The sequence below is a fragment of the Psychrobacter muriicola 2pS genome, from assembly GCF_904846535.1.
Taxonomy (GTDB): domain Bacteria; phylum Pseudomonadota; class Gammaproteobacteria; order Pseudomonadales; family Moraxellaceae; genus Psychrobacter; species Psychrobacter aquimaris.
On record NZ_CAJHBC010000002.1, the window covers coordinates 115344 to 173014 of the forward strand.

The following is a 57671-nucleotide window of genomic DNA, read 5'->3' on the forward strand; positions in this document are numbered from 1 at the left end:
GCTTGAGTGGTTATTACCACTGTTTAATCAGCAATTATCACAGATATCTGATGGCTGGCAGTTAGACGCTGATAGCACTGATTACGATCAGATGGTGCAACATTATCATCAGGTCGGTGGCGCGCTAACGATGATTCGTCTTAATTTATTAGCAGATCTTGCTAATAAACTGAGCTTGCTAGCAGAAGTTGGCAGTCGCGATCGTATTTCTGCTAATGACCGCCGTATTGGTCAGTTTTCTCATCGGTTGTTACAGCGTGGGTTGAATCAATACGCACGTACGGGCAATCACCACACTACTTTAATTGACAATGCCGCTGACAAGCTTACTCAAGCATTGTCGAAATTAGGGATAGCGACAGACACCTTTACCCGACTATCGAACACTCAGCATAAGAATTTAAGTAATCATGCTATCGATGATCATATTATCGATAGTATCGAAGTGATGATACCTGCGAACAGAACCGCGACGCATTTAGCTGATTATCACTATCAACAATTATTGCTGGTTTGGCGACAGCAAGTACAAGCGTTATTGAGTGCCAATACCAATCAACCTTCCTTATTAACGGTATTAAAAAAAGTCAGCCAGTATTTATGGCAGACGACTCAGGATGATGACTTACAACGCCTTTGGTACTTAACGGAACTGTGGCTAAATGACCTTGCTCATAATGATACCCCTTTACCTGAGCATTATGTGCCACTGTTAAGTCAGCTGGATCAAGTAATAGAATCCCGTACTCAGCAAAATGAATTGTCATCAGGCGTTATTCGAAGCTTGATCATAAGTGTGTATATCGAACTAAATAGCCTTGCACAAAGTAGCAAGCGCACTCAGTCAGTCCTAAATGATTTATCACAAACCTCATCAACGGTATCACGCTTTTTACCACGTATACTCAGCGAGCTTGAGACACTTATCTTTACTCTAGATAAGCCAGACATGCTTCTCATTCCTTTACAGAAAATACAAAGTCAGCTCGAAGGTCGAGGTTGGACTTATTATGTGTCGCAAATATATTTAATTATTACAGACATAGAGCAGGCTTTATCATCAGAAACAGGATTTGCACAAGAACAATGGCAGATTGAGCGCCAGCTTCAAGAGCTATATAACGCTATCTATCACACCGAACAGACGATATCTCTCAAGATAGGGGAAGCCGCCTCTTTTACGACACTATCTGCAACGTTTGAAGGTATTGAGACGCAGTCGGAAGAAAGTCCTGCAAAGGCTCCTGTTGTTGGAAGTTTACGTGAGCTGCGCATTGCGGTAGAAGATGTCAAACAAAGCTTCCACGAATATGTACAGCGTCAAGATATTGATTTATTGCCCATGGCTGCTGACTTTACCCATATTGGTGATGCCTTTGTCGATATGGGGTTACCCGCGATTCGCCAAACCATGAACGACATGGCCAGCATATTTACACAATTGACCATTCATGAGATTGACGTGCTCAGTTGGGATGTGACTCAGGCATTGGCTGAAGGACTAACGTCTATTGAGTTGTTGCTTGATTACCTTGCGCAGCAGGTTTTTGATCAGAAATTATTAACGCGGGCAAATGAGTATACCGCTAAGGCCGCCGAGCTTCTTACTCATTATATTGCAGCGCCAGAGACGATCAACGATACTTTCCTTACCCAAAAATCCGTAGCGACCAACGTATTGCGTTACGATGACAGTGGCGAGATTGCTCCTGTTAGTAGTCAAAATGACGTTGCTAACCACGCTTTGACTGATGCAGAGGTGAATAATGAAAGTGTGGTAGGGCAAAATACCGCTGATGGTGATAGTACGGAGAGTGACGCACTAACGCGTGCTCGTGAGCAAGTTAAGCCTGATAATTTTGAGATGGATGCAGATATCCGTGACATCTTTATTGAAGAGGTGACGGAAGTCATTGCTGATTTAGAAGACTTTCTACCTATCTGGCAGCAAGACTCAAAGGATTTAACCCCACTAACTGAAGTGCGTAGAGGGTTCCATACCTTAAAAGGCTCAGGACGTATGGTTGGGGCTTTTAGCATCAGCGAGATGGCATGGTCAATCGAAAATCTGCTCAATCGCCTTTTAGATAAGACGCTGCCTGTCACAGACGAAGTGGTAAAGCTGGTGATGGATACGGCCAAACGACTACCCGCATTGGTGATAGATTTTGAAGCGCAACAATCTCCAAGCTTTGATTCTGCTGTCACTATTTTACAAAGCCATAACCTCATAGCACAGCAACCTATCAATTTGGGGCTGACCATATTAGATCCTGCAATTGCTGATTCTGCAGCAACATTCGGTAATCAATCTTCTGCCTCATCACCTGACTCAGAATCAGCCTTAGCATCAGAGCTATCTCATCCAATGATTGATGGTGCTGAGTTGCTAAGTGCTCTCGACATGGCTAATGAGTCAAACGAGACAACTGCTGATAGCGCAAAGAGCCCTACGGTTGCCTCATTATCTGCTATCGATATTCCACCGATACTCGAACCTTTTATGCAAGAAACTGAGCAGCTATCGGCGGATGCTAATGATGCAGACCCTGATATCAAAGAGATATTTTTAGAAGAAGCTGATGAAGTATTGGCTGAGATCGTACCTTTATATGAAGATTGGCGATTATTGCCAGCCGACTTAAGCGGATTGGTGGATATCCGTCGTGGGTTCCATACTTTAAAAGGTTCCGGTCGCATGGTCGGTGCGAATTATACTGCTGAGTTGGCTTGGGCCATAGAAAATATGCTTAATCGCATATTGGATCATAGCGTGACTGTCTCAGAAGATATGCGTCAGCTTATTGCCGATGTGTTAGCTGCTTATCCTGCGATGCTAACGGTATTTGAAAATGACAGTCAAAGTTATCCAGCGATGGTGCCTTTATGGATCGCATGCGCTAATGCTTACAGTAAACAGCAAGGTGATGAATTTAGCTATTCTACTTTATATGAGCAAGCGTTAAACCGTTCTAAGCCTGATACAATCCAAGCCTCAGTAGTATCTTCTGCTATTGATGAGCATAGTCCCACTCAAGATAATCCTAATAAAGCCATAGATACGACGCTGCAGACGATTAATTCTGTCAATGAAATGATAGCAGAAGCGCCTATTCATTTAGCACCGCAAAGCGAAGAAGAAAAAATGTTTTGTGAGATTTTTATCGACGAAGCAGAAGGGCTATTGCAAGATATTGACCAATTCGTTGATGAGCATCAAGATCAGCCTTACATTGAAGTAACGGATGAGATTGTACGTGCATTTCATACTTTGAGAGGGGCTTCAGGTTCTAGCGCTTTAGCAGCTATCAGTGAGGTTAGCGCAACTATAGAGCATAGCTTAGAGTTACTACAGCAGCAAGATACGGCCATGAACGCTCAACACTTAGAGGCATTGGCTAAGTCTGCTACGCTGATGGACGGTTATTTAAACAACTACAAGCAGAACCTTCAGCCACAAAATATATCAATCGAAGACGCGCAAAGTCAGCAAGACATAGCTTCATTGCAAGCCATGCTTGGTGAGCAATACGTCATTAGCGATGATAAGGTCGCGGCTGATAACAAACCAACGATAGAGCAGTTGTTAGATAATAATATTGATGAATTACTGGATGCTGAGTGGGAATTAGATGACGCACTTAACCACTCTGAGACAGCGCATGTTCAGAGCTATATAGCGCAGCAAATATCACAAATAGCTTACTTAGCCAATAAAGCAGAAGCGTTTCCAAAATTCACCTCTATTCTTAATGAGTTAGGTCACGCTTATGCCTATTTGAACGATAATATTGATACAGCAAGGAATATCGATACCCAAGCTGTTTTACATGCCGGTCATGCTCAACTGGTTAGTTTGTTCGATGCATTGGCTGGTAGCACGTCATTGAAAATTGACCAACAAGTTATTGCAGATCTACAGCGTATTTACCAAGACGATGATAGCAGTGGTGATGAGGGTGTCTTTGTCGTGCGAGCCATTGCAGCAGCTGAGCTACAGCTTGAATCTATTGATACGGATGCTGAGCTATTAGAAATATTTTTAGAAGAAGCTCAAGAGCTTGATGCCGCGCTAGACGAGAGTTTTAATAAGTGGCGTGCTGATATCAGCAATATTAATGCATTAAAGGTTTTACAGCGCCATCTGCACACTATCAAAGGTGGTGCGCGAATGGCAGGTATTCGTAGTATTGGTGATCTGACCCACGAAGCTGAAAGTGTCTATGAAGCATTTGTAGAGAATAGAAGAACACCGACAGCACAATGGCTTGAAATAATGCAAATGGTGCAAGACACAATGTCATTGCAAGTACTGCATATCGTAAATTACAAAAAATCATTTTTTGCCTCAGCACTGATTGAGCAGCTACAACAGTTTGTAAAAGCCCAATCCTTGCCAGAAACGGTAGAGCTCATCATACCTATACCGAAAAACCACTTCGAACCTGAAGCACAAAGTAGGGTGACTAACAACGCTCACCTCAGCGATGAAGTATCGGATACCCTGAGCCTAGACATGATGATTAAACAGTCATGGGCGAATGGCTTGCCAGATCCTGATATATTGTCGGTGTTTTTAGAAGAGGCTGAGGAGCTCACCAATCGTAATAAGTATCTGCAACTGTTCTTAAAAGATACCAATAATACAACAGCGTTACAGGCATTACAGCGTGATTTGCATACCATCAAAGGTGGTGCACGAATGGTCACTGCAGCGGGTATCGCTGATCTGGCTCATGAAATGGAATCAGTTTATACAGATTTTGTAGATAATCGTCGTCCTGCAACCAAAAAAGTATTGGAGTTGCTGGTTGCCAGTCATGACTGGCTTGCTGATGCGATATCCATCCTTAGACAACATGTCAACCCACCGACGCCTGCATTATTAATTGAGGCATTGCAGCAATTTGGTAAAAACCCTGACAGCTTAAAGCAGATACCTAAAGAGTCCCTGCAATCGCAGCATGAAGCGCTCTTTATTGCTAGAGAGCAACAAGACTCACAGTATCTGGCAAAAGATATTAGTGAAATGCCCTCTATGCTCAGCAGTACGGGTGAGGAAGATCAGAGTGCCAATAATAATGAGATGATTCGTATCTCAGGTGGTTTGATCGAGCATATGATTAACCTGTCTGGTGAGTCAGCCATCAACCGTGCTCGTATCGACATGGGCATGAGTAGCTTGACCAACAGTATCGAAGATATGGGTATTACAGTACAGCGCTTGGCGGATCAGTTACGCCGAATGGAAATTGAGCTTGAGGAACAGATCTTGTCGCAGATAGACGATGAGCTGATTAATCACGAAGGGTTTGACCCTCTAGAGATGGATCAATATTCTTCTTTAAATCAGTTATCCAAATCTTTGACAGAGTCAGCTTCGGATTTGATTGATATTAATCATACATTATTAGAAAAGACGCGCGATAGTGAAAGTCTTTTGTTACAGCTGTCTCGTACGCAGACCGAGTTACAAGATGGGCTTATGAATTCGCGTATGGTGCCGTTTACGCGCTTAACGCCACGTCTTGAGCGTATCGTACGACAAACTGCCAATGAGCTGAACAAATCTGTTGAACTAACGATCATCAATGCCGATGATGAGATGGATAGAACCATTCTAGAGCGTATCACTTCACCGCTTGAACATATGCTCCGTAATGCCGTCGATCATGGTATCGAAAATACCTCAACACGTTTAAAAGCAGGTAAAGAGCGTAGTGGGCGTATTACTCTTGAGGTGAATCGAGAGGGTAGTGAGATTGTTATCCAGTTAATAGATGACGGTCGCGGCATCGATGTAGATGCAGTACGTAATAAAGCCATTTCTCAAGGTTTGATTGATGCAAATGATAATAGCCTAACTGATCTTGATATTATGCAGTATATTTTCCATGCTGGATTGAGTACCAGTAAACAAGTGACGCAGATTTCTGGACGTGGCGTGGGCATGGATGTCGTTATCAGTGAAATTCGTCAATTAGGCGGCGCCGTATCGGTTGTCTCAGAGCTGGGTAAAGGCTCATGCTTTACGCTGCGCTTGCCACTGACGGTTGCGGTATCTGATGCTTTGGTTGTTCGTGCAGCGGATCGCTATTATGCAATACCATTGGTACAGATTGAGCGTGTGGTACGGATTAACCCAGAAAAGCTTTATGACTATTACCAGTCAGGTGATGCAACATTAAACTTTGAAGATGTGGATTATCGGGTACGTTACTTAAATGAGATTTTGTCAGGCAATGAACTGAATGAGCTGGTCGTTAATACCAATACCAGTTTGCCGCTTATTATCATTAAGAACCGTACGGGACACAATATTGCATTGCAGGTCGATCAGATTGCAGGGTCACGTATTGAAGTGGTGGTCAAACCTTTAGGGCAACAGTTATCGAATCTACCAGGTATTTCAGCAGCTACTATCATGGGCGATGGCTCGGTCATGCTTATCTTAGACTTGATTGCTTTGATGCGTAATGCGCAGCTGGTTAAAAATATCTCGCAATCTGCTGATTCTAAACGAAATCGTCTAGCATTTAAGTCCACTATTTTAGTCGTGGATGACTCCGTTACCGTACGTAAAGTGACGTCACGTTTCTTGGAACGCCAAGGGTTCAATGTGGCGGTTGCAAAAGATGGTGTCGATGCGATTGAGATCTTACAAGACATGATACCAGACATGATATTGCTAGATATTGAAATGCCACGCATGGATGGCTTCGAGGTGGCAACTCAAGTCAGACATAGCAAGCGCTTGCAGCATATTCCAATCATCATGATCACATCACGTACAGGTGAAAAGCATCGTGAGCGTGCATTAGAGATTGGCGTGAATGATTACATGGGTAAGCCATTCCAAGAACAAGAGCTACTTAATAAAATCCAGCACATACTGGGTCAAAAGGTCAGCTTGACTTATGAAGGATAATGCACGTGTTTTGGCGCTGAGAGAAAAAAATAAGGATGACATTAAGGTGATGGTGGTGTCAGAAGACCATCATCAGCGTATGGCCTTTTCAGATACTGTACGCAGTTGTGGCTTTAGCCTTGTTGGCTGTATGTCACGGGCGCGACTGCAAGAAAAACAGGGGCGCTCTGAAACCGCGATTGATATCTGGCTGATAGATAGTGATTATGATGACAGTGTGGTAACCGCGACCACGGCGTCTAAACCTGCTGCGGTGTTGGTGGGTTTTAGTCAAGCGCCTTACCTAAATGAAGCACCGCAATATGCCAAATGGCAGCGCAAATTAAAGCGTAAACTGGCACATATGCTTGCTTTGCCCGTTTTAATGGATGCACCCGTGCACAAACTTGATAATGCTGATGTGAGCTGGCGCTATGTAGTATTTTTAGGGGCTTCTATGGGTGGGCCGAGTGCCATAAAAGAATTTTTGGATAACTTGTCGGCGACGCTACCGGTTTGTATTTTGCTGGCGCACCATTTTAATAAAACGATGATTGGCACACTACCACGCATTTTGAATCGCCATAATGACTGGCATTGTCAGGTTATTACCTCTTCACAGCGTTTAAGAGCAGGCCATTGTCTTATAGCCCCTATTGATAAGCAAATTGTCTGTGATTCGACAGGTCGAGTCATATTGCTCGAGCAAGCTTGGGAGGGTGAGTATAAGCCAGCTATTGGTCAGATTCTCAAAAATACCAGCGACGTTTATGGTAGCGAGCTTATCAATATTATATTTTCCGGTATGGGGAATGATGGTTCGCAGTATTTGGATCTCATTCAAGAAAATAACAGTCAATTGTGGGTACAAGATCCCAGCTTAAGCGCTTGCCCGAGTCAACCTCAGGCGATTATTGATTCAGGGTATTGTGGTTTTATTGGCAGTCCAGCAGATTTAGCACAAAAACTAACAGACTATATTGATGACAGATTAGTAGTAGCCTCTTTGCATTAACTGATTGTGAGCGATGTATGAAACAAATTTTGAAACATTCGTTTGAGGCAGTGAGTTTACTGACCACAAATAACGGTATGCTGGATGTCACTATTGTGCCAGCATTTAACCAACCTGATTGGCTTATTCCAAGTAGCCTGATTTTGAGTGTGGATGATTATAATGAGCGCACGGCAACCTATGAGTGGCAGCAGCAAAAGGTAGAGGTGTGTCATTTGCTACCACAGGAGCAAATGCCAGATACCATGATTGTATTAGAGGGTAATACTGCAGATCATCGCTTAGCTTTACAAACGGCAGGCGCACTGCACCACCGACAAGTGCGTATTTCTGAAGTCAAAGATATTGAGGTTCCTGAAGAATTCAACACCCCTGAGCAGCTTGATAATATAGACAGCGACAAAACAGCCCTACCTTTTGATGAAAACGTTATGCTATCCTATCTTTTCCAAACGGTTATCATCGATGATAAAGCTTATTTGGTGCCTGACTTAGATAAAATTGCGCATCAGTTGGTCGATTTAAACAGTTAGCTTCTCGCTTATATTTGGGTTGGTTTTCATTATCAAGCGAAAGGGGGTTACCCAATCACTTCGATAATTGCTAAGCGCTGAATGAGTGGCTGTTTTGTCTATAACATTGATGATAGATAATTAGTGATGAGGGTAATAGGACAGCTCATGAATAGTACCAATTCAAATGTGTCAAAGTGGCCAGTCAGCAGCCGGATATTTCACTGGATCAGTGCAGTTTTACTGTTGGTTACGTGGATAATGATTCTGTTGTACGATAATCTGGATAACAATCTTTATATTGGGTTGCATAAAGCTTTTGGCATCAGTTTGTTATGTTGGATGATAGCACGGGTGCTTAATCGCGTACTTACTAAGGCACCGCCACCTGTACCGATGCCGAAGTGGCAGTTATTAGCCTCTAAGCTGTCGCATTTTGGCTTATATGCCTTATTAATTGCAATGCCAATGGCTGGTTTGCTGATGTCTGTTTATGGTGGGCGCCCCGTCGATATTTTTGGCTTGTTTCAAATCCCTGTATTTGTCACACCAGATAGAGGGTTGGCACGCTTTTATAATGATCTGCATACCGATATTATTTGGCCGACCATTATTGTATTTACACTCATTCATATCGGTGCTGCTCTATATCATCAGTTTGTCAAAAAAGACAATTTGATAGCACGTATAAAATAGTGGGTATCAAAACAGTCGTGGGCTGCTACAGACAATCCTACTATTTTATACAATACAAAAAAGCCCTAAGTCATGACACTTAGGGCTTTTTGTCTTTCTAAGACGGACTAAATTTAACTAGCAAAAAAGTCGTGAAAGTACGCTATTTATTAGCTTGATCAAATTTGACGTAGCCAAGCATACTTCTTAGACAGATATTACTTTTTGTGCTCAGGTAAACTGATATTCATTTCTAATACGTCTAAACTGTCCTCAGAACGATGATTGATATTCACATCATCAATCTGTACGCCGTTGACGTATTTGTTAACCACTTCTAAGATCTCACGTTTCATTTTTTCGATACGATCAGCTGTTAAGCGGTTGTTTAAGCGATTTTCGCTCGCAACGATAACCTTAAGACGCTCAGTAGCCAAATTAGCGCTACCTGCGCTACTACTGTCGTCAGTACCGAATAGGCTACTCCAAAATCCTTTTTTCTTCGTCATCATTGACCTCCAAACCAGCGCTGTAATAGACTCTTTTTCTTCACATCAATATGACGTAGTGGGCGTTCTTCACCTAAGAAACGGGCGACGATGTCATCATAACATTGACCAGCGACCGAATCAGTATAATGAATAACTGGCTCACCATGGTTAGATGCTTCAAGTACTGAATGACTTTCAGGAACGACCCCAAGTAACGGAACTTTTAGGATGTCATTAGAAATCGTATCAATGTCCATCATCTCATTGGCCGCTGCGCGCTCGGCATTATAACGAGTGATAATCAAATGCTCACGTACAGAGCCTTGGTTTTCTTCAACCTTTTTGGTCTGGCTTTGCAAGATACCAATAATACGGTCTGAGTCACGCACTGAAGAAATTTCAGGGTTAGTGACGATGATCGCTTCATCAGCATGGTACATGGCAAGCTGTGCACCGCGCTCAATACCAGCAGGTGAATCACAGATAATATAATCGAACTGTTTAGACAGCTCAGACATGACCTCTGCCACTCCTTCGTCTGTCAGAGCGTCTTTATCACGCGTTTGACTGGCGGGTAGGATATACAAATTTTCAAGCTGTTTGTCTTTAACCAGTGCTTGCGACAAGCGTGCGTTACCGGTGATGACATCAACAAAATCATAAACAATACGGTTCTCACAACCCATGATCAAGTCTAGATTACGTAGACCTACATCAAAATCGATAACGACTGTCTTATAGCCACGCAATGCTAAACCTGCAGCAAAAGAAGCGCTTGTCGTGGTTTTGCCCACACCGCCTTTACCTGAAGTGATTACAACTATCTTCGCCACAATGGCACACTCCTATGAATCAATGGGATATCTTTTATATAAATAAATAGCGCAATTGCAGATTATTCACATGCTATGTATACACTACCTGCGAAGGTAGCCTAGCATAAATAAACAAAAATTTATAGCACGTCCATAGCAAAGCAGAAAAACAACTTATATATGGATCACAAAGCATTGCTACCTAAAATTTGCTGGCCGATATTACCTATTGTGAATAATAAAATAGACGCCTACGAGTAGTGTAGATAGTGGCAGAGCTAGCGATTCATCATAGAACAGTTTTGTTAAATAAACTTACTATAATATTAAGTGCGCTGTCTAAGTCTCTATCATGGAGATTTTGGCACTAAGCTTTTTCAATAAGCGTCATGTCTTATGAGATTCAGCTTAGTCTGTCTACATTTTTAAAAATTATGGACACATTTATTGTTCTTAATGGCCAAAGCATTTAAGCGTCATCCATTACGGTAAATACCAAGCCTTCGCCTTCTACAAATCTTACTTGTACAGATTTATCAATCACGTGCTCAGGTAAGTTGTCTCGTAAGCAATAAGTCCCTGCAACGGATACTAATGAGGGATTAAAGACCTGACAAAAAATACGGGCATCTTTGTCACCAGTTGCGCCAGCAACCAAGCGACCTTGGGCACGGCCGTAAACGTGCAAGCTATTATCTGTAATCGCTTCCGCGCCGCTATTGACACTATTGGTCAAAATTAAATCACCGCCAACGTGATTCAGGCTCTGTCCTGAGCGTAGCATTTGATCATAAATTAGGCTGGTAATGTGCTGAGCGCTCATCAGCGTTTCTGCTGTGGCGTTTGCTATCGTTGTTTCTGTATTCGACTCGCTGATGGCTGCGGCATCATTGTTACTGGCTGAATTGCTACCGGCTGAGTCTGTACGCTTATCATCGGGAGCTTTGTCCACTTGAGTCGCAGCTTTCTTGCTGGGTAAGATACGCTCAATACGTTTGCCATCAGCAGGGAAGATGGCCAATCGCTGCTCTCGGGCTTGCGCATCTAGTGTACCGGTCACGACGCCGATAGGCTGCAAGCCCCACGACCATAAAAGCTCTACTAATGCTGATAGATCTTGTTCGACCTCGCTATCAATGAGGATGGGGATGTTGCTAGATTTATTACTAAGCGTTGCGGCAAGCTGGGCGTCTATCGCGCTTAAATCATCTGTGCTAAATTGTAAACGTGAAAAAGTCAGCATCTTGCCATAAAATGCCAATGCTGGTAATGCTGGTGCGGCGCTTGAGCCTTGGGTGTCATTATCTGAAACTGTCATATATAAATCCTCAAGAGATAATTCTGTCGCTGTATTCACGGTGTTATTTTTATTATTGAGTCATACCATTCATTTGATTGCCAAGCCTAATATCTTGTAGGTAAGGCGTGCTATTAGCAGTATGGATTATAGATTAAGCATTTCTTGATGCTTCCATTGCTGCACTTTTACCTGCGCTTCAAATTCAGTCAAACTGTCATCAATGATACTCGAAATTAAGGTATCTAACGCAGTATTATCAGTATCGATACTAGCAATACCATTGGCAATTGCTACCATTAATGAGTCGAGACGCTCAGGATCTAGAAGGCGTTTATTCAATGCGTAAACGACGTTTTCACCTATATTGTGACCGACGTGTTGCAACTGTGATTCAATCAAGCTACCGGCAATCGGTATCATACGTAGGTAGCGACGTAGCTCAGGCGTATTGGCCAAACCTTCTTCAATAGCATTACCCATCTCGCTTGCCAGTATACTGCCGCCGCCTGACGATGCCGTCAACTCCTGCAGTTTTGGTGCTAGCTCTGAGCGCAGTATCGACAGTACTGCTGCCTCAATCTCGTTACGATTACGAGCTATCGTTGATTCAATAAAGGATTTATGCGTTTTAGGATCGGTCAGTTGCTGCCGAAAGTTTTGGATAGTCGTCAATATGACGCGGTCGGACAGCTCTTCTAACAGTAAGTCGATATAAAACCTAATCCGATTAATCCATGGCTGCGGCAGCACTTGGTAACCAAGTTGGTATAAACGTCGCCCAATGATGACCGCTCGGAATAAACGTAAGGCACGTAGCTGCGGAAAGCACCCTAATACCTCATACCAATGGACAAAAGGAAAAAAGAACCAGCGATAATAGACGTTTTGTTTAATCGCAATCGCCCAACGTAGCAGTAGTTCAAAGATCAAAAATAGGGTGAAAAATCCACCAGCGGTACGTAAAGGCTCATGTAAGGTATTTTGATACCAGTTGAGAGCATCGCTAATACTGAGCCATCCCGCTGCATTGCTACTAAAGCTACTCATCAAGATAGCGTCGATACTAATCAATAATAGATCGATACTGATAGCAATAATCATCACGATATCGTAAGTAAGTTTCAAACGATTTGGCGTTGGTCGGTTTGGCGGTGGCAGCGTATTATCGGGCCGGCTAGGCGGCTGATTGGGCACAGGCGCTGAGTCTAGAGGCAGGCTAGTAGAAGAGGAAGCGGGCACAGTCAAACCTTATAAATGATAAATAGCACGAAAAATAAGCGGCTCAAATAGTACAGGGCTATCAAGTCACTAATGGTCAAAAAGTCATGAGCTCATGACTATTCACATTATCAATGAATAGAGCCAAAAAACAACCCATCTTTCATTATAATTACGCATTATCATTTACAGCTGGTATTTACGAGTTGGTATTTAACCTTAGCGTTTGAAACAACAGTGGTCAATCGTGGTTCTAAAATGACCTAAAGTAACTCACTGCTGTGTACCGTTGCTCTTTTAACGATGTCTCTAAGTATTCGGAGCTTTAGGGTTTGTTTCAAACTCAGCCAGCATATCGGTAATACGCTGGTCTTTTTCGCGCCAGATTTTCTCAACCCAATCAAACATTTGTGATTTTACCTCATCATCGTTTTCGTAGCCCCCATTTTGAATTCCAGCAAACAATGAGTCAGGCATCTCGATATATCTAACATCAACGCCCAAGCGCTTGATGTTTCCTTTCCACAAATCCCCATAAGTCGGTACACCATCAGGATAAACAATGGTCATATCTAATATGCCATCGATGTCTTCGCCTAGCGCGTTAATTGCTAAAGATAGGCCGCCTGCCCGTGGCTTCAATAAGTGAGTATAAGGAGACTGTTGCTTTGCATGCTTGGCTTTGGTGAAACGTGTGCCTTCTAAGTAATTTAACAAAGTAAACGGCTTGTCTTTTAACAGGGCACAGGCGCGTTTGGCTTCTTCGATGTCTTTGCCTTGTAGAGCAGGGTTCTTAGCGATGGCTTCTTTAGAATGCCGACGCATCATTGGGAAGTCTAAAAAGTAAAAAGCTTGACCCACAATCGGAATGTAAATTAGTTCAAATTTGGTAAAAAAACGTGTGAGTGGCAGGCGTTTTTCGCCAATATATTGCACGATACTGGTATCGACCCAAGACTGATGATTACTGACCAGCAAATATTTGCCATTGATGTGAACGTCATCGGGTAAGCTGATACGCCAATCTTTACGCGGCAACATGTCATCGATCAAGGCACTGTTGCTACTGATCCAATAAGTAGCAATTTTGATGACTGCTTTGTCCGCGATAGGAGCACCAGTGATGACTTTGCCGACACCCATTAACCATAAGGGGATACTACCACCGAAGCTGTTGGCTGCAATAACACCAGTCGCTGTCGCAAGTGAAACGGCTTTGCCTAATTTAGGGTTGCGCTTGTGTATTTTTCGAATAGTAGATGTCAATCGCATGCTAAATCCTTCTCGGTCAGTCTTATTAGTATATGAATTATTCATTGCCAGTTCTATTGCATAATTTTAGCAGAAACGGCTCAGAGTGTACGAGTGTAAACGTGACTTGTGATAACATCTTATGATAATGAATAGCCAAAGGTGACCAGACAAACTTATCCAATCACTGTGAAAGCCTCATTAAAGCATTCTGCACTTCTCATACAGAGGTGTGACAAAATATTACACATGGTTAGATTGTAATTGCCATAATAATGACGAGTGTATACAAGCACCTAGACGGAATTAACAGAAAATATTTATAAAAAGCACACTTTGTCTATAATTTTTAAACTTAAGAGGAAATATTATGCGTAATACATTAATGATTGCAGCAGTAGCGTCAGGTTTGGTTCTTAGTGGTTGTGCTACTGATCCAAACACTGGACAACAACGCTTGAACAAAACTGCTATTGGTACATTGGCAGGTGCTTTAGGTGGCGGTGTTATTTCAAAAGCAACAGGTGGCGATAACACAGGTCGTGATGCCGCTATCGGTGCAGCACTAGGTGCGGGCGTTGGTTATTATATGGAGCGTCAAGCCAAGCAGCTTGAGCAGCAAATGGCTGGTACGGGTGTAACGGTTAAGCCCAATGCGAACGGTAATATTGATCTAGTAATGCCAGGCAACATCACATTCTCATTTGATGATGCGACTTTAAACCCATCATTTAGACCAACACTTGATAAGCTTGCAGCAACGCTAAATGAGTATAACCAAAACACGATAACCGTTGCTGGTTATACTGATAGCACAGGTTCTGATGCTTATAACCTGAAGTTATCACGTGATCGTGCTTATGCAGTAGCGAACTATTTAAGCGCACGCGGTGTGGCTTCTAGTCGTATCAATGTCGTCGCTTATGGTGAGTCTCGTCCAATTGCTGATAACAGCACCGAGTATGGTCGTCAGCAAAACCGCCGTGTTGAATTAACGATCAATGCGCCAAGCAGCGTACGTTAATTCAGCTGATAGTTTGGCTGTCATTATAGTCTTGAAAAGGTCAGTGATAAACTGGCCTTTTTTTATGTCTGATATTTAGGTTTTAAATTCAAAATGATTTTAGGTGTTACGATTCCGTTAGCTTCAAATCAATTTAGAGCTGTTTTTCGTATTTTTATTTATAAGACAATCGTTAGCTAAATGGTTATATTAATATTAATTAAATATTGATAATGATTATCAATAACACTATAATTTATAAAGCTTTGTTATCGTGGCGATACTAGGGCAGATTCTCAATTCAATTGATTGTGATCCAAATAGGACTAGAAACAGCTAAATTTTGTCTAATAGCATCAAATTTCTGGTCAATATCTTGATATTATCTGCGCTGTTTTTCTTGTTTGACTGTCATTTACCTCGTTTTTATCAGCATTATTTAAAATGAGGGTATGCCCTAATGCTCTTTATTATTCAAAGCCCATTTTTCTTTTGCGATACTTTTTGAGGATATGTATGACGATTACCACAGTAACGAGCCGTAAGATTTTACCAACTACTTTAGCTGCTGCACTTGCAGGGTTGTTAATGCTGTCGGGTTGTACCAAGCAAGCCAAGGAAGACACGGACACTACTGCCGATGCGCAAACAGCAGTGCAAGACACAACAGCCGCCGATACGACGAAACTATCAGCGGCTGATCAAGCTTATACCGATAGACTTGTGATCAGCTATGCCAATATGGCGCATGCTGCTTACAAAGATTCGCTAGATACTGCTAAAGTCCTGCAAGCGGCAGTAGAAACATATGTGACAACACCAACCCAAGCAAACCTTGATGCGGCAAAAGCAGCGTATAAAGCAGCGCGCCAGCCGTATTCGCAAACTGAGATTTTTCGTTTTGATGAAGGCTTTGTGACAGCCAATGATAAACGAGCACTCGGTAGTATCGATGGTTGGGAAGGACAAGTAAATGCTTGGCCACTTGATGAAGCGCTGATTGACTACGTTAGTGATAGCTATGAAGGTGAATATAATAGCCAAGATAATATCATCAATAGCGATAGCATTACGGTCGGTAGTATCAAACAAGATACCAGCACGATCACGCCTGAGCTGTTAGCAGAAATGAATGAGATTGGTGGTAGTGAAGCCAATGTGACGACCGGCTACCATGCGATTGAGTTTATGCTATGGGGACAAGATACCAACGGCGTTGGTGAAGGTGCAGGCAATCGTCCAGTGACTGATTATGTGACTGAGGCGGGTCAATGTACCAGTGGTGAGACGGTTAATGAAGATGCTGGTATATGTGAGCGTCGTGGCGCGTTCTTAAAAGCAGCGACTCAATTATTGGTTGATGATTTGACTGCAATGGAAGCTGAGTGGCAGCCTGAAAGTGAGAATACCTTACGTAGCGATCTGATGGCTCGCAAATACGATAATGGTCTACGTCAAATCATGTATCAGATGGGCAGTCTAGCACTGGGTGAGCTTGCTTCTGAGCGTATGCAGGTTGCATTTGTGACCGGCTCTACCGAAGATGAGCACGAATGCTTTAGTGATCTGACGCATTTGAGCTATGCCAACAATGCCCGTGGTATTCAAAATGTCTTTAACGGCAGCTATAAGACGGTCGCAGGTAAGACCGTTGGCGGTTATGGTGTTAAAAACTATCTCGTCGATACGAACAACAAAGAAGCGGCTGATAAATTGGCTGCCGACTTTGCTAAGGTAGAAGCCGCCTTTAATGTGATCGTTGAAAAAGGCGAAAAAGAAGGCATCAAAGTTGATCAAATGATTGCCACCGCTGGTCAAGTGAGCAAACAAGGTATTTCAGCTGAAGAGCAAAATGTCCGTCGTAGCTGGATTGAAAATAGTATCACTAGCTTACAAGAGCTGACAGCTGGTATCGAAAATGCGGCAAAAGCAGTCGGTATTGACAATTTAGATGCTGACGCAGGCTCGCAGTTTTAAGTTGAGACGTCTTCGTTTTCACAGCTTAATTAGGGTCTGCTCAACAGATCCTATATTTATAATGCCTGACAAGTCGCTATAAGCTAATGAGACTTATTTTTATGGAAAAATAATTTAGGTATAATACACACGTTGTCGACCACCGTTGGCAGCGTGTTTTTTACCGTATTAAAATAGCCTGATAGGTCAGTGCATTGCTGTACCTTATCGACTAGAAGTGAAGCACTTTATAGCATGCGATTTTAATGGTTCTAGATTAGAACTAAGGTACTCTTTATGAACACCACGATGAACACCACAAATGTCTTCAAAGCTAAAACTCCTGCCTCTTTTTACACGTCTTTTGTCATCAAAACCATACTATTAAAGCCAGCGTTTAGTATTCTATGCGTGCTATCCCTTAGTGCCTGTCAGCCGACGGACAGTGTTTCTGATGACGTTTCTGAAAATGAAAAATCTGCCATAAATAATGCTGACAACCAAACGCTAACACCTGAACGCCTCCAAACCATCGAAACGCTCGCTGGTGTACCAATGCAGCAATTGGCAAGCTTTGATCCGCAAGAGGTCAAGCAAGGTGGTGATACTGGTATTAGTATTAGCAGCGCTGAGAGTTACTCTAAACCTTCATCAAACTTGACCGCGTCACGGAAAGGGCATTTCTTTATTGGTAATGCGTTCTTTCGGCAGCCGTGGGTGATTGCCCCTGCCAGCACCGACAGCCGCGATGGTTTGGGCGCATTGTTCAATGTTGCTGCCTGCCAATCGTGCCATGTCAAGGACGGTCGCGGTCATGCGCCGATGACCAGTGATGACGATGCCGATAGCTTGCTTATTCGCCTTGCAATGCCAGCGACCACTGATGAGCAGCGTCAGCAATTGCAAAACTCACTTATCGAAAAAGTCGTTCATCCTATGTATGGTGGTCAGCTACAAGATCGAGGTATTCAAGGTGTGCCTGCTGAAGCCCGAATCGCGGTGCAGTGGACAGACAAGCCTGTTACTTTTGCAGATGGTCACATCGAAACATTACGTGCGCCCACCTTTAATTTAACCAAACCAGGTTATGGGGCATTTGATGATGATTTGATGGTGTCGCCGCGAGTGGCTTTACCGATGATTGGGCTTGGATTACTCGAGCAAATACCTGATGAAGCGATTAAAAAACAAGCGGTTGATAATAAAAATAGTACGAATGGCGATATCAGTGGTAAGTTCAACTGGGTGATGGATCCACAGACTGGCAAGCATGCCCTTGGACGCTTTGGCTGGAAAGCAGGGCAAACCAAGCTTATCACCCAAAACCAAAGTGCTTTTAATGAAGACATGGGCTTGACCTCAAATATACGTCCTCATGAATCCTGCATGCCGACACAGACTGCTTGTATGAATGCAACGACTGGTGCTGATGAACAAGGTAATGGTAAGCCGCCCGTCGAAGTCAATGATGAAGTAGCGAAGTTTGTGGAGTTTTATACGCGAAATTTAGCCGTACCACATCGCCGCGATGCTGACGATAAGCTAGTGCTAGCGGGCAAAAAACGCTTTTATGATATGGGCTGCCAAAGCTGCCATACACCAAGATATCAGTTGCCAAAAACCGACGATGACCATCTTGAGCAGCATGGACAAGTGATTTATCCTTATACGGATTTACTGTTACATGACATGGGTGATGATCTTGCCGACCGCACGATTGCTGGAAAATTACCCGCAAAAGATATCCAAGTCGAGTTTTTAGCCAATTCTTATGAATGGCGTACGCCTGCTTTATGGGGTATTGGTCTGGCACAAACCGTCGATCCACAAGCAACGTTTTTGCATGATGGTCGCGCCCGTACGTTGATGGAAGCGGTGCTATGGCACGGCGGAGAAGCACAAAAGCAACAGCAAAAAGTACTCAAACTCGATAAACAAGGTCGTACTGAATTGAATGCGTTCTTACAGTCATTATAGAGATAATGCCATTCAACTATTTTAAATGACTGAATAATGGCTAAGAAGATAAGTGAGTGTTGTTGAGGTTATCCACCCAATCAAATACTAGAGTTCGTAAGAACTAGAGTTTAAACAATTATTGATAATATCATTGAGAAATTTATGAAAATAAATCATGCTTTAGCGATGGCCTTGTCGGCCTTAAGCGCAGGCTTACTTATCAGCTGCGTTAAACCTGCTGATGACAATAAAGCATCAGAGGCAGACAGCCAAAAAGTTGTGCAAGACAAAGCAGCATCTACCAGCGCAGCAGAAGATAGTAGTGCGTCTGCGAATCCAGTGACGGCAGTGGAAATCAGTGCTGATACTGAAAAAACCTATTTGGCCCATGTGGCAAATGACATTGTCATTCCAGCTTATGCCGATGCCGCGAGACAGAGTGATTTACTGCATGATTTGGCACAAAAGCATTGTCAGCAAGTACCAGTCAGCGGTGACGATCTGCAAGCACTGCGCGATCAATGGCTAGTGCTCGCACAAGCATGGGCAGGCGCTGAGATGATTAATTTCGGTCCAGCGACCGCCAGCATGAGTAATTTATATATCAATTACTATCCTGATGAGCGCGGTCTGGTACACAGTGGCGTTGCCGAGCTGATTGCTGCCAATCCTAAGCTCACCGCCGAGCAATTGGCTAACGAGAGCGCCATCGTGCAAGGGGTGCCCGGATTAGAAGAAGTGCTATATGCCAATGACAGTCTGGATGCTGGTCAATGTGCTTATGTTATTAGTGCAAGTAGTGCTTTGAGCACGCGCTTAAAAGATATTGAGAACAACTGGCAGCAAAATGCCACTGAGCTATTAGCCATTGATAAAACGGCTGAAAGCGATCAAGGGTTGAATCAATGGTTTAATTCTTTACTCTCGTTGGTTGAGACTATGAAGTCTAATGCCATCGATCAACCGCTAGGATTAACAGGAAAGGCAAAAGGTCATTTGCCAGCCGCTACCGCAGAGCAAAGCCGTGCCATTATCAATGCTAAATTGGCCACGTTGAATGAAGCACTGACTGATCCTGTTTTGACGGCTATTTTGGGTAGCAATAATGAAAATGAAGTAGCGGATAACTTATCGACCGCACTTGCTGATGCCACGACATTGTTAGCGCAAATGCCAGAAGATTTAGGGGCTGCTGATAAAGCCACTCAACAAGAGCTTTATGATCACCTCACGACTATCACACGTATTATTAAGCGCCAATTGATTCCGACACTGGGTATTCGTGTGGGCTTTAACAGTACTGATGGCGATTAAAAAATGCACTCTATCGATGCTAAGACAGCAAAAAAATCACAACAGCAGCCAGAAGATAAGCAGTCTAATAATGAGCTGCTAGCGACATCAGCATTGACGATGGTTTCTACTATAATGGGTACCGTAGCGCTTGTCGGTATTCATCATCGTTATCGCAAGCAGCGTCAACCTGATGCCAGCTTGCAAGATTATGTGGTAGGCATACGCTCGCAGTTGCAGTCGTTAACCTCCACACCAAAACCCCAGCTAGCAAGGTTTAGTCACGTCTATCACCAAGCCGCTGCTGCATGGCAGCACGCTTATCATTTACCGATAGATGATCGGCAAAATACCAATCATCATCGCGTCGCTGACTTTAGTGCGCTACATACCACCACCGTACTGACGCGACCCATTTGTTGGGTTAGCGGTGTCGCCTCTATGCCAAAAAATAGCGTATTAGCAAATGATGATAGGCGTGATGACAATGATTTCGGTGTGGTCGGTATCGATGCCGATAGACAAATTATTTGGCAAACCACCATGCCTGAACGTGTCCATGATATTGTCGTCCAGCCCGTTGCTGATATTCAAAATACATTTATCGGGAGTAGAAATAGAGACGTCGTGGTGATGGGTCGCCGTCCGAGCGAAAAGTTTTGGGTATTAAACACGACAAATGGACAAGTAAAGTTTGCTATTAAAGCATCTACTTATCGTCATTTTTATGGGCATGCTTGTTATAGTTTAGATGGCAAGTTGCTGTATGTGACCGAGAATGACACCATAAGTTTAGATGGTAAAATCGGTATCTATGATGCTTATGATAATTATAAAAAAATAGCAGAGTATGACTCGCATGGTATTGGACCGCATGAGCTGATTATGCATCCTGATGGTGAGACATTGGTGATCGCTAATGGCGGTATCAAAACCGAGCAAGCGTCGCGTGAAGAGCTAAATTTAGACAGCATGCGTCCATCATTGGTTTACCTCAACCGTCATAATGGTGCTTTACTTGAGCAGATTATGCCTGAGCACAATCAAATGAGCGTGCGACATTTAGCCATGCATGACGATGGAACGGTGATGATAGGCATTCAATTCCAAGGCGAAAAGCATATCAATGTGCCGTTAGTATTGATGCATAAACGCGGTGATACTGATTTTAAAGCGCTCATTATGCCCAATAATCAATGGCAGCGTTTTCATCAATATATTGCCAGTGTGGCGGTCGATAGTGCGCGTAACCTACTATGTGTGACCACACCGATTGGCGGTTGTGCGGCGATTTATGATTTAAATACTTGCACATTGATTGATGATGTTAGCCTGCCAGATTGTGCGGGGGCAGCAGTGTTGTGTCATCAGAGCGCTAATAAGACAGACAATCATGATGTGCAATCAGGTTTCATCGTTAGTGATGGGCAAGGTCAGTTAACCGCACTAGATGTACATCGTTGGGCAACGGCAGAACTGGATGCTGTAGATAAAAGTGAGCGTATTTTTACAGACAGCAAGTTACATATGATGTCGTTTGATAATCATCTGCAAGCGCTGTGAGCATGAATGTGCCGCCAGCATATCAGTCTCCCTTATTAGAAAAGTCGATACAGCGTTTGGCGCACGCAGATATTGAGCTATATATCACCAAAAAGCGGGTTAAAAATATCAACTTTCGCTTAAAGCCACATCAATTACTGGTATCTGTACCATTGTTTATTAGCTCCGCACAAGCCGTACAGGCAGTGGTGAAACGGGTGCCATGGGCGATAGCAAACCACCCGCAAGTATTAGAGCAATATAAGCGGCAACGACTCCCTTTAGCGCAAGCTTCAACTGCTGACTGTACTCTGCTGTTGTGGGGCGCAGAGCAACCGTTCACCTTAAACCATGATGAAAAAATTGTCTATTATCGGCAACACCTCTCCGAAGCAATGCCTGCATTATTTGATAAATGGCAACCGATTGTCGGCGCTTATGCTAACCAGGTACGCCTAAAAAAGATGCATACGCGCTGGGGCAGTTGTAATACGCGCGCACGGCGGATTTGGCTATCCGTTTATCTGCCTGCTTATCCTATTGCGTGCACCGAATATGTGATTGTCCATGAGCTGTGTCATTTACACCATGCCAATCATAGCCGCGCCTTTTGGCAAACGGTGGCGACTGCGATGCCCGATTATCAGCATTGGCACGATATGCTGGCAGGTAAAGGTGGTCAGCTCGATTAGAAATAATACTTAGGTGGTTTCAGTAATGTCGATAAGACTGATATGATTAATCATAACGATACCAATTATGTCGTTTAAATAATATTCTTATTTATCATACATACAGGGATGTCATATGGAAAACGTCAATCAAGCGCAGTTTTGGCAGCAGCGTTATGAGCAAGACAGTATCGGTTGGGATATGGGGCAGGTGTCACCACCGCTCAAAGCCTATATTGATCAACTGCCAGAATCTGCCAAAGAGCAAGCGATTCTGGTGCCGGGTGCGGGTAATGCTTACGAGGTGGGTTATCTACATGAGCAAGGGTTTACCAATGTCACCTTAGTTGATTTTGCCGCTGCGCCGATTGCAGCGTTTGCTGAGCGTTATCCTGATTTTCCAGCTAAGCATTTAATCTGCGCCGACTTTTTTGAGTTATCACCTGAGCAATATCAGTTTGATTGGGTGCTTGAGCAGACGTTTTTTTGTGCGATAAATCCATCACGCCGTGACGAGTATGTGCAGCAGATGGCAGCATTACTGAAACCGAATGGTAAGCTGATTGGGTTGCTATTTGATAAAGACTTTGGACGAGAAGAGCCACCGTTTGGCGGCACAAAAGCTGAATATCAGCAGCGTTTTGAGCAACACTTTGATATTAAAATCATGGCACCAAGCTATAATTCACATCCTGCACGGCAGGGCAGTGAGCTGTTTATTAAGATGCGTGTAAAAGCGTAATTTCATGCTCAATATTTTTTCGAGCCTGCTTTTCTAAGCGTGCATAGTAATAATCTGTTAGATAAAGCGTTGGATGCGCCAGTAATTCTTTTAATACTGCTATGCGTCCGACGCGATAATCGCCATCTGCGACATGTGCATACTCTTGGCGTACAGCGTGAGCATACTGTTCATACTCCGACCAAGGTGCCCCTAAAATATTTAAGTCCATATCTAGTAAATAAGCGGCATCGCAATATCTATCCTTCTCTTTAGCTTTGTCTGACCATTCATCATTCCCGTCAATTTGATGGCTAGCCGTCATCATAATCAGCGTGTAGGTATGCTGGCATTGCTCCGCACTTAAATAACCAGTTAATGACTTTACTGCATATTCTGCACTTTTTAATTCATTATCCGATTGCGTCGGTTCATATATCACATCATGATAGAAAAGTGCTAACGCAATGATATGCGGCTCATGCAAATTATTCTTAACCTGCTCGAACTGCCCAAATAACTGCTGAATATGTTGCAAGCTATGATAAACACGCTGCGTTTCGTTATAACGCATGGCGATATCCTGCCAAAGTATTCTCACTTGCTCTAGCGTGATATGGCTACTCATAGCGGATAGATGCCGCGTGAAAATCGTACCAAGCTCAGTATCTAGCTGCGACAAATCGTCCATTGTTAACCTTCATTTGATAACTGCTGGAAATTTATAACCAACTGATTATTTTTTATTGGCAGCATCTTCAAAGGCTTGCTTGAATACTTTACCCAATAAATTAACATCATCGACACGGGCATAATTTAGACGGGTGACAAAGGCAATATGACGATGCGGGCCTTTTTCTGCCAGTGGCACAGCGACCGCATTTTGGTTTTGTAAATGCAGCTGGTCGAGCGCCATCTCTGGCACCAACGTCGTCCCCATATTGGCAAGTGCCATCTGAATAAGAGTATTTAGACTGGCGTCTGAAAAGCTTGATTTCATCTGTGCACGGTCAAAATGACAGACAGACAGCGTCTGATCGGTCAAGCAATGTCCTTCGCCGAGCAACATAAGATTGGCAGTAGCTAGCTCATCAGCGTTGATGGTTTCAAGCGTGGCGTGTACGTCATCTTTTGGGAATACAGCAAAGAAATCCTCTGCCCAAAACTCAAAGCTGTGTAAGCCGTCTACCGCATAAGGCAGCGCAATAATAGCCGTATCAATATGACCGTAGCGTACTTGCTCAAGTAAGCGCTCTGTTTGTTGCTCAACGATGGTCATACGAAACTCAGGATATTGAGCACGCAGCGCAGGCAATACTTTTGGTAGCAGATAAGGAGCAATCGTTGGAATGATACCGACAGTCATCGGATATGCCAGCGGTGATTGATGGCTATGGGCGCGTGTGGTCAAATCATTGACTTCAGAAAATACCCGCTGCGCCCGCGTGAGAATGTCTTCACCAATAGGGGTAATCAATACTTGCTTATTGTTACGCTCAAAAATCTGCGTATCCAGTTGCTTTTCTAACTCGGCAATACCCAAGCTCAGTGCCGATTGCGAGATATTACAGTCTTCTGCTGCACGTTTGAAGTGACGGTGTTTGGCCACTGCTAAAGCAAACTCAAGTTGACGTAAAGTAATCATAAAACCTCTCTATTAATGGGCTTTTAACGCGATATATTATGCTGATTTATTTGGTGTACCGGTTCGATAGCCAAACTCGATGTCATCTTAACGTAACCTAACGGTTGTATAGTGACTGACGTACAGTGCACTGATGATAAAAATTAGAGAGAATAGTTTAACAAGTTTAATAAAACAAAACATCACATTAAAAACTTTTAACTGGATTAACGATAGAATTCGCGTATAGTTTGTCAGGTAGCCCAAAGTATTAAAGGCTTGATAGAAACAATCATACCAAAAATTTCAATCAACTTAACTATAAAGGAGCCAATCATGGCGTCTATTATCAATCAAGAAATCCCAGAATTTTCAGCTGATGCGTATGTCAATGGTGAATTCAAAACCATCACTTCAGAAGACGTAAAAGGCAACTGGGCAATCTTTTTATTCTACCCAGCTGATTTTACTTTTGTTTGCCCAACTGAGCTTGAAGATATGGCCGCTCATTACGACGAGCTTAAAGGTCTTGGTGTTGAAGTATACTCAGTATCGACTGATACTCATTTCACGCACAAAGCATGGCATGATTCTTCAGAAGCGATCGGCAAAGTACAGTATCCAATGATCGGCGATCCTACTGGTAAAATCACTCGTGGTTTCAACGTTATGATTGAAGAAGCTGGTTTAGCTGAGCGCGGTACATTCTTAGTAGATCCTGATGGCTTGATTCAAGTAGCTGAAATCCATGCTGGCGGTATCGGCCGTAGTGCAAAAGATATGCTACGTAAAGTGAAAGCAGCACAGTATGTTCGTGAAAACGATGGCGAAGTTTGCCCTGCAGCTTGGGAAGCTGGTCAAGAAACGCTAAAACCAAGTCTTGATCTGGTTGGTAAAATCTAACTCCTGATTTCATGAATCAGTTTAACGATTTAGATATTTGTAGTATTGCATATAATGCTATTAGTTAAATCAGTACTATAAATGAAGCCCTCATCAGCCTAAGTTGATGGGGGCTTTTTTATGGTATGTATCAATGAAGAATTTTACTTCTGTCTTGTGATAATAAATGAAGCGCTAAGCATGAGATTGAATTTTATTTTTGTCAATTATCTTATAGATCTCATCTTTTAAATGCAGTTTTCGTCGTTTCATTTGTTCAATTTCTTCATCGCGACTGGTGTGTGTTACCAAGTCTTTATCCAGTTGATTAATTTGCTGATCAAGCTGAGTATGCTCATCAAAAATGCTCGCGAAGTGGCTGTCTTTCAGCTTGAGCTCAGCAATAATATCTCTGTTGTCTTGCCATGTATCAGTCTTTCTCATGTTGTCATCCTTGTTATGAAGCGCAAGCTTACGATAAGCATCCGCGCATTGTCGTTAAAAGTGCTGTGATGAATTGCTATGATTTTGAGACTTGATTTTTATTAAGCCAGAACGATATTTAACACAATATAGATAAAGCCTAATAGCAGCAGAAAGCCCTTTTAATGAACCTGTAAAAAAGCCAATCTGCAACTAGACAAATAGGAACTATTCCTATCAGCCTCACTTGATTGTAGCGGAAAAACAACCTCGTTACTATGATAATAATCTGATAAGAACGAGCAGTTTAATTAGAATTTAATGGTAAATAACTAATATTGATTTGTTTTATAAAACATAGTATTTGAGTTTCTCAGCTTGCCCAAACTTCTAGAACCTATGATAATAGAGACATCAAAGGGCATAAAGTTAGGTCCTATAATACTTTAGATAAAATTATTAATACCAAATAATCCATATTTGAGCGTGCAACATGATAGTTGCCGTTACATATCCAGTAATGATGAGGAACAAACATGATAGATCAAAGTTTATTAGACGCCGTGAAAAGCTATAGTGAAAATATGACTCGCCCAATTACTTTTGTATTGGGTAGTGGCGACCATAATAAGCGCGCCGAGTTGATTGATTTTTTGTCTAAAATTGCTGGCACCACAGATAAAATTAATTTTGATGCAACAGCAACTGATGACAGCTTACCAAGTCCAATTAGCTTTAAAGTAGTTAGTCATGTCGATGGCGCATTGACTGATACGGGTATTGTTTTTAGTGGTATCCCAGGTGGTCATGAGTTTACCTCCTTGATTTTGGCTATTTTGCAAGCGGGTGGTCATACGCTAAAACTGGATGAAAGTATTCAAAAGCTGATTAAGCGTTTTAACAAGCCGTTGCAGTTTCAAACTTATGTATCGTTGTCTTGCCACAGTTGCCCAGAAGTCGTACAAGCGCTGAACCAGTTTGCGCTACTGAACGATGACATCAGTAACGAGATGATTGATGGTGCTTTATTCCAAGAGCAAGTTGATGCCAATAACATCCAAGGTGTACCAGCGGTATTCTTAAATGGTAAACCGTTTGCCAATGGTCTCATCGACACGGCAAAATTGATTGAAAAGTTGCAAGAGCAGTTCCCTGACTTATTAGCAGAAGCTGATGACGATGCTGAGCAGTTAGAGCAGCAAGATGTGACGATTATTGGTGCTGGTCCTGCAGGGGTTGCTGCTGCGATTTATACCGCTCGTAAAGGCTTAAAAGTCACCATGGTCGCTGACCGTATCGGCGGACAGGTGAAAGACACGCAGGATATCGAAAACTTGATTTCTGTGCCTTTGACGACTGGTAGTGAGCTATCAGCGAACTTTGAAAAACATTTGCGCGAATACGATATTACTTTAAAAGAGCACGTCAGCGTCAAAGAAATCAGTGAGACGGAAGATGAAAACTACCGCATTCATCTAAACACGGGCGAGACGTTTGAGACACGTAGTATTATCTTAGCGACGGGTGCTCAGTGGCGTAAGCTTGGTGTTCCGGGTGAAGAAGAGAACATCGGTAAAGGCGTGGCTTTCTGCGCTCACTGTGACGGCCCATTCTTTAAGGGCAAAGATATTGCTGTCGTCGGTGGTGGTAACTCTGGTATCGAAGCGGCATTAGATCTTGCCGGTATCGTGAAGCATGTAACGGTACTTGAGTTCGCTGATGATTTGAAAGCGGATCAGGTATTGATTAACAAAGCCAAAGAAAAAGATAATATTGAGTTTGTCACTGGCGCGGCGACGCAAGAAATCAAAGCGACTGATGGTAAAGTGACTTCTGTTGTCTATCAAGATCGCAGTACAGGTGATATCCATGAGCGTGACTTGGCAGGGGTGTTCGTACAGATTGGTCTAGTACCGAATACTGAGTTTGTTAAAGGCTTTGTTGATTTAAACCGCTTTGGCGAGATTGAAATTGATGAGCGCTGCCGTACTGATCGCAAAGGTATCTTTGCTTGTGGTGACGTCACGACTGTGCCGTTTAAGCAGATTAATATTGCGATGGGTGAGGGTAGTAAAGCGGCATTATCAGCATTTGAATACTTAGTGATGCAGTAAGTTGTTCCGCACCAAAGTTAGTCTAAGAAGCCACCTCTTTTGAGGTGGTTTTTTTATGGATGATGTTTTAGTGCTTGTTAAATAATATAAGTTGACTTACATTTGGCAATGTAAATTGTGTAGAGTATAACTAAATTGATTATCGATAAAACGATGGTGAAAGGAACTTATTTTGCAGCATTTAAATACATCAATTTTTAAGCGCATAGCCTTTGTAGCCACTATATCTTATGTATTTTATGGCAGTCATGCGCTAGCGAACACCACTCAAATTAATAACCCTATATTAAACAAGACTCTTATGGGTCTATTAGAGTCTTATTATCCATTCTATAACAAGAAACTTAAGTGCCACAGTGTGGTCATTGACTCAAGTTTTTATGGTGTCTTTTCTGCTGAAGATAAAAAAACGGGTCATTGTGTCGAAATTGACCGTCAAATTATGGTTGAGACTAATAAAGGCAAACGTCTCTATGTGCTAGTCACTGGCGATATAAAATTTGGTGAGCACGATGAGGGATTGATAGATAGTAACAATGCTCTTTCTCACCAAGGCTTGGTGGGTATGTTTGTCTTAAAGCCAAATGGCAACAACTGGAAAATAGAATCGGCAAGTCCTATTATGAGTGCTGGTGCACAGGGTATGGGACTGCATGATTGGAAGTTGATGCGCTTTGCTCCCAATACTTGGGGCTTTGTAAATGAGGATGGTTACGAGTATTTGGGTTATGTAGAAACCCGTTTGGTTATATTAACGCCTAGTGGGCAAAATATTATAAAAAGCTTGATTAATAATAGTAATTTTAGTGCTTATACTGATCTTTGTAGCGATGAGGTAAAACGGGTCTGCGATGATATCAATGCTAAATTACAGCGCATTGATACGAGTAAAGTAGTTGATGGTTTCTACCCCCTAAGCTTTACCATCAACGGTCGCAAAAATAATAAGACTTATAAAAATGCAAACTATACCTTTCATTATAAAAAAGGTCAGGGCTATCAAATACCTGATAACTATCCTATAGGCTTAGAGAACTAGATGAGCTAGGGCATTTATAAGCGTTAAATTTGACCTCATAAAAGAAGAGAAAGCATGATAAACGTTAAACGATCAAAAATAACTTTGAGCGCTGTTAGTGCGATTATGCTTATGAGCTCATCAATGCCAGCTTCAGCAAAAAGCGTTAATGAAATTATTAAAGAATATTATCCTATCTATAACAAGGCTAAGCAGTGCCAAGGTATTATTGCTAATAATGGCTCATCATCTGGCGAAGAAACACCTCATCAAAGCGGATATTGCATTGAGATTGATAGACAACTAGAGGTACAAACCAAACACGGTAAGCGGTTATATATATCAGTCATTGGTGACGTCGCTTTTCATGAAAGTGGTGCCGCGTCATATAGTTCTCACGCTGATACTGGTCTAGTGGGTATGTTTGTCTTAAAGCCACAAAGTTCAGGCTGGGAGGTAGAATACGCTAATCCAGCGATGAATGCAGGGGCTTCTGGTGAAGGACTAAAAGACTGGAAGCTGATACAAGTTGCCCCTGATAAGTGGGGATTTATTAATATTCATAGTGACTCGCACTACGTTCAATCTTTTTCTGAATACGTATTAATGACACCAGATCCTAAGTCAAAAAAAGTGATAGATAGTCATATAGCTGCGAAAGCAACTACAGAAAACAATCCTATAGCACCATCTGGCTGTAGTAAAGATAGAAAGGTAGAATATTGCACATTGCTTAAAGCTAAACTCAATATCGATAAAACGACGCTGATAAATGGTTTTTACCCGTTAGAAATTACAGTCAATGGTCATGAGTATAACTATAACGGTTCAGAAAAAAAGACCTATAACAATCAGGTCTATAAAATAAAATATGAGCCGAAAAAAGGGTACCAAAAGCCTAAAGATTATCCACTATAGTGATATAGAGCTAGTTAGTTGTTTCGTTGAGTATCATTTTCTCACTATGATTGTTATCGATGACATAGCTAATTACTGGATATGGAGCTGTCCTAATGACCTAAAACGCCATTCAAAGATAAAATCTCACCTGCTTCATCTTCTTTGATTACGCGTGTCTCTTTTAAAGCTGAATCGATCCAAGCTTGTATATGAGGATTGTTTAACATCGTTTCACAATATTGTTTGGTCGTTGATTTCAATACTATGTCAGAGGTATCGGCATACGTTTGCAAGCGTAGCACTACTGGTGCGAAAAAAGCATCAGCGGCAGTGAAATGACCAAATAGATAACTGTCTGTTGAGCGATTTTTTAAACAATCTGCAAAAATCTCTTCTATACGCGCGATATCATTTAAGCAGGCATTGCTGGGTTGTATTCTCGCGATGGCTCGAATGTTCATCGGCATCTCACTACGGATACCCATTAGCCCTGAGTGCATCTCAGCAATGATGCTTTGGCAATAAGCGCTATTTATTCTAGTGCTAGTATTGGTCTCAGCAACAGACTTACTCAATCCTGTCCAAAGATCTAAGTCTGTCAAATAATCATTGGCGTGAATGGCAATCGCTAAAGTATCCCATACCGTAACTTTTTCATCACCTTGACCATAGACTAAAACTGGCACTTTTCCTGTTGGTGCATGTTCATTGAGAATAGGTGTCGCGGATGGATGAAAAAGCTCAATCAGCTGTTCATCGAAGTCAATATTGAATGCCTTGAGTAGTAGCCAAGCTCGCAATGACCATGACGAATAGTTTTTATTGCCGATGATGAGTAGCGGTTTTTGCATCATAAAATCCTATTGAGCTGTATAAGTAAGATTTTATTATGTTCTCAATATTAGAAATTAACCAGTCTATAGTTCAGTAGTTTCAAAAAAATACCCATCCAAATTTGGATGGGCGTTCTTTTAGCAGTAGTAATTGTATTTAAATCACTATCAATCGTCTAATAAATCCATACGCTTAGCCGCTTCGTAGATACCTGTTGAGCGGTTACCGGTACGGCAAAAGATCAGCATTGGCTGCTCAGCTTGATTAAAAAAGTCAGCAAATTCTTCGACATGGTTTTGATTGAGCTCACTACCAGCAAAAGACACTTCTTTATAAGCAAGACCTGCTTTTTTAGCAGCGGCTTCAATCTCAGCGCTGGTCGGTTGATTTGGTTCTTCACCATCTGGACGGTTGTTAATAATGGTTTTAAAACCATTTTCAGCAATCATCGGTATTTGATCAGGGGTGATTTGTCCGGTAATACTAACTTGATGGCTCATAAGAGCTCCTTCTTATTTTTTAGAGTAAAAATGAAAATTTTGCTATTAGCGTATAGTGTTTGCTGAAAAAGCAGTGTCTTAGCCTAAGCTTAATGTACAGATATCTAAATATACGCTATGTAAACGCCATCGCTTTTTTATAGTAATGGTTATAACAGACCTTGCATCAATGCGCTTTGATACAACAATTTAGCACGTGCACCCGTCCCGCAAAACATCAATATCGGTTTAGGCATCGAGCGATAAAACGCTGCAAACTGCTCGACAGTCGCCATACTTAAGCGCTCATCATCAAAGGGTAAATGATGATAAGTAAGGTTGGCTTTTGCCGTGGCACTAGTAAAATCACAGCTATTGGGCTGCGTTTCTGTCTCGGCATCAGGACGAATATTGAGCACGGAGCGGTAGCCAAGCTCAGCAATCTTGACACATTGGCTTGGATAAATTTGCTTATAAATAGTTAAATTATCGGTCATAAGTAGCTTCGGTCGCGTATATTAAAAGACGTTTGGAGGTATCGTGTTGTAGCTAAGCGCCATTTTATAAAGGCTGTGCTTTAGGTATCTCTTCTAAAGGCTGTATTTTTTAAGGGCTTATACCAATTTAGCATAACACAGCTTTTATCATATCTATATTTTGTCACAGACAATAATAATTATGCTTGATTAAGCAACATATCGCTCACAGACCGATCAGACATCCTTTAGCGCATTTACCGCATCCATCGTGCTTAAATAAACTTGACCTGAGAGGGTAGTAATGACCGGAGTATGCTCGATAATGTCCATTACTGGCCCTTTAATAAAGCTAAAGTTTAAATGTTTATTTTGGTTCAAAAGCTCTTGATTGAGACTGATAAGCATCTCCTGTCCCGTCAAGTCAATGTGATTGACCGCTGACATGATAAGTATGACCTCATGCGCTTCGGGATATTGCTGAGTGGCTTGTATCACCCTGCGATGGACGGATTCACTATTGCCAAAAAATAAGCTCTCATCGATACGCAGCATCAATAAGTTGCTAAATGTCACTACATCGTGACGGTTTATATTGCGAAAATGCCCTGTGCCAGCTAGCTGACCAACAACGGCGACGTGCGGTTTACTCGATTGCCAAATGAGGCTAGCAAATGACACCATCAAACCAATCACCAAGCCAGTATTTAATCCAAATATCAGCACACCAACGAATGCTGCCAAAAAGCTGGCTGCATCTAGGCGGTCGCGTTGCCATGCCGACTTTAAGGTTGCCATATCAATGAGACCGATGATTGATGCCATGATGGTCGCGCCCAATAAAGCATAGGGCAGTGGTGCGAGTGCATTGCCAAAAGCGATTAAAGCAGCAATCATGACCAGCACGGTTACTAAACTTGCAACTGGTGTTTTGGCGCCTGAGTCGGCATTGATAGCGGTGCGCGAAAATCCGCCAGCGACGGTAAAGCCTTGAAAAAAGCCGCCCGCCATATTGGCGAGCCCCAGTCCAGTCAGCTCACTATTGGCGTTAAAAGCCTCACCGCGCAGGCGTGCATAGTTGCTAGCGACGGAGCTGCTAGAGACAAATATTATCAATGCCATCAAACCTGCGCTAGGTAATAGGTTCAGTGCTTCATCGAAGTTTGGTACATAGGGCAGGGTAAAGGTTGGTAGGCCTTGTGGAATACTACCAATCGTGGCTACGCCGTTCGTTGTCCAGTGTAAGCTGATGCTCAAAACAATCGCAATACCAAGCAAAATGAGCGGAAATAGCCGCTCAGCCCATTTGGCATAAGACACTGATAACCAAGATTTCCATAGCCATTTGCTACCGTAGCGATTGGCCACCAACAGTGCAAAAGCAATGACACCAATAACTAAGGTTAGCGGGTGTAGCTGGCGCGCATACATTTGCATGCTTGATAGATAACCGATTAAGCTATTTCCAGCAATAGGAATCGCGGTCAGGTATTTAAGCTGACTGATAAAAATTAATACGGCTGCACCACTGATAAAGCCTGCTGAAACGCCGCGACTGATAAACTGCATAATCCAGCCAAGCTTGAGCCGACCTGCCAACCATAACATCGTACCAACCATCAATGACAGCAAACTTGCCATCAATATATACTGCTGAGTGCCCTCTGTAGCATAAGGATGTAGGCTACTGGCTGTCATAATCGCAGTAATAGCGACAGGCCCTACTGCTTGCACATTACTCGAGCCTATCCATGCATAGACCAGCACGGGAACGATGGCCGCGTAGAGTCCATAGACGGGTGGCAATCCTGCCAATACCGCATAACCTAAGCTTTGTGGAATGACGAGCACCCCAACCACCAACCCAGCAATAATATCAGTTGGCAGGGCAGACAGCTGGTATTGACGCAACCAAGCAGGAATCAGACGAGCGGCGATAGAAGGCATAGCAATACGTCATCACAATATAAAAGAAAAAGTTAAATAAAAAAAGTTTAATTACAGCTAAGCACTAAATTCATAAGGTCATGCTGAAGAATGAAGCTAAAAATTGACGCTAAAAACTCAAGCCAACAAACTAGCTGTCATTTTTGGCACAAAAGCGTTCATACAACAAATGTAACACCGCCAAGGCATCGTCACTGGCAATACTATAATAAATTTGCTTGCCTTCGCGGCGGGTCGCCACCAACGCATCTTTGCGTAGGATACCGAGCTGCTGTGACAGGCTTGGCTGACCAACACCGACTAAACTTTCAAGCTCGCTGACGCAATACTCTCCTTGAGTCAACTGACATAAGAGTAATAAGCGATCCGGATGTGAAAGCGACTTTAATAACTGGCTGGCTTGCATGGACGCTTGCTGCATTTGCTCAGCAAGGTCTTTAGGTGCAAAGTCTGCTACGCTAGATGACAAGTCATCAATGCTAGTAGTCGAGGTGCTCAATGCTGAAGTAGAAGTAGTCAGAGCAAGCTCCTTATATAAGACATAATAAAAAATTTAAGATTTATAGCTAAGAGATAGTTAATTATCAATGATATTGCTAGCGATAGCAAGTTATCATTATTTACATTATATAAATTGATAAAATGTTAAATCGTTGCTATATTGGTATGAATCGTTGATAAATATATGGCTGTAAATACGATAAGCATAAGCCAGCGCATATTATACTGAACAATTTATCAAAAAATAAAATATTCATCTAAAAGCAAAGAGGTAGCCATGCAAGTTCATTCATTCTTACATAGCGACACAGAAACTTATACTCACGTACTCGCGGACGTCCAACAACAAGTCTGTGCCATTATCGATCCCGTATTGGATTTTGATGCTAAGTCAGGGCGCACTAGTACTACTAGCGTCGATGAGGTGGTTAAGTTCGTCCGCGAGCATGGGTGGGAGCTGGTTTACATCATAGAGACTCATGCGCATGCTGACCATATATCCGCCGCGATACACGTCAAAGACAAACTCGGTGGGCAGTTGGTAATCGGTCAACATATCACCGAAGTGCAAAAAATATTTAAGCAAATATTCAACTTTGATACCAGCTTTCGCACCGATGCCAGCCAGTTCGATATTCTAACGGATGATGGCGACACCTTGGCGCTTGGGAATATTACTCTTACGGTCATGTATGTGCCAGGTCATACGCCAGCCGATATGGCCTATATTGCCACTGATGATGAAAAGACCGTGGTCTTTGTTGGTGATACTTTATTTGCTCCTGATGTCGGCACGGCTCGCTGTGACTTTCCAGGTGGGGATGCCAAGACGTTGTATCACTCAATCAAGAAGCTCCTTGCGCTGCCTGAAGATACGATGATGTATCTGTGTCATGATTATCCAAGCAAGGGTCGCAAACACTGCCCAACCACGACTGTCGCTGCACAAAAACTGGGCAACATCCATGTGAAAGATGGCATCAATGAAGCAGAGTTTGTACAAATGCGTGAGCGCCGCGATGCCACTCTTGATATGCCGCGCCTAATTATTCCATCGGTACAAGTAAACATCGATGCAGGTCATTTTCCAGAGCCAGAAGACAATGGTACCCGTTATCTCAAAGTACCGATTAACGTATTGGGACAATAAGATAAATAGCAGTAAAAGCAAAACATTATAAACATGCACAACATTACGTAAGCACAATACGAGTACAAGCCATCATAATGCTAGTCTGTACTGTAAATACATGGCTATATTACTCCTTTACCACTAAGTCTTCACTCTTAAGGATTGAACCATGGAAATTAATATCGGCAGTACTGAGCGTTTATTACGTATTAGCGCGGGTGTTGTGATTATCGGTTTGGGTTTATATTTTCAAAGCTGGTGGGGCGTGATTGGCTTAGTTCCTTTACTCACAGGACTTTTCCGCTTTTGTCCTCTGTATAAAATGCTTGGGATGAATACCTGCAAGCGTTAAACAGTCGCTAGATTTTTTGTCATAAATACATCATCAAGCATGGATATTTTGATTGACCAATACTCATGCTACTTGTATAGGAGTCTTATAATGAGTGAGCAAAACTCTCATCTGGTCTGCCCACATTGTCAGGCAACCAATCGCATACCAGCAGCCAAACTTAGTGCTGCGCCAAATTGTGGCAAATGTGGTCAGCCATTATTAACTGGAACGCCGCATGAACTAAACGCCCAAACGGTTGGTAAAGTCATTCAGAAAAATGAAGTATTGACCATCGTTGATTTTTGGGCAAGTTGGTGTCAGCCGTGTTTAATGATGGCACCGCAGTTTAAAGGCGCAGCGGCGCAACTGCCACAAGTAGTCTTTGCCAAAATACAAACGGATAAATATGAGCAAGCAGCGGCACCTTATAATATTCGTAGTTTGCCAACCATGGTGGCTTTTAAAAATGGTAGAGAGGTCGCGAGACAATCTGGTACGTTACCTAGCGATCAAATTGTTCAGTGGGTGCAAAGCTTAAATTCTTGAGTTTTAAATCGTTATAATTAGACAAAAAAGCCAGCATGCTTATCACATACTGGCTTTTTTCATCACAAATACTATCTAAAGTGATCAGAGAATTAAGCGGTTAAACGTCATTCATCAAACATGACTTGTTAAACATAACCTATTGAGCCTTACTCGCCATAAATCTTAACACCATTTGCAAAGCTACAACGCTGGATGCGGGCGGATTGGATGATGGCATCACGCTCGCCGTAAAGCCGTGATAATTTTGCATCGCGCGCTTTGGTATTGTTGCTTTTGCCAACACCAAAACTGATGTTAGGAGAGATGCCCCAACGTCCCGCAGAAACCCCAACCCCCACACCTGAAGCGGATAAAGTTGATTGCTCATTGCGCGCCGCGTCGACATAGCGATTGACGCGAGTATATTCTTGGCTAAGGGCTTGGCAATCGTAACTTTGATAAGTGCTTGGTGGCACATATTGTGGCGTGACATTGCCCGTAGAGGCACAGCCTGAGAGACCAAAAATGCCAGTTGTCGCCAGTAGTATCGCTGCAGTAAGAGTTTTCATAGTGGCTCCATTAGGCTAGGTTGAGGTGATTATATTTGTTTAAGATAGCAAAAATAATGTCATTAAGATATTGAAAATACATCGGTTATCAAATATTTTTCACCCCTAGCAACACGACTATTTGGGCAACTCTACTATTCAATACTCATCAAAATAGGTTGCCAGGCTTAGCGAAAGCCAGTATGACGATACCAATATATGCGATAGCAGCGATAAGAATCCCTGTTTTTCTTTGTACGGGTGTTGCATTACTATTAAAGGCTTTTATGCTAGAACTAATGGCTGCGACCAGTAAGATAATTTTGGCAAATACCCATTGTATCGGTGCATTGGCACTCATTAATTGCATTAACATGACTGCCCCTGACACAATAATAAGGGCATAGATGATATGGGTCGCTATTTTAACTGCGCGAGGTGCTAGTTTATTGGTGCTCAAAACCAGATAGCTCTGGTATAAAAACAGCACAATGAGCAATACAGCCATGAGCATGTGTAAATGTTTCATTGGATATCGTTTCCCTTAAAGTAGCATTTTGACTGCTTATTGATTGCATGTAATTATGGTATGGAAAAGACTGTTTACGCAACAGTCAGCTACTAGCCCTTGTTTTGTCCAGCACATAATGGGCTCTCAGGGCTTTGACCTTGCCATTCTATGGGGGTATAAGCATGAATTGCTAAGGCATGGATTTGACCGCCTTGTGAGGTCAATAACGAGTTTGCCAGTCCATATACAAGCTGGTGGCGTGCGACCAATCGTTTGCCTTCAAAAGCATCACTGACAATCGTAAGCTTAAAGTGACTTTCTTTACCGTCAAAATAACCGGCATGATCCATCGATTCATTCGTCAATTCTAGATGTTGCGGTTGCAATGCTTGTAATTCAGCATTGAGTGCATCAGCAGTCGGTGTTTTACTCATAACAGTCCTTCCATATATTTTGCTTAATAGTACTTATAGTATTTGGCGGTATCATACTTAGCAATTTGTGAATTGCATATCATGCCCATTATAACAGACGCTATTAGTGGTAAAGCCTGCTATTAAGTTGCGTGTGTTTGTAAGCGATTAAACTTTTAAGTAACCCTGTTTCTAAAAAAATATAGCAATGAAAGATATTCTCTTTAATGGCAAGTGCGATCACTTATTAGCTAACAGCAAAAAAAGCAGAGTACAGTTTATAACATGTACTCTGCTTTTCTAAGCGATGGATATTAAGCTATTACCACTTACTCAAAGCATGAAATCGGATCACCTCATTAGCGACGCGCTTTTTGATAAAGCGGCATGACTTTAGGCATCAATGATTGCAGTTGAGCAATACGATTACTGCTGGTCGGGTGAGTGCTTAAGAACTGTGGTGGCTCACCTTGGCTTGCGCTTTGCATTTTCTGCCATAAGGTAACTGCTGCTTGCGGGTTATAGCCTGCACGTGCCATTAGCTCTAGACCAATCTGATCGGCTTCAGCTTCTTGTGTGCGACTGTGTGGACGGCTCAGCCCCAAGTCACCAGCGACGTTTGCTAGCTCAGCCTGACCTTGTGACAGTCCAAAGATGCTAGCGGCCACGCCGATACCAGTTTGCGTGGCATATTGGCGTGAGAGACGTTCACGTGAGTGCTCACGCAGCGCATGTGACATCTCGTGACCCATAATGGCCGCAATCTCGTCATCAGTGAGGTTCAGGCGGTCAATGATACCCGAGTAAAACATGATTTTACCGCCTGGCACCACAAAGGCATTCAACTCATTAGATTTGATCGTATGCACTTCCCATTGCCATTTCGCGGCATCTGGACGGTAGACGCCGACCTGACCGACCAAACGATTAGCGATGTTTTTTAAGCGATTAAGCTGAGCCTTATTAGTATCTAGCACGCCGCGCGCTTTTGCTTCTTGTAATGTTTTAGCATAACTCTGTGCAGACAGCTGCAAAACTTGCTCACTAGAAACCAGTAAGAGCTGCTGACGGTCAACGCCAACGGCACCGGTGCTGGTGGTGCTGGTACAACCTGTCAGGGTTAGTGCCGACAATGAAGCGGCCATCACGGTGGTGGTCAGTAATTTTCTCATAATAAACATCCTCGCTGTAAATGATAAAAAGTAAAATAGAACAAAGTGGCTGTTAATAATAAAGCGGTTGTCGTTAAAGTGATTATCGTTCAAATGACTCGTATTAAATTTTTTTCGTAGAATAGAGAGTTAAAGTAGCAAGTAAGGCAATTTTTTGTTGATGTTCTACCTGTGCTTGCTACGCGACCTCAAAAGTAAAATTTTACCCGAACTGTCATTAGGCATAAGTATAATAATGTTACCAAGGCAAAACCAATGCAGGAAAAGTAACAATACAACGTAGGATTGTAAGTGAGAGGGACGCTGACACCAACAAATCTATTTTTCGCTACTCACTGTTGCAAACTTGATAGGCGGCATAAATATCAGTCAAAAAATTGACTCATAAGCAATGTGATATCATCTAGAAGGGTAGAGCCTTAATTTTCTATCATTATTGTGGAAAATAAGTCATATTATTTTAAATAAATAATTATTGATAAATCAATTATTTATGATGATTGCATCAATAAATAGCGAATTAAAGCCATAATATTAGAAATAAATATAAAAAAGTGGTTGACACTATCAGAATATTTGATAGAATAGCCAGCCTATCGAGACGGAGTTGTTGTTAACAACACTATGATTCGATAATCAGCGGGAATAGCTCAGTGGTAGAGCATAACCTTGCCAAGGTTGGGGTCGAGAGTTCGAATCTCTTTTCCCGCTCCAAATATGGCTTGAAAAAGCGCAAAAAGCCTCACTATAAAGTGAGGCTTTTTTTTATGCATAAAATTTACTTTGGGCTGCTGAAGAGCCGTTTATTGACAGCCAAAAAGTCTGTTCAATAAAGCCAGTCGAAATACAGCATGCTAAGCACTGGCAGTCTTGTACTCTACAAAGCAAATAAAGAACAAGCGGGTAGCAATAATGATTGCCACTCACTAAACTTGTAAACCCTTAAGTATCGCAAATTACTAGACAACATAAGGGCGCGTCATGGCTCCACAAACATTGACCCAGTTTTCATCCGGAGTGGCAGCTATTATTTCAGCCATTGTCATCACGATTATGGGCGTCACGATGATTGGTTTTGGCTGGGTACCTCATCTCCCCTTGATACTCGCCATCTGCGTTTTATTGGCTATCGGTCTATATAAAGGATTGACCTTTAATAGTATGCAAGCACAGATGGCTGCTGGGGTGATGAGCGGTATTGGTGCGATATATTTGTTTTTCTTTATTGGGTTGATGGTGGCGGCTTTGATGATGTCAGGCGCGATACCAACGCTCATGTATTTTGGTTTTGAGCTGATATCACCAGAATTTTATTATATATCAGCCTTTGTATTGACCTCCATTATCGGCATCGCCTTAGGCAGTAGCTTAACGACAGCGGCAACGCTAGGCGTGGCTTTTATTGGTATGAGCAATGCGTTTGACGCCAATATCGCGATAGCAGCGGGCGCTGTCGTATCAGGCGCTTTTTTTGGAGATAAGATGTCTCCGCTATCAGATACTTGTACCATCGCTTCATCGGTTGTGGGTATTGACTTATTTGCGCATATTCGCAATATGATGTACACCACAGTACCGGCTTGGATACTGACTGTCATTTTATTTTGGCTGTTTTCTGGGCAAACGGTCAATGCAGATTTGAGCCAAGTGACGGTTTTGCAGACACAGCTTATCAATAGCGGTTTAGTGCATTCTTATGCCGTACTGCCATTCTTAGTATTGATAGGGCTGGCGATAGGTAGAGTCAATGCCATTTACACCATCATCTGTACCACGATTACAGCGTTGATCATCACTTACTTACATAGCTCACCAAGTTTTGAACAATTAGGTGGCTACCTTTTTGCTGGGTATAAACCTGCTGAAACGCTAGTATTGGGTGAGGTCGGTGGCATGCTGTCACGCGGCGGTGTGCAGAGTATGTTTTTTACTCAAACGATTGTGATATTGGCGTTGAGCCTTGGCGGGCTGCTGACGGCATTAGGAATTTTACCCGCGCTACTATCTGGACTAAAAGACACGTTGACGCATTCAGGGCGAGCCATCTTTGCTGCTGCCATGTCAGCGCTCAGTATCAACGTGCTCATCGGTGAGCAGTACCTCAGCATTTTGATATCAGGTACGACCTTTCGCTCGACGTTTGAGCGTCTCAATTTACACCCTAAAAACCTCTCTCGCACTATCGAGGATGCAGGCACGGTGATTAATCCGTTGGTGCCTTGGAGCGTGTGCGGGGTCTTCATTAGTCAGGCGTTAGGCGTGCCTGTGCTTGACTATTTGCCGTATGCTTTTTTCTGTTATTTATCGCTGTTGCTGACGCTGCTATTTGGTTTTACTGGCATAACTATCAGTCATTTGGATAAAGCTGATGATGGTCTAAACAAACACATTTAATAGAGATACATACTCAGTGCGGTCTATGAAAACGCCGTCACCATATTTAAGTTACAAAAGAGGGTCAATTCGACACATTAGATTCAGTTTGACCGCGCATAATTATATATAGACTTTAAATAAATATAACAATAAATAATCTATTTATAAATAACGATAATAAGGAATAATCATGCAAGAATTCAAACATAAAGCATTTAGTCAATTATTTGATCTGTCAGGAAAAACTGCGATTGTGACTGGCGGTGCAAATGGTATTGGCAAAGCAACGGCGCTACGTCTGGCACAAGCGGGCGCAAACATTGTGATTGCCGATCTAAAAATAGAAGACGCCAATGCGGCGGTTAAAGATATCGAAGTGTATGGCGTCAAAGGCTTGGCAGTCGAATGTAACATCTTAAAAGATGATGATTTGGTCGCTATGGTAGACAAGGTAATTACTGAATTTGGGACTATCAATATTTTAATTAATAATGCTGGTGGCGGCGGTGGCGGTCGTGAAAACCCTGCGAAGATATCAGTGGATGATATTCGTCGTGACTTTGAGTTGAACGTCTTTAGTGGCTGGCGTTTATCCCAGTTATGCGTGCCACACATGAAAGCATCGGGTTATGGTTCGATTGTATTTACCACTTCGATGTCGAGTATCAATAAAAGCCCAAATATGAGTGGTTATGCGGGATCAAAAGCAGCCGTCAATCATATGGTGGCAAATTTAGCACATGATTTTGGCCCTGAAGTACGTGTGAATGCTGTTGGCCCTGGTGCGACACGCACCGACGCCTTACAAACTGTCTTAACGCCAGAGATCGAAAAGAAAATGCTAGAGCATACGCCGATTCAACGTCTAGGTGAAGCGGATGATATCGCTGGTGCCATGCTGTATTTTGCCGCACCAATATCTGAATGGGTAAGTGGTCAAACCCTATTTGTGAATGGCGGTGGTGTGCAAACTTTAGACTAAGATTATCTGTATGGATAGTTAATGTTTTCATTTATGCCGCTTGAACGATGGTGTTTAAACCATAATGTTTAAACCATAATGTTAAAGCCATAGTAAATAGTGAAAAAACCGTTCTGAAAAGCGTCGTCCAATGTATAGTTGGGCGACGCTTTTATCGTTTTTGTCATTATGTTTTACGATATAACTATTGGCACTTCGATAAACTGAATATGCGCCATCAAGATTATTCAGATCATTCAAAACAAATACGCGCGGCTTCATTGCAAAAGGTTTGTTTACCATTTTTAAAGCCTGCTATGGCTTGTGAGTTGGTTCTAATGGCGGCTACTGCGTCTTTCGCCTTTAGTACGACCAACGTCGCTTGTGCTCCTACTTTGATCTCCGTTTGCCGTGACAAAAGCTTCGCTGTATTTTTGCCAATCATATCGAATACCTCTGCTATCTGCTCATCCTTTGCTAATTGAGTGATATTGGCATACATATTTGCCATTCTAATCAGTTAGGCATCACCGTGAGGCGTGAAAGCATTTAAAATATTATTGCTAGAAATAGTCGTATTGATGCCCGTCGCTAACGGATATTCACAAGTTTTTATGACTTGGTAATTGGACATTTTTTGTGAGTAAATCGGGCATTGTGTTTCTCTCATTATGGGATTAGGAGAACCCACGGATCGATCAAATTTAAGGTTAAAAATAATATCTTTAAGCTCTAAAATAGAATCATTATTGATTGCGATTGTTTTTCCTACTCAGTGGTCGTTTTTTGTTCATGAGCGGTTAGGTACAAATGTTCTCTAGTTTGTTATATAGAATATAATAGCCAGCACTACGGGGTTTAGGTTTTGTTTACGAGTACGCTATATTTTTTGTACCAAAAAACACATTTAATTATTTATATTGAATTATCATAATTTTCTTAAATATAAATGATTAAATTTAAGTTAATCTAATAACCAAGTGGTGAATAAGCTCAATGCAGTTTAGTATTATTAAGCTGCACAAGCGTTCCCGAAATAGCATTATTTTATTTAAACACAACCAAATGGATAGGAAGAAAGTATGTCAAATATCAATGAGTCTTTACAAGAATTAATGGATCTTGATGGTGCTATGGGCGGCTGTATTGTCGACTATATGTCAGGTATGGTATTAGGTATGACCGGTGGTGGTGTTGATTTAGAGCTGGCGGCAGCAGGTAACTCACAAGTAGTAAAAGCGAAAGTAGCAACAATGAAATCACTTGATATCAAAGGTGAAATCGAAGATATGTTAATCACATTAGAGTCACAACTGCACATCCTTCGTCCTGCTGCTAATCATGAAGATTTGTTTATTTATTTGGTTCTTGATAAATCAAAAGCCAACCTTGCATTAGCTCGCCGTAAGGTGCAAGCCGTAGAAAGTAAACTAGAAATATAATTTGGTTGGTAATATTCAAGCCAATGGGTGATTGGTCAGACTCTCCTTGTTGCTTACCGTGTACTAAACAAGACTAGTAAGAAGGTCATATTCGTTATGTACGTACTGTGCATAGCGAGTGATCATTTTATATACAGTGATGACAACTTAACGAGCGTTAGCCGTTTTATCAAGTGGTGGCAAAATGAAATGTATTGCATACGTCAGTAGAGCACCTATTAGTGATCGCAGTATTCGACTGCCTACTGGATTATCAGACATCATTAGGATATCTCGAAATAAAAATCTAAAGTCGCAAATCACTGGTATCATCTCTTACCGTGAAGGTCAGTATCTGCAAGTGCTGGAAGGGCATGATCTTGAAGTAGACAAGTTAATGAGCAAGATAGCTTCTGATCCTAGACACGAAGATCTTTGGGTCTTTTTGGACGTGCGCGTTGCCAAGCGTAGTTTTCCTAACTGGGGCGTTAGCGTGTTTGATTTTGTGGATCAAGGCAGCTTTTTTAATGCATTCATAGAGAACAATAGTGCTGTGTTAAACAGCTTTGATGAGTATCAGCAGAAACGTATTCAGCCCTTTATTGATATAAAAAAATCTGACACTGTGCCTGAAAAGTATTATGAAGGTAAGAATCTAAGATTGCTGGCATGGCCTGACCTCAACAATGAAAGCGAGCCGCAGATGATTATGAATCTGTGTGTTAAATTGACTAAGAAGCCTTACCCGTTCAGCGCTTTAGTGAGCAGTGGTGAGTTTGGCACTCATCATCAAGTCACACAAATTATCAAAGAGTTTGAGCGTTTAGGTTTATTGAGTGTCACAGAAGCAGAGCCGATAAATGAGCAAGCCATAAATGAGAAAAAATCTAATAAATTTTATGGTGCGATCAAAAAATTCTTAGGAATGAGGTAAAAAATTGAATTATCAGAAGCTAGCTATCATTGGTGAAGTAGGCGCTGGAAAAACTCGGTTGGTCAAGACCTTAAGCGAGATAAGCCCCATCGAAACAGAAGCAAAATCTAGTATCGATATCGGTAAGGAGTACACGACGGTAGGCATCGATTATGGGCGTATCACTCTGTCTGACGATATGGCGCTAGGTATTTACGGCGTACCAGGTCAAGAGCGTTTTTCTTTTTTATGGGAGTTCGTCAATCAGTCGCTATGGGGATTGCTCATTTTGATTAGATATGGCGAGACACCCGATTATGCCAATTTAGATAAGCTGTTACACTTTTTTGCACCAGAAAAAAATCAGACCACGTGCATCATTGGTATTACGCATTGCGAGGATGCTGACAAAGATAGCCTTTCAGCACTGGGACAAGAAATAAGAATGATGTTGATGCAGCATAATGTAGTGGCGCCCGTGATCCATGCCGATCCCAGAAGCAGAGAGTCCGCCGTATCTCTGTTGTCATTATTTAATACCCTTAATAATCAAGACTAATGCCAGATATGACTATGTTAAAAGAAAAAGTAGACGAAAAATCACCAGCAAAAATAGCGTTATTAAGCCACATGAAAGCATTGTGCGAGGCCAATAGAGAAATTATATTGGTCAGTATATGCACCACAGATGGCTTTCCCATTAGTTGTTTTTCGATCAGTGAATTGAGCAATCAAACGGACAAGTTTGCAGCGATGAGTAGCACGCTATCAGCGCTGAGCGATTCATCTGCGAGTCAAATGAAGCAGGGCAAGTGCGACATTACTATCGTCGAAGCCACTGCTGGAAATATACTATTCGTCAAAACTGACTATATCGGTAAGCCGTGTGTATTGACCGTGGTAGCGCAGAATAAGATGGCACTAGCAGAAGCAAGGTATAAGACCAAAAAACTGATTGGTGTAATTTCTGCTATCACTGAGTAGGACGCATAAGTAACTAAGATTGCTAGATTTGGCAGGCTATAAGCGATGATTCGACTGTGATCGATAGGTGCTGTTATTTGCGTGATAAAATATCGATATTGTATCAATGTGCTTGTTCTAATCTTTGCTTATGTCAATCATTGTGGCTTAGTTTGATTCGTATGGCTGCATAGAGATTCTAGAATACGGCTCAATTTTCTGAATCAAAATTTATCCCAATAAGGATCGTCTCCGAAACGCTCGGCTATAAAGTCAATCAGATAGCGACAGCGCTGTGATAAAAAACGATTTTTGGGATACACCGCATAGGCATTTAGCGTGGGCAATTGATATTGCTGAAGGATGGGCATCAGCTCGCCACGTGCCAATTTTTGGTAAGCGATAAAAGTTGGTATAAAGGTAATGCCATGACCTTTGACGGCCAGATCTACCAAAAACTCACCATTAGTGGCTTTGATTTTGGCATTAATCGTGTGGTTATGCTTTTTGCCTTCTTCATCGGTCAGCTCTAGGCTGCTTGTTTTACCAAGACCATATTGTAAAAACTCATGATTTTCCAAATCTGCTAGCGTCTCAGGTGTCCCCATTCTGCTCAGATAATCGGGACTGGCACAGAGCGAATAACGAATCAGCGCCAAACGTTTTGCTTGGTAGCTAGAATCTTGCAGCTCTCTAATGCGAATGGCGAGCTCATATCCTTCTTCGATCAAGTCAATGTGTCGATCAGAAAAATCCAACTCAAAGTGTAGGTTAGGGTGCTGATTGGCGTATTCATCAATCACATCGTTCAGATGCATGAGTCCAAATGATAATGGTGCAGTCATCTTGAGTGTGCCTTCGATGCGTGTGGGTGCGCCGCTGGTTTGTTCATTCAGAGTATCAACTGCGCTCAAGATATTGTTCACTTGTTGGTAATACTGCTCACCTGCTTGCGTTAAGTTAGATTGTCGAGTGGTTCGGCTGATGAGCTGGCTACCCAAACGTGTTTCCAATTCTTTAAGACGGCGGCTGACGGCTGACTTGGCAATATTTAGCTGTTCTGCTGCTTTGGTGATACTACCAGCTTCGACAATGCGTACAAACATCGCCATATCTTCTAACTGTCCCATTTTACCTTCCCACCTTTGTAGGTTTATGATTCTTCTAAAGTAATATTTTTCTAAAGCAGCATTGTTCTAAATTTGAGAACTTATATTTGTAATTATTGCTGTTTATCCCTTTACAGTCAACACCTATACTGATGCCATTTTTTGGCTAAAAACGTATTTGAACATTCCCTTAGTTTGACGATCTTCTTGGTTTGAAAACATACTTAGATAGCAACGATATATAAATTACAGCGGTGTAGCGCCTCGATTGGTCGCCTATTTTTATCGATGACTTTGATCCTTTACGTTTTACTAAAATCACAGGCTACGCTGCGACGCAAGACTATATGAAATGGATGAACGTGCCGGTTGTGCAACTACCATTAGTCATTGCGCTCGAGTTATTTGGCGGTATCGCTATACTGTAAACAGCTAAGAAAACAGTAATTAAAATATATTGAGGGCAACTAATAATTATGACAACTCAAAATCACAGCGCTACCAATGAGCAGTTACCGAGCTTTTGGCAGCGTTATCAGACGCCAGTGTTATTGACGGTGGTCGGCGGCGCCATTGATACCATTGGTTTTATTACCCTGTTTGGGTTCTTTACGGCACATGTCACGGGGAACTTAGTAATGGCAGGCAGTAGTTTGGTCAACGGTGAGGCTGGTCTATGGATTAAACTGGCTGCTCTGCCGCTATTTGTTTTGACTGTCATGGTGACCAAGACTTGTATTGATAGAAGTCAAAAGCCTGTATTAATTCTGAGTCACTTGTTCTTAGCCGAAGCGGCATTTTTGACGGCATTTATGGTCGCTGGTTTGTATTATCAACCTTTTGTCGATGCAGGTGATATCACTGTGGCGATAACGGGCGCTTTAGGCTTGATCGCTTTAGCGATACGAAATACCGCCAGCAAGACGGTGATTAAGAAGATGAGTCCAACTGTATTGATGACGGGTAATACTACGCAGCTGGGTATTAATTTAACCGATTATCTGAATAATCGCAGCCCTGAAAATGCTAAAGATCTGGCACACAGCTCGGTATTGGTTTTTAGCTTTTTAATAGGCGCTTTGGTCGGTGCGCTTCTGTATCTTAAACTGAGCTTTTGGGCGGTAGGCTTGTTTATATTGCCAGTGCTATATCTATCAGTGATGGCGCGTGATAAAGAGTTTCTACAACATATTGCGTAATGGCTTTTGGGCTTACTTATTATTGAGCTTATAAGCTCAATTTATTATGAAATCAATGGTGATGGTATCACTATTTAACGCTATGTTTATCATACTATTGTTCTGAAAATTAGAATAGTTAATTGCATTTATCGTTGTTTATCTATTAGCAGACAACAATTATAATAGACCCATTGTTTAAGTAAATTAATTAATAATAAATTTACAAAAATTTAACTTATTAATATCTAAGGATAAATTATGCAAACTGTCTATCATGCAGCAGACTCTCGTGGCGATGCCAACCATGGCTGGCTCAAAAGCAAGCATACCTTTAGTTTCGCCAACTATCATAATCCAGACCGTATGGGTTTTGGCGCTCTACGTGTCATCAACGACGATTTCGTCATCGGTGGTCAAGGCTTTGGAAAACATTCCCATCGTGATATGGAAATCATTAGTATTCCTTTGTCTGGTAGGCTCGGTCACGGCGATAATATCGGTAATAATGGCATTATTGAAACGGGTGAAATCCAAGTCATGTCAGCAGGTACTGGTATCACGCACAGTGAAATGAACGGCGATAACGAAGAAGCGGTGAAATTTTTACAGATTTGGGTGATCCCCAATAAAATGAACGTTGAGCCACGCTATCAGCAAGTACGCATCGATGAAATCATGCAGCCGAATGAGTTTCATCAAGTATTGTCGCCAAACGCTGACGATGCGGGTGTGTGGATTCATCAAAATGCTTGGTTTAGCATGGGCGATTTTGATGAAGGTGTGACTGAGACGTATCAGTTAAAAGACCCTAGTAACGGCGTTTATATCTTTGTTATTAGCGGTAAAATCGTTGTAAACGGTAACATTTTAGATACCCGAGATGGGCTTGGTGTTTGCGATACTAAGAACTTTACGATGGACGTAGAAGAAGATGCTAGGGTGCTGTTGATGGAAGTTCCAATGAGCTTTTAATTGTCATGAGCAATAAGTTTCAGCATCACATAATAAGAGATGAATCATGAGTATCGAAACTCTAGAGCCACGGTTGGCAGAGGTAGGCGGCATACCAATTGCCCGTTTGTTGCCCAATACTGGCAAAAAGCCAATCGGTGCGTGGTGTTTTTTGGATCACGCTGGTCCTGCTGAGTTTGGTGAAGATGAGACAGGCATGCAAGTCGGTCGCCATCCACATACTAACCTGCAAACTTTTAGCTGGATGTTAAGTGGCGAAGTCCTGCACAAAGACAGTTTAGGTAATGAGCAAGTTATTATCAAAAATCAAGTCAATGTCATGACGGCGGGTACAGGTCTGACCCAAGGCATCAGTCATACCGAACAAAGCGTTTTTCCAGATACGGGTGGCTCAGTAGATGCGGCACACGGTCTGAGCATGGTACAGCTGTGGATAGCACTACCGACGGATCAGAAAATCGAGCGTAGCTTCCACCATTATCCTGAGCTACCAACGTGGACGGAGGATAGTGTCGAGATGATTCTGACGACGGGCAGCTATAACAGTCTATCAGGTAAGCGTTACGAAGCACCGACCATCCAGTATTCACACATGGTGGGTATCGATGTGTACTTCATTAAGGACGGTGAGGTCATTCTCAACTTAGAGCCAAATTTTGAATACGGTATCTTGGTTACAGAAGGTCAGATCGTATCTGAAGGCAAGGTTTGCGCACAAGATCAGCTATTTCGCTTCAGTGATAGCGATGTTGCGAATAATAACAGTATCAAGCTGGTTGCCAGAAAAGGTACGCGAGTGATGTTTATCGGTGGTGAGCCGTTGAATAACCAAGTACTACTGTGGTGGAATTTTGTCGCGGACAATAAAGCAGAGATTGAGCAGTCAATCAGTGACTGGAATAATGGTCATGAGCGTTTTGGTAATGTGGACTCTGATATGAAGCGTTTACCAGCACCAGAATTACCGCAAGGTTTTAAGGGTGAAAGCCGTTAGACATTGTCTATGAACGCAGTTTTTAAAGGTTCATCTATCATCAATTTTATGTACGAAACCAAAGTATGGGATTAGTTGGATTACTCCCATACTCATTAATCATCCATATTAACCGCAGTTAAACAATCAATACTAATAACGTGGAGAAACACTATGTCAGATCTAAAAACATTACAGCAATTGGCTGAAAAACGTCGTTCTATCTATGCATTGAGCAATCAATTACCTGTCTCAAATGACGAAATCGTCAAGCTGGTTGAGCATGCTGTTTTGCATACGCCATCATCATTTAACTCACAATCGACGCGTGTCGTGGTACTGTTCGGCGATAACCACAATAAGCTGTGGCAAATTACTGAAGATACGTTACGCGGTATCGTTGATAATGAAGAGCAATTTGCTGCAACCAAACAAAAAATCGCTGGCTTTAAAGCAGGAGCAGGTACCGTGATGTTCTTTGAAGATCACAGTGTGGTTCGAGACATGCAAGCTGCTGCGCCTTTGTATGCGGACAAGTTCCCAATCTGGGCACATCAGACCAATGCTATGCACCAGTATGTCATTTGGACCGCGTTGGCCAGTATTGATGTTGGCGCCAACTTACAGCATTACAATCCAATCATTGATAAAGCAGTGGCTAGCACCTGGAATATTGATGAACATTGGGAACTGAATGCCCAAATGGTATTTGGTGCTATCGAGCAACCAGCAGGTGATAAAGCGTTCAAGCCAATTGAAGATCGTATGCAAGTATTTGGTAAATAGATTTTTTTGATGGTTTAATATCAAAAGCAGCCCTCAACTGATTGTTGAGGGCTGCTTTTTTTGGTAAAAATTAATTTTAGACAGTAGTTTTTTAGATGCTAAGCTTAACGACACTAAGTTTAAAAATAACATCAATAATGAATAGTTAGGCTTGGCTTTGTTTACGACCCATCACGCTATTAGCCACCCATGCTGGACCAATTAATAAGAACTGTAAGTCTTCAAAAAATGAGGGTTTTTTGCCTTCAATTTTATGACCGATGAATTGTCCAATCCAAGCAACCACAAAAATAGTCGCCCAAATCTTAAAGCCCCATGGGAATAATGTCATTACTGACAAGCAAATCAGGATAAACATGCCCATCGCTAAAAATAACGGCGTGGATAGACGCATATAAAACAATAACACCAAAGCGCTCATCACTAAGGTAAACCAGACTGATAGCGACATGCCCATGCCTAACAAGCTGACAAATATAGTGGGAACGCATAGCCAGTGGATTTTTTTATTGACTAGGTTTTGATGACTGACAGAATATTCACTAAGCCATTGCTCAAGTGTGCGTTTAGACAATCGCTTTTGCTGAGTACGAGACATACTAACCTCCGTGTTAGTCAATGAATTGAGAAATCTCTCATATCAGTTTTAGCATTAATTGAGCCAGTCCACCACATTATCTGATAGACGGCACAGTCAAAACTTATAGCGCTATCAATATACTTGTCAATATCCTCGAGTTGGTCAATTTTATCCTTTTAATCTGTCAGTACTTACAGCCATGCAAAACAACCGTTAACCTTGTTCACTGCGCTGCCATTCATACAGACCAATAAAGGCATTTATTTGATATATCATGGTTTGAATGGCAAAAATATAATTGCCTGACATTAGATTGACGATGAGCCAGACAAAGTTAACGATGATCCATAACCACCAGTTAAATGAATAGCGCAAAATCATCGCGGCTTGTGCAGTAATGGAGAGGACAAAAGCAATGACGTTGATCCAAAAGAAGGAAATAAATCCTAAGAATTTACTGTTATCATCTTCAACCACTGCATAGCCATAGCTGGCGAGTAAATTATTTACCGTGGGGAAAAGTGCAAGACCGATAATAATAAAGGCGGCGGTAATCAACCAAACGGCTTTGCTAGCGGCCTTTGGTATCATGTCGCCATCAGGATCGGTATGTTTTGACCAATAAAAAATACCGTAGACATGGGTGAAAAAGTTAAAGAGTGGTGCGAGCATCAAACCGACTGCACCAGACGTCGCCTGCACGACGACTTCTCCCGCAGTTGCTGCCATTCCCAACCCGTTACCCATGACGTTTTTGCGAAATGACAGCGAAACCACACAGACCAAACCAACGAAAGATACGCCCAGATAAAACATATCAAGCGTGGTGTGTTCTGTCGTGAGCCAAAAACCTGTGGATAATGCAATCACCCCGCAAATGAACCAGATGACAATCCATTGCATCGCCCATTTTCCAGTAATATTATCTAATAGCTGAATACGCATAAAGCCTTTTTCCTTAAAGTATTAAAACTATAATGGGTTCTTATCTTGTTTTTTAATATCATATTATTTTTGTATTATCGCTATTTTTACCATGCTGCCTATTTACCATAAACATACTGATCGATAAGCAGCAGTGCTTGCTGATAGCGCGCATCGTAATCTGGCTGGTCAATCATGTGCGGTTTGATATCATGACGAGCGAAAATATCGACGAGACGTCGTTCAAAGCGTCCGCGCGCCTCAGGAGTGCCCAATGAGCGCATGCCGTCATTAACCCACGGCGTATTGTTATCCAGCATAATGGTATGATCTACGCGAAACTCATCGATACAAGCCGCCACAAAAGGATGGCTGCGACCTTCGTACTCTTCACAAAACGCTTGAGTAGTCACAAAATCGGTATCAACAATGGTGACAGGAGCCGTCGCGTTAGCCGCCGCATCTCTTATAGCTTGAGCATGCTGGAGGGCAATCGGACCATAGTCATTATATTGTAGGCCGACTTCACTACCGCCCAAATCTGTGCCGACATATAAACGTCCCATCTCTAAAGCAAAGCTGGCACCATAATAATTGGCCAGTTTATGCACCAATGTCGTCTTACCTGAGCTTTCACCGCCGACAATCGCAACCGTTTTGGTATAGTCGCCGCGTGCTTGGGGATGAATGGCTGACCAATGCGCGACCGGATTACGGGCAATGGCATAAGAATCAAACTCAGGTTGTAGCGGGGTCGTGACGACCGGTATCGATAATTGCTCATAGACATCACTCTGCGCCAATGGGTGGTTTTCTGCGACAAACAATACCGTCTCTGCTGGTAAGTCGAGCGCTGCCGTTAAACGTTGTAGTTTGGCATTGCTGGCGGGAATGTCGATTGTCACATCAACAAAGCTATCATGCAGCGGCAGCTCAATCTCATGAGTGGTATGAATCTGGATAAATGGCAAATCAGCACACGCCATCTGTAGCCAACGAGCTTTGTCTTGCAAAGTAATTGTAAAGTCTGGATGCGGTGCTGGATGCGCCATAATGATAATATGCAAGGTTTTCGCTTGTCCTGCCGCAGCCAATATACTGCGCATTTGACCTAAATGTAATGGCTCAAAATGTCCAATCATCAATCCTGACTCGTACATAGCTTTCCTTTATTTTTATTTGTGCTTCATTGCACTAAGTTTTATAGGTAGATTTCTAAAATAGAAGCGGTTTATCAGCATGGTATAAAGGTTTAAGTGGATTTACAGGTAGGTTATTGTAAATAGGTGTTTTTTTTATAAGATTTTTTCTAATAAAAATATCACCAAGTTATTAATTTAACTGTGATTGTTTGAATATTGCACCATTTCTGAAGTTACATCTATAACAATATTTATGTGCTGACAATGGCTAAATATTGAATTTGTAACAAGCGTTGTAATGTGGCAGCAACAAAGCTAATTTTGAAACATTTTGAAATAATTATTTAAAATCAGCAGTTTACGAGGTTTTATGACAGATTAGGGCAAGCTTAAGTAGCATAAACTCACAAAGTACTTCTATACCTTCAACAGATAAATATTTAATAGTTGCTATAATTATTCATAAGTTAAGAGGGCTAAATATCTTCATGACTACAATCAGAAAAAAAGCATAAAAAATAGAAGAACAAACGAAAATAATAGAAATTTAAACAATCATAGAAATGATAGAGAGGTATTTGATTTGGCTAAACTAGCAAAACTACATCGCTCACAGAATAATCGCATGATAGCAGGTGTGATGGGCGGCATTGCCGAATACGTTGGTTGGTCACCGACTTGGGTGAGAGTATTATTCGTGATTATCTCATCTTTGAGCGCAGCAGTACCGGGCATCTTAATTTATATAGTCTTATGGATAATCATGCCAAAAGCAACCAGTGAATCCTATCAATAAGATTGTTTCATATTTTATAGCAGTATTTTTAATAGCAGTACCATTTTGACAGTGCTATTTTGATAGTAATACTATCAAAATCCACTTAGATTAAATTTGTATCAAAAGAAAAGAACAGCAGTTCAACTAAAAAACAAAAAGCCTGACTCATCAGGATACCAAAGACATACTTTTCCTCCTGCCCAGATGCTCGCGCATTTGGGTATTTTTTTATCTGCTACTTTTGTGCCCTTTATTGCAGCAGTTTGATTATAAATGAGCCTTATAACGACTCGTTTTGGTCTGCAGCATAAATTTAGTTGATGTAAATATAGATAAAATAGTCAATTTTTAGTAAGGTGAGCAGGCAAATAGAGTCGTTGCCAAATAGGCTATACGAGTGCTATCAAAACTTTATTTATTCATATTCATTTCACAGTGGCTTTACTATGAAAACCCAAACTATGACATCCCAAGCGACAACCCCGATGATACAAGACACAGACTCTCAACCGATGACATTTCAAGATTTAATTCTAACCCTACAGAATTATTGGGCTGATAAGGGCTGCGTTATCTTGCAGCCTTATGATATGGAAGTCGGCGCGGGTACTTTTCATACCGCGACATTTTTACGCTCGTTAGGTCCTGAGCGTTGGAATGCTGCTTATGTGCAGCCATCACGTCGTCCAACTGATGGTCGTTACGGTGACAACCCCAACCGCTTGCAGCATTATTATCAGTTTCAGGTGGTGCTAAAGCCCAATCCGCCTAACATCCAAGAGCTGTATTTGGACTCACTACGAGCCATTGGTATTGATCCATTGGTGCATGATGTACGTTTCGTTGAAGATAACTGGGAGTCGCCAACGCTGGGTGCGTGGGGGCTGGGCTGGGAGATTTGGCTAAACGGTATGGAAGTGACGCAGTTTACCTATTTCCAGCAAGTGGGCGGCATTGAGTGCTTTCCAGTGACTGGCGAAATCACTTATGGACTTGAACGCTTAGCCATGTACGTGCAGGGTGTCGATAGCGTTTATGATTTGGTCTGGGCAGATGGTGAGTTTGGTCGTGTCACGTATGGCGATGTTTTTCATCAAAACGAAGTAGAGCAGTCTACCTATAACTTTGAACATGCCGATGTGCCGATGATGGGTCAGATGTTTGATTTCTACGAGCAGCAAGCGGATAAGTTGGTTGCTGAAGGTTTGCCATTACCTGCCTATGAGATGGTACTAAAAGCCTCACATGCTTTTAACTTGCTTGATGCTCGCGGTGCGATTTCAGTGACTGAACGTCAGCGTTTTATCCTACGCGTACGTACGCTAGCACGAAAAGTGGCCATTGGTTACGTTGAAGCACGCGCTAAGCTGGGCTTCCCATTAGCAGATGAGGCGCATCGTCAAGCGGCGCTCGATAAGTATTTGCCAAAAGAAGACACTGACATGGCAATTGAAGAATCAAATACAAACCAATCAACTAACAATAATAAATAGGAGCATCCCATGAGTACTATTCTATTTGAACTGGGGTGTGAAGAGCTACCTCCAAAAAGCCTAAAGCCACTACGTGACGCGCTACAAGCAAGTGTCATTGAACAATTAAATGAAGCAGAAATTAGCTTCGATAGCATCAAAGCCTTTGCTGCACCGCGTCGTTTGGCGCTTCAGATTCAAGGCATTAGCGATAAGCAGCCGGATCGCAGTGAGCAAAAACGCGGCCCTGCGATTAAAGCCGCGTTTGATGCAGATGGTAATCCAACACGTGCGGCGATGGGTTTTGCTAAAGGATTGGGCATCGACGCCAGCGAGTTGATAACTATTAACACCGATAAAGGTGATTATGTCGGTTATGAGCAAGTCATTCATGGTCAAGCAACTACTGAACTGTTACCTGCTATTTTTCAGATTGCACTAGACAATCTACCGATTGCTAAGCGTATGCGTTCAGGTGCCAGCCGCAATGAATTTGTGCGTCCAGTACAGTGGGCAGTGTTGATGCAAGATAGCACCGTCATTGATGCCACTATCCAAGGACATCAGACAGGCACGCAAACTCGTGGTCATCGCTTCCATAGTCCTAATTATCATGAGATTGCGCACGCCAATGATTATGAGCAACTGCTTGACGGTTTAAAAGTCGTGGCTGATTTTGATAAGCGCCAAATGCTGATCAAAAATCAAGTCAAAGCGCTAGCAGATGAGGTCAATTCAGACGCCATTGTACCGCAAGATTTGTTAGATGAAGTCACCGCATTGGTTGATTTCCCCATTGCGCTACGAGCAAGCTTTGAGCCGCGTTTTTTACAAGTGCCGCAAGAAGCGCTTATCTCTACCATGCAAGCGGATCAAAAGTATTTTTGCTTAACCGATAAAACTGGCAAGCTACAGCCTTACTTTATTTTTATTACCAACATTGAATCAAAAGACCCCAATCAAATTATTGAAGGTAATGAGAAAGTCGTACGTCCACGTTTGTCGGATGCCGAGTTTTTCTTCTTACAAGACCAGAAGCAGCCATTGTTTGCGCTGACAGAAAGTCTCAAAACTCGCGTCTTCCAAGACAAGCTGGGTACGATTTGGGAAAAATCTGAGCGTATTGCTAAGCTTGCCGCCTTTATTGCCGCCTTGATGCAACAGCAGGGTCAGCAGATTGATATCGATGAAACAGTGCGTGCGGGTATTTTATCCAAAGCCGATTTGGCCAGCTCATTGGTCGGTGAATATACTGAATTACAAGGTATTGCAGGCACTTATTATGCGCGTTTGAATAATGAGCCAGAAGCAGTTGCGGCAAGTTTAGAAGAGCAATATTTACCTAAGTTCAGCGGTGATGTATTACCACAGACGCCAATTGGTATTTGCTTAGCATTAGCCGACCGTTTAGATACGCTCGTCGGTATTTTTGCCATTGACCAAGCGCCGACGGGATCTAAAGATCCGTTCAGCTTACGCCGTTCAGCCATTGGTATTCTGCGTATCTTGATCGAAAAGCAATTGCCAATTAATCTAGTTGCGTTGGTTGAACAAGCAATCAAAGGCTATAGTGACGCTGAAGGCAGCAAGATTGAAAAAATGGGTGATACGTTTACTCAGGTCATGGTATTCTTAAACTCGCGCTATCGTGCGATGTATACTGAGCAAGGCGTGAGCGTTGATACCATTCAGGCAGTGCAAGCGATTAACCCGCATATGCCGCTTGATTTTGATCAGCGTATTCGCGCGGTACAAGCCTTTAGCGAATTGTCACAAGCTTCAATGCTTGCTGATTCAAACAAGCGTGTTGCCAATATATTGGCCAAATCAGAAGTGAGTGTTGCTGATAATGTCGATGAAGCGTTATTATCTGAGCCTGCCGAGCAAGGTTTATACGCAAGTGTGCTGCAAGCGCAGACGGCGGTTAAACCGCTGCTAGAGCAAGCGGATTACAC

General features: G+C 42.3%; 53 protein-coding genes and 1 tRNA gene (2 of these 54 cut by a window edge). 32 read left to right on the forward strand and 22 right to left on the reverse strand.

The genetic code is table 11. From position 1 onward, the window contains the following. From JMX93_RS02860 to JMX93_RS02875, 4 genes are all read left to right on the forward strand, one after another. Positions 1 to 6928 carry the 3' portion of an Hpt domain-containing protein gene (locus JMX93_RS02860; protein WP_499203795.1) on the forward strand. The gene continues 29 nt to the left of window position 1, outside the view, so the window shows 6928 of its 6957 coding nt (coding positions 30-6957); its start codon lies off the left edge, out of view; it ends in the stop codon at positions 6926 to 6928. Then, positions 6918 to 7922 (forward strand): chemotaxis protein CheB, encoded by a 1005-nt coding sequence (locus tag JMX93_RS02865; RefSeq protein WP_499203796.1) that lies wholly within the window; start codon positions 6918 to 6920, stop codon positions 7920 to 7922. Before JMX93_RS02860 ends, JMX93_RS02865 begins: the two co-directional genes overlap by 11 nt. Positions 7923 to 7939: 17 nt before the next feature. Further along, entirely contained in the window at positions 7940 to 8455 is a 516-nt protein-coding gene (locus tag JMX93_RS02870) for a hypothetical protein (RefSeq protein ID WP_496191087.1), read from the forward strand. A 147-nt stretch (positions 8456 to 8602) separates the two neighbouring features. Continuing rightward, positions 8603 to 9130, forward strand: coding sequence for a cytochrome b (locus JMX93_RS02875; protein ID WP_198332117.1), 528 nt, complete (start codon positions 8603 to 8605; stop codon positions 9128 to 9130). Between the two features lie 197 nt (positions 9131 to 9327). Here the strand turns inward: JMX93_RS02875 and minE are convergent, their stop codons facing one another. From minE to yihG, 5 genes are all read right to left on the reverse strand, one after another. Next, on the reverse strand, positions 9328 to 9618 hold the full coding sequence (gene minE / locus JMX93_RS02880) for a cell division topological specificity factor MinE (protein ID WP_193013372.1): 291 nt from the start codon (positions 9616 to 9618) through the stop codon (positions 9328 to 9330). Then, positions 9618 to 10433, reverse strand: a complete 816-nt coding sequence (gene minD / locus JMX93_RS02885) for a septum site-determining protein MinD (RefSeq protein WP_193013371.1) — start codon at positions 10431 to 10433, stop codon at positions 9618 to 9620. The genes minE and minD overlap by 1 nt, the downstream gene beginning before the upstream one ends. Positions 10434 to 10884: 451 nt before the next feature. Next, entirely contained in the window at positions 10885 to 11733 is an 849-nt protein-coding gene (gene minC, locus JMX93_RS02890; RefSeq protein WP_499203797.1) for a septum site-determining protein MinC, read from the reverse strand. 126 nt (positions 11734 to 11859) lie between these two features. Beyond that, complete coding sequence (locus JMX93_RS02895) at positions 11860 to 12909, reverse strand: hypothetical protein (RefSeq protein WP_406947335.1); 1050 nt, start codon at positions 12907 to 12909, stop codon at positions 11860 to 11862. Positions 12910 to 13242: 333 nt separating this feature from the next. Further along, positions 13243 to 14205, reverse strand: a complete 963-nt coding sequence (gene yihG, locus JMX93_RS02900; RefSeq protein ID WP_499203798.1) for a 1-acylglycerol-3-phosphate O-acyltransferase, YihG family — start codon at positions 14203 to 14205, stop codon at positions 13243 to 13245. Positions 14206 to 14554: 349 nt separating this feature from the next. Here yihG and JMX93_RS02905 point away from each other — a divergent pair, with 349 nt between their 5' ends. The 7 genes from JMX93_RS02905 to JMX93_RS02935 all read left to right on the forward strand — a co-directional run bounded on the left by JMX93_RS02905 (position 14555) and on the right by JMX93_RS02935 (position 23350). Then, positions 14555 to 15208, forward strand: coding sequence for a YiaD family glycine zipper/OmpA-like lipoprotein (locus tag JMX93_RS02905; protein ID WP_193013367.1), 654 nt, complete (start codon positions 14555 to 14557; stop codon positions 15206 to 15208). Positions 15209 to 15703: 495 nt separating this feature from the next. Beyond that, positions 15704 to 17164 (forward strand): imelysin family protein, encoded by a 1461-nt coding sequence (locus JMX93_RS02910; protein ID WP_496191092.1) that lies wholly within the window; start codon positions 15704 to 15706, stop codon positions 17162 to 17164. Positions 17165 to 17452: 288 nt separating this feature from the next. Further along, a complete protein-coding gene (locus JMX93_RS02915; protein WP_499204013.1) occupies positions 17453 to 19120 on the forward strand; it encodes a di-heme oxidoreductase family protein in 1668 nt (555 codons plus the stop codon). A gap of 144 nt (positions 19121 to 19264) precedes the next feature. Then, on the forward strand, positions 19265 to 20416 hold the full coding sequence (locus JMX93_RS02920) for an imelysin family protein (RefSeq protein ID WP_499203799.1): 1152 nt from the start codon (positions 19265 to 19267) through the stop codon (positions 20414 to 20416). 3 nt (positions 20417 to 20419) lie between these two features. Next, positions 20420 to 21958, forward strand: a complete 1539-nt coding sequence (locus JMX93_RS02925) for a DUF1513 domain-containing protein (RefSeq protein WP_499203800.1) — start codon at positions 20420 to 20422, stop codon at positions 21956 to 21958. Positions 21959 to 21960: 2 nt separating this feature from the next. Continuing rightward, complete coding sequence (locus tag JMX93_RS02930) at positions 21961 to 22629, forward strand: M48 family metallopeptidase (protein ID WP_499203801.1); 669 nt, start codon at positions 21961 to 21963, stop codon at positions 22627 to 22629. Between the two features lie 115 nt (positions 22630 to 22744). Then, entirely contained in the window at positions 22745 to 23350 is a 606-nt protein-coding gene (locus JMX93_RS02935) for a methyltransferase domain-containing protein (protein WP_499203802.1), read from the forward strand. Here the strand turns inward: JMX93_RS02935 and JMX93_RS02940 are convergent. Then, positions 23328 to 24020: an HD domain-containing protein gene (locus JMX93_RS02940; RefSeq protein ID WP_499203803.1), complete on the reverse strand. Its 693-nt coding sequence runs from the start codon at positions 24018 to 24020 to the stop codon at positions 23328 to 23330. The genes JMX93_RS02935 and JMX93_RS02940 overlap by 23 nt on opposite strands. 45 nt (positions 24021 to 24065) lie before the next feature. Further along, complete coding sequence (locus tag JMX93_RS02945) at positions 24066 to 24974, reverse strand: hydrogen peroxide-inducible genes activator (protein ID WP_193013359.1); 909 nt, start codon at positions 24972 to 24974, stop codon at positions 24066 to 24068. Positions 24975 to 25289: 315 nt separating this feature from the next. Between JMX93_RS02945 and ahpC the strand changes: the two genes are divergently transcribed. Next, positions 25290 to 25856, forward strand: a complete 567-nt coding sequence (ahpC, locus tag JMX93_RS02950; RefSeq protein WP_193013358.1) for an alkyl hydroperoxide reductase subunit C — start codon at positions 25290 to 25292, stop codon at positions 25854 to 25856. A gap of 174 nt (positions 25857 to 26030) precedes the next feature. Here the strand turns inward: ahpC and JMX93_RS02955 are convergent, their stop codons facing one another. Beyond that, positions 26031 to 26279 (reverse strand): HP1242/YdcH family protein, encoded by a 249-nt coding sequence (locus tag JMX93_RS02955; RefSeq protein WP_193013357.1) that lies wholly within the window; start codon positions 26277 to 26279, stop codon positions 26031 to 26033. A gap of 515 nt (positions 26280 to 26794) precedes the next feature. Here JMX93_RS02955 and ahpF point away from each other — a divergent pair. The 3 genes from ahpF to JMX93_RS02970 all read left to right on the forward strand — a co-directional run bounded on the left by ahpF (position 26795) and on the right by JMX93_RS02970 (position 30308). After that, complete coding sequence (gene ahpF, locus JMX93_RS02960; protein ID WP_443518117.1) at positions 26795 to 28372, forward strand: alkyl hydroperoxide reductase subunit F; 1578 nt, start codon at positions 26795 to 26797, stop codon at positions 28370 to 28372. Between the two features lie 172 nt (positions 28373 to 28544). Next, a complete protein-coding gene (locus JMX93_RS02965) occupies positions 28545 to 29411 on the forward strand; it encodes a hypothetical protein (RefSeq protein WP_499203804.1) in 867 nt (288 codons plus the stop codon). 123 nt (positions 29412 to 29534) lie between these two features. Next, positions 29535 to 30308, forward strand: coding sequence for a hypothetical protein (locus JMX93_RS02970; protein ID WP_499203805.1), 774 nt, complete (start codon positions 29535 to 29537; stop codon positions 30306 to 30308). 92 nt (positions 30309 to 30400) lie between these two features. Here the strand turns inward: JMX93_RS02970 and JMX93_RS02975 are convergent, their stop codons facing one another. The 5 genes from JMX93_RS02975 to JMX93_RS02995 all read right to left on the reverse strand — a co-directional run bounded on the left by JMX93_RS02975 (position 30401) and on the right by JMX93_RS02995 (position 34495). Continuing rightward, complete coding sequence (locus JMX93_RS02975; RefSeq protein WP_499203806.1) at positions 30401 to 31144, reverse strand: glutathione S-transferase family protein; 744 nt, start codon at positions 31142 to 31144, stop codon at positions 30401 to 30403. A 147-nt stretch (positions 31145 to 31291) separates the two neighbouring features. Beyond that, positions 31292 to 31624, reverse strand: a complete 333-nt coding sequence (locus JMX93_RS02980; protein WP_020444228.1) for a protein tyrosine phosphatase family protein — start codon at positions 31622 to 31624, stop codon at positions 31292 to 31294. Between the two features lie 149 nt (positions 31625 to 31773). Then, positions 31774 to 32100, reverse strand: a complete 327-nt coding sequence (locus tag JMX93_RS02985; protein WP_443215373.1) for a protein tyrosine phosphatase family protein — start codon at positions 32098 to 32100, stop codon at positions 31774 to 31776. 216 nt (positions 32101 to 32316) lie between these two features. Next, the gene (locus tag JMX93_RS02990) at positions 32317 to 34026 is read right to left on the reverse strand and encodes a SulP family inorganic anion transporter (protein WP_499203807.1); all 1710 of its coding nucleotides are present in this window, start codon (positions 34024 to 34026) and stop codon (positions 32317 to 32319) included. Between the two features lie 130 nt (positions 34027 to 34156). Then, a complete protein-coding gene (locus tag JMX93_RS02995; RefSeq protein WP_499203808.1) occupies positions 34157 to 34495 on the reverse strand; it encodes an ArsR/SmtB family transcription factor in 339 nt (112 codons plus the stop codon). Between the two features lie 309 nt (positions 34496 to 34804). On the opposite strand from JMX93_RS02995, the gene JMX93_RS03000 reads away from it, so the two are divergent. The 3 genes from JMX93_RS03000 to trxA all read left to right on the forward strand — a co-directional run bounded on the left by JMX93_RS03000 (position 34805) and on the right by trxA (position 36539). Then, the gene (locus JMX93_RS03000; RefSeq protein WP_443215376.1) at positions 34805 to 35677 is read left to right on the forward strand and encodes an MBL fold metallo-hydrolase; all 873 of its coding nucleotides are present in this window, start codon (positions 34805 to 34807) and stop codon (positions 35675 to 35677) included. Between the two features lie 151 nt (positions 35678 to 35828). After that, complete coding sequence (locus JMX93_RS03005; protein ID WP_193013351.1) at positions 35829 to 36011, forward strand: YgaP family membrane protein; 183 nt, start codon at positions 35829 to 35831, stop codon at positions 36009 to 36011. Between the two features lie 90 nt (positions 36012 to 36101). Further along, positions 36102 to 36539 carry a thioredoxin gene (trxA, locus tag JMX93_RS03010; protein ID WP_499203809.1) on the forward strand — a complete coding sequence of 146 codons (438 nt, stop codon included), beginning with the start codon at positions 36102 to 36104 and terminating at the stop codon, positions 36537 to 36539. Positions 36540 to 36688: 149 nt separating this feature from the next. On the opposite strand, the gene JMX93_RS03015 is transcribed toward trxA, so the two are convergent. The 4 genes from JMX93_RS03015 to JMX93_RS03030 form a co-directional block, all read right to left on the reverse strand. Beyond that, positions 36689 to 37090 (reverse strand): hypothetical protein, encoded by a 402-nt coding sequence (locus tag JMX93_RS03015; protein WP_443558072.1) that lies wholly within the window; start codon positions 37088 to 37090, stop codon positions 36689 to 36691. A gap of 148 nt (positions 37091 to 37238) precedes the next feature. Then, positions 37239 to 37598, reverse strand: a complete 360-nt coding sequence (locus JMX93_RS03020) for a SirB2 family protein (RefSeq protein WP_193013348.1) — start codon at positions 37596 to 37598, stop codon at positions 37239 to 37241. A 92-nt stretch (positions 37599 to 37690) separates the two neighbouring features. Further along, the gene (locus tag JMX93_RS03025; protein ID WP_193013347.1) at positions 37691 to 38014 is read right to left on the reverse strand and encodes a BolA family protein; all 324 of its coding nucleotides are present in this window, start codon (positions 38012 to 38014) and stop codon (positions 37691 to 37693) included. A gap of 338 nt (positions 38015 to 38352) precedes the next feature. Further along, on the reverse strand, positions 38353 to 39165 hold the full coding sequence (locus JMX93_RS03030; RefSeq protein WP_443215380.1) for a M48 family metallopeptidase: 813 nt from the start codon (positions 39163 to 39165) through the stop codon (positions 38353 to 38355). Between the two features lie 639 nt (positions 39166 to 39804). Here JMX93_RS03030 and JMX93_RS03035 point away from each other — a divergent pair. From JMX93_RS03035 to JMX93_RS03045, 3 genes are all read left to right on the forward strand, one after another. Continuing rightward, positions 39805 to 39879 (forward strand) — tRNA-Gly (locus tag JMX93_RS03035). Between the two features lie 267 nt (positions 39880 to 40146). After that, entirely contained in the window at positions 40147 to 41559 is a 1413-nt protein-coding gene (nhaC, locus tag JMX93_RS03040; RefSeq protein ID WP_499203810.1) for a Na+/H+ antiporter NhaC, read from the forward strand. A 172-nt stretch (positions 41560 to 41731) separates the two neighbouring features. After that, complete coding sequence (locus tag JMX93_RS03045) at positions 41732 to 42523, forward strand: glucose 1-dehydrogenase (RefSeq protein WP_193012916.1); 792 nt, start codon at positions 41732 to 41734, stop codon at positions 42521 to 42523. Positions 42524 to 42755: 232 nt separating this feature from the next. Here the strand turns inward: JMX93_RS03045 and JMX93_RS03050 are convergent, their stop codons facing one another. Continuing rightward, positions 42756 to 43013 carry a hypothetical protein gene (locus tag JMX93_RS03050; RefSeq protein WP_499203811.1) on the reverse strand — a complete coding sequence of 86 codons (258 nt, stop codon included), beginning with the start codon at positions 43011 to 43013 and terminating at the stop codon, positions 42756 to 42758. Positions 43014 to 43584: 571 nt separating this feature from the next. Between JMX93_RS03050 and JMX93_RS03055 the strand changes: the two genes are divergently transcribed. The 4 genes from JMX93_RS03055 (at position 43585) to JMX93_RS03070 (ending at position 45820) form a co-directional block, all read left to right on the forward strand. After that, entirely contained in the window at positions 43585 to 43944 is a 360-nt protein-coding gene (locus tag JMX93_RS03055; protein WP_193011051.1) for a hypothetical protein, read from the forward strand. Positions 43945 to 44128: 184 nt separating this feature from the next. Beyond that, positions 44129 to 44857 (forward strand): BLUF domain-containing protein, encoded by a 729-nt coding sequence (locus JMX93_RS03060; protein ID WP_499203812.1) that lies wholly within the window; start codon positions 44129 to 44131, stop codon positions 44855 to 44857. A gap of 4 nt (positions 44858 to 44861) precedes the next feature. Further along, entirely contained in the window at positions 44862 to 45395 is a 534-nt protein-coding gene (locus JMX93_RS03065; RefSeq protein WP_198332136.1) for a GTP-binding protein, read from the forward strand. A gap of 8 nt (positions 45396 to 45403) precedes the next feature. Further along, positions 45404 to 45820: a roadblock/LC7 domain-containing protein gene (locus JMX93_RS03070; RefSeq protein ID WP_198332137.1), complete on the forward strand. Its 417-nt coding sequence runs from the start codon at positions 45404 to 45406 to the stop codon at positions 45818 to 45820. A gap of 203 nt (positions 45821 to 46023) precedes the next feature. Here JMX93_RS03070 and JMX93_RS03075 read toward each other — a convergent pair whose 3' ends face one another. Beyond that, on the reverse strand, positions 46024 to 46929 hold the full coding sequence (locus tag JMX93_RS03075; protein WP_499203813.1) for a LysR family transcriptional regulator: 906 nt from the start codon (positions 46927 to 46929) through the stop codon (positions 46024 to 46026). A 455-nt stretch (positions 46930 to 47384) separates the two neighbouring features. On the opposite strand from JMX93_RS03075, the gene JMX93_RS03080 reads away from it, so the two are divergent. The 4 genes from JMX93_RS03080 to JMX93_RS03095 all read left to right on the forward strand — a co-directional run bounded on the left by JMX93_RS03080 (position 47385) and on the right by JMX93_RS03095 (position 50820). Continuing rightward, entirely contained in the window at positions 47385 to 48107 is a 723-nt protein-coding gene (locus tag JMX93_RS03080) for a YoaK family protein (protein WP_499203814.1), read from the forward strand. Between the two features lie 240 nt (positions 48108 to 48347). Then, on the forward strand, positions 48348 to 49061 hold the full coding sequence (locus tag JMX93_RS03085; protein ID WP_499203815.1) for a pirin family protein: 714 nt from the start codon (positions 48348 to 48350) through the stop codon (positions 49059 to 49061). Positions 49062 to 49107: 46 nt separating this feature from the next. After that, complete coding sequence (locus JMX93_RS03090) at positions 49108 to 50055, forward strand: pirin family protein (protein WP_499203816.1); 948 nt, start codon at positions 49108 to 49110, stop codon at positions 50053 to 50055. Positions 50056 to 50208: 153 nt separating this feature from the next. After that, a complete protein-coding gene (locus tag JMX93_RS03095) occupies positions 50209 to 50820 on the forward strand; it encodes a nitroreductase family protein (RefSeq protein WP_499203817.1) in 612 nt (203 codons plus the stop codon). Positions 50821 to 50965: 145 nt separating this feature from the next. On the opposite strand, the gene JMX93_RS03100 is transcribed toward JMX93_RS03095, so the two are convergent. The 3 genes from JMX93_RS03100 to nadR all read right to left on the reverse strand — a co-directional run bounded on the left by JMX93_RS03100 (position 50966) and on the right by nadR (position 53484). Beyond that, positions 50966 to 51418, reverse strand: coding sequence for an Mpo1 family 2-hydroxy fatty acid dioxygenase (locus tag JMX93_RS03100; protein WP_499203818.1), 453 nt, complete (start codon positions 51416 to 51418; stop codon positions 50966 to 50968). 195 nt (positions 51419 to 51613) lie between these two features. Next, entirely contained in the window at positions 51614 to 52345 is a 732-nt protein-coding gene (gene pnuC / locus JMX93_RS03105) for a nicotinamide riboside transporter PnuC (protein WP_198332144.1), read from the reverse strand. A 98-nt stretch (positions 52346 to 52443) separates the two neighbouring features. After that, the gene (gene nadR, locus JMX93_RS03110; protein WP_499203819.1) at positions 52444 to 53484 is read right to left on the reverse strand and encodes a multifunctional transcriptional regulator/nicotinamide-nucleotide adenylyltransferase/ribosylnicotinamide kinase NadR; all 1041 of its coding nucleotides are present in this window, start codon (positions 53482 to 53484) and stop codon (positions 52444 to 52446) included. Positions 53485 to 54049: 565 nt separating this feature from the next. Here nadR and JMX93_RS03115 point away from each other — a divergent pair. The 3 genes from JMX93_RS03115 to glyS form a co-directional block, all read left to right on the forward strand. Beyond that, positions 54050 to 54262, forward strand: coding sequence for a PspC domain-containing protein (locus tag JMX93_RS03115; protein WP_193012479.1), 213 nt, complete (start codon positions 54050 to 54052; stop codon positions 54260 to 54262). A gap of 494 nt (positions 54263 to 54756) precedes the next feature. Next, on the forward strand, positions 54757 to 55737 hold the full coding sequence (glyQ, locus tag JMX93_RS03120) for a glycine--tRNA ligase subunit alpha (RefSeq protein ID WP_198332180.1): 981 nt from the start codon (positions 54757 to 54759) through the stop codon (positions 55735 to 55737). A gap of 9 nt (positions 55738 to 55746) precedes the next feature. Beyond that, positions 55747 to 57671, forward strand: the 5' portion of a protein-coding gene (gene glyS, locus JMX93_RS03125; protein WP_499203820.1) for a glycine--tRNA ligase subunit beta. The gene runs 169 nt beyond the window's last position; only the first 1925 of its 2094 coding nucleotides appear in the window; it begins with the start codon at positions 55747 to 55749; its stop codon lies off the right edge, out of view.

What these genes read in the sequence shown, in the direction of transcription:
- nhaC (WP_499203810.1), top strand. Translation starts at nt 40,147, where the DNA reads ATGGCTCCACAAACATTGACCCAGTTTTCATCCGGAGTGGCAGCTATT.
- JMX93_RS02865 (WP_499203796.1), top strand. Translation starts at nt 6,918, where the DNA reads ATGAAGGATAATGCACGTGTTTTGGCGCTGAGAGAAAAAAATAAGGAT.
- JMX93_RS02920 (WP_499203799.1), top strand. Translation starts at nt 19,265, where the DNA reads ATGAAAATAAATCATGCTTTAGCGATGGCCTTGTCGGCCTTAAGCGCA.
- JMX93_RS02955 (WP_193013357.1), bottom strand. Translation starts at nt 26,279, where the DNA reads ATGAGAAAGACTGATACATGGCAAGACAACAGAGATATTATTGCTGAG.
- JMX93_RS02930 (WP_499203801.1), top strand. Translation starts at nt 21,961, where the DNA reads ATGAATGTGCCGCCAGCATATCAGTCTCCCTTATTAGAAAAGTCGATA.
- ahpC (WP_193013358.1), top strand. Translation starts at nt 25,290, where the DNA reads ATGGCGTCTATTATCAATCAAGAAATCCCAGAATTTTCAGCTGATGCG.
- JMX93_RS03055 (WP_193011051.1), top strand. Translation starts at nt 43,585, where the DNA reads ATGTCAAATATCAATGAGTCTTTACAAGAATTAATGGATCTTGATGGT.
- JMX93_RS02870 (WP_496191087.1), top strand. Translation starts at nt 7,940, where the DNA reads ATGAAACAAATTTTGAAACATTCGTTTGAGGCAGTGAGTTTACTGACC.
- JMX93_RS02875 (WP_198332117.1), top strand. Translation starts at nt 8,603, where the DNA reads ATGAATAGTACCAATTCAAATGTGTCAAAGTGGCCAGTCAGCAGCCGG.
- JMX93_RS03060 (WP_499203812.1), top strand. Translation starts at nt 44,129, where the DNA reads ATGAAATGTATTGCATACGTCAGTAGAGCACCTATTAGTGATCGCAGT.
- minE (WP_193013372.1), bottom strand. Translation starts at nt 9,618, where the DNA reads ATGACGAAGAAAAAAGGATTTTGGAGTAGCCTATTCGGTACTGACGAC.
- JMX93_RS02940 (WP_499203803.1), bottom strand. Translation starts at nt 24,020, where the DNA reads ATGGACGATTTGTCGCAGCTAGATACTGAGCTTGGTACGATTTTCACG.
- JMX93_RS03025 (WP_193013347.1), bottom strand. Translation starts at nt 38,014, where the DNA reads ATGAGTAAAACACCGACTGCTGATGCACTCAATGCTGAATTACAAGCA.
- JMX93_RS03095 (WP_499203817.1), top strand. Translation starts at nt 50,209, where the DNA reads ATGTCAGATCTAAAAACATTACAGCAATTGGCTGAAAAACGTCGTTCT.
- minC (WP_499203797.1), bottom strand. Translation starts at nt 11,733, where the DNA reads ATGACAGTTTCAGATAATGACACCCAAGGCTCAAGCGCCGCACCAGCA.
- JMX93_RS03030 (WP_443215380.1), bottom strand. Translation starts at nt 39,165, where the DNA reads ATGAGAAAATTACTGACCACCACCGTGATGGCCGCTTCATTGTCGGCA.
- JMX93_RS02910 (WP_496191092.1), top strand. Translation starts at nt 15,704, where the DNA reads ATGACGATTACCACAGTAACGAGCCGTAAGATTTTACCAACTACTTTA.
- JMX93_RS03075 (WP_499203813.1), bottom strand. Translation starts at nt 46,929, where the DNA reads ATGGGACAGTTAGAAGATATGGCGATGTTTGTACGCATTGTCGAAGCT.
- JMX93_RS03090 (WP_499203816.1), top strand. Translation starts at nt 49,108, where the DNA reads ATGAGTATCGAAACTCTAGAGCCACGGTTGGCAGAGGTAGGCGGCATA.
- JMX93_RS02985 (WP_443215373.1), bottom strand. Translation starts at nt 32,100, where the DNA reads ATGACCGATAATTTAACTATTTATAAGCAAATTTATCCAAGCCAATGT.
- trxA (WP_499203809.1), top strand. Translation starts at nt 36,102, where the DNA reads ATGAGTGAGCAAAACTCTCATCTGGTCTGCCCACATTGTCAGGCAACC.
- JMX93_RS02935 (WP_499203802.1), top strand. Translation starts at nt 22,745, where the DNA reads ATGGAAAACGTCAATCAAGCGCAGTTTTGGCAGCAGCGTTATGAGCAA.
- pnuC (WP_198332144.1), bottom strand. Translation starts at nt 52,345, where the DNA reads ATGCGTATTCAGCTATTAGATAATATTACTGGAAAATGGGCGATGCAA.
- JMX93_RS03100 (WP_499203818.1), bottom strand. Translation starts at nt 51,418, where the DNA reads ATGTCTCGTACTCAGCAAAAGCGATTGTCTAAACGCACACTTGAGCAA.
- ahpF (WP_443518117.1), top strand. Translation starts at nt 26,795, where the DNA reads ATGATAGATCAAAGTTTATTAGACGCCGTGAAAAGCTATAGTGAAAAT.
- JMX93_RS03005 (WP_193013351.1), top strand. Translation starts at nt 35,829, where the DNA reads ATGGAAATTAATATCGGCAGTACTGAGCGTTTATTACGTATTAGCGCG.
- JMX93_RS03080 (WP_499203814.1), top strand. Translation starts at nt 47,385, where the DNA reads ATGACAACTCAAAATCACAGCGCTACCAATGAGCAGTTACCGAGCTTT.
- JMX93_RS03045 (WP_193012916.1), top strand. Translation starts at nt 41,732, where the DNA reads ATGCAAGAATTCAAACATAAAGCATTTAGTCAATTATTTGATCTGTCA.
- JMX93_RS03050 (WP_499203811.1), bottom strand. Translation starts at nt 43,013, where the DNA reads ATGGCAAATATGTATGCCAATATCACTCAATTAGCAAAGGATGAGCAG.
- JMX93_RS02915 (WP_499204013.1), top strand. Translation starts at nt 17,453, where the DNA reads ATGAACACCACAAATGTCTTCAAAGCTAAAACTCCTGCCTCTTTTTAC.
- JMX93_RS02945 (WP_193013359.1), bottom strand. Translation starts at nt 24,974, where the DNA reads ATGATTACTTTACGTCAACTTGAGTTTGCTTTAGCAGTGGCCAAACAC.
- JMX93_RS03020 (WP_193013348.1), bottom strand. Translation starts at nt 37,598, where the DNA reads ATGAAACATTTACACATGCTCATGGCTGTATTGCTCATTGTGCTGTTT.
- JMX93_RS03085 (WP_499203815.1), top strand. Translation starts at nt 48,348, where the DNA reads ATGCAAACTGTCTATCATGCAGCAGACTCTCGTGGCGATGCCAACCAT.
- JMX93_RS02925 (WP_499203800.1), top strand. Translation starts at nt 20,420, where the DNA reads ATGCACTCTATCGATGCTAAGACAGCAAAAAAATCACAACAGCAGCCA.
- JMX93_RS02980 (WP_020444228.1), bottom strand. Translation starts at nt 31,624, where the DNA reads ATGAGCCATCAAGTTAGTATTACCGGACAAATCACCCCTGATCAAATA.
- nadR (WP_499203819.1), bottom strand. Translation starts at nt 53,484, where the DNA reads ATGTACGAGTCAGGATTGATGATTGGACATTTTGAGCCATTACATTTA.
- JMX93_RS02970 (WP_499203805.1), top strand. Translation starts at nt 29,535, where the DNA reads ATGCCAGCTTCAGCAAAAAGCGTTAATGAAATTATTAAAGAATATTAT.
- JMX93_RS03000 (WP_443215376.1), top strand. Translation starts at nt 34,805, where the DNA reads ATGCAAGTTCATTCATTCTTACATAGCGACACAGAAACTTATACTCAC.
- yihG (WP_499203798.1), bottom strand. Translation starts at nt 14,205, where the DNA reads ATGCGATTGACATCTACTATTCGAAAAATACACAAGCGCAACCCTAAA.
- JMX93_RS02990 (WP_499203807.1), bottom strand. Translation starts at nt 34,026, where the DNA reads ATGCCTTCTATCGCCGCTCGTCTGATTCCTGCTTGGTTGCGTCAATAC.
- glyQ (WP_198332180.1), top strand. Translation starts at nt 54,757, where the DNA reads ATGACATTTCAAGATTTAATTCTAACCCTACAGAATTATTGGGCTGAT.
- JMX93_RS02975 (WP_499203806.1), bottom strand. Translation starts at nt 31,144, where the DNA reads ATGATGCAAAAACCGCTACTCATCATCGGCAATAAAAACTATTCGTCA.
- JMX93_RS03015 (WP_443558072.1), bottom strand. Translation starts at nt 37,090, where the DNA reads ATGAAAACTCTTACTGCAGCGATACTACTGGCGACAACTGGCATTTTT.
- JMX93_RS03070 (WP_198332137.1), top strand. Translation starts at nt 45,404, where the DNA reads ATGACTATGTTAAAAGAAAAAGTAGACGAAAAATCACCAGCAAAAATA.
- JMX93_RS02905 (WP_193013367.1), top strand. Translation starts at nt 14,555, where the DNA reads ATGCGTAATACATTAATGATTGCAGCAGTAGCGTCAGGTTTGGTTCTT.